Raw genomic sequence first — 54,794 nt, 5'->3', positions numbered from 1 at the left:
GTGGTCCTGCACCACTGCTGGCTGCTGTCGTTCCCCGGGTTCCCGGTCAACGACGCGCCCTGGTGGACGGGCTGGCTGCTGTACGGGCACTTCGCGGTCGTGGTGTTCATCGTGTTGTCGGGGTTCTCACTGGCGGTCTCGCCGGCCCGGTCCGACTGGCGGCTCGGCAGCCTTCCCACGTTCTTCAACCGGCGGGCCTGGCGCATCCTGCCGCCGTACTGGGCGGCGCTGGCGTTCAGCCTGGTGATCGCGTGGACGGTCATCCCGCAGCCGGGTCAGCAGGCGCCGACCGGGCAGTCGGTGCTCTTCTACGGTCTGCTGCTCCAGGACGTCTTCGGCTCCCCCAGCCCCAACGGCGCCATGTGGTCGATCGCGGTCGAGGCGCAGCTCTACCTGGTGTTCCCGCTGATGCTGCTGGTGCTGCGCAAGTGGGGGGCGGCGGTGATGCTCGGCGCGGTGACCCTGATCGTGGTGGCCGTGGGGGCGCTGGCGCCGTACGTGCCGGCCGTGGACCTGCTGATGCGGCTGACCCCGCAGTTCGCCGCGCTGTTCGCGGTCGGCGCGGTGTGCGCGGGGGTGGTGCGGGCGCGGGAGCGTACGGGCCGCCTGCCCTGGCACTGGTTCGCCGCGGCGGCGGCGCTGCCGGTGCTCACGCTGGTCGTGGTCGCCGGTCCGGTCTGGGTGGTCGGGCACTTCTTCTGGGTGGACCTGGCGGTCGGGCCCGCCGCCGGCCTGCTGCTCGCGGGCGTGGCGACGGGCCGGCCCGGCTGGCTCGTACGGCTGCTCGACACCCGGCCGGTACGGCGGCTCGGATCGTTCTCCTACAGCCTCTACCTGATCCACGCCCCGCTGGTCGTCATGATCAACCGGCTGGTCGTCGCCCCGCGCGTGCCGCCGGGCATGCCCGCCTTCCTCCTCACGCTCGCCCTGGCCGTGCCGGCGAGCGTGGGGGCCGCGTGGTTGTTCGCCTCCGTCTTCGAGCTGCCCTTCCAGCGGCACAGAGGCTGGAGGAGCCTGCGGGAGGCCGTCCGCGCGCGGTTCAGGTGACCTTGGCCAGCGCCTCGGCCTCGTAGGCGGCGGCGAGTTCCTCGGGGATGTGCGACAGGTCGTCGGCCCGGTGGAAGTCGCGCAGCGTGGTGCCGCGGCAGGTGGCGTCCACGTTGGGCGCGGCGGCGCGGGAGCGGACGTCGTCGATGTGGACGGTGCGGAAGTCGATGCTGAAGCGGGTCCTGCCGGAGGTGTTGGCGACGGTGGAGTGCAGGTGTGCCCCGGAGAACAACATCATGCCGCCCGGCTCGGGGACGAACCGCAGCTCGGGCTGAAGGTCGACGGCCTCCTCCGGCTTGGGCTGGTCCCTGGTGTCGTTGTGGATGTGCTGCGCGGCGGTGGGCCGGCTCACGGCGGTCCACTCGGCGTAGTCGTAGCGTCCGCTGCCGTTGAGCACCGGGCGGTCGAAGTAGTGCGGGTGCAGGGCGAAGACGTTCTCCGGGACCACTTCGTAGATGGGCATCCACCAGTTGACCTGGCAGAACGGCGCGGAGTACCAGCAGTCCCTGTGCGCGTGGTAGGCGTAGGAGATGCCCGAGTCGAGGTAGTGGTCGGCGGTCGAGGTACGCAGTCTCGGCACGTCGAAGTACGTCTTGTCCAACGCCATGCCCAGCTCCTCCAGCAGGGCGGCGAGGATCTTCTTGCTGGTGGGATGATGGATGAAGCGCGGCTTGAGCTCGGCGAGCAGCGCGGCGAACTCCTCCACCGGCATCTCGTGCTGGGCGGTCTGGGGGTCGCGCCCCTCGAACGCCTCCTCGATCAGCTCGCGGGCGAACTCGATCAGCTTGGTCGAGGCGGGGGTGGCGGAGTAGAGGAACACGTCCCCATTGAAGATCATTTGACGCCGAACATCATCCCGAATTCGGCTATTGGCTAATATAACGGACATAGCGAGATTTTCCCCCTCGCGTCGTTCTTTTCCTTTCTCTCGCCATTGCCCGCTTCTTCGTTACAGAGGTCTACAAAGGCAATTGTGTCTCGGTGTCCGGACGGGCCACGTAGGTCGAGTAGTCGGGGTGGTCGAACCGGTGCAGCGCCTGGATGTTGTCGTTCCAGGGGGCGGGGACCGGGCGCTTGTGCCGCAGGCCGTTGATCGGGGCCAGCTTCATCGCCTTGTTGTCCTGGTTGAACTCCCGGATCGCGCTCAGCTCGCCGACGTAGTCGTTGTGGATGACCTGGTCGTCGTCGCCCACGGTGTCGTCGAGGTAGACGAACACGCGGGGCAGGAAGTACTTGTGGTCGCCGGCGAACAACCTGAGTGCCGCGGCGGTCGAGGAGTAGAAGTCGACGTCGATGGAGACGAAACCGATGGGCGCGGGGCGCTCGCCGTCCAGGAACTCCCCGACCGTGTCCTCGATGTTGCCCAGGATCAGGCTCGCGGCTCCCAGGCGGGCGCGCAGGGCGTCGACGTCCATGACGAAGTCGCCCTCGCGCCAGATGTAGGGCAGGTCCCGGTAGTCGGTGGGCTTGGGCAGGCCGGCGCCGGTGTCGAAGCCGTACACGTCGATCTTCACGCCGGTCGCGGACGTCGCCAGCGCCGCCATGCGGTTCAGCTCGACCATGCCCGCGCCGCCCGCGACGCCGAACTCCACCACGCTGATCCGGCCGACGCCGAGGCGCCTGGCCAGCTCGGCCGCCTGCCGCACCCCGTAGGCGTAGTGCGGCCGTGGGTAGAGGTCGAGCGCGCAGCGCAGGTCGTACGAGCCGAACGGCAGACGCCGCAGGACGGCCAGCAGGATGCGGCCCGGCTGCATGAGCAGCCGCACGATGCGAATCAGCACGAGGGTTTCACCCTTTCGAGGAGACGAGTCGGGCCGCCAACCCGGCGATCTTTCGGCTGCGGTGCGTCAGCATCTGCTGCTGACGCCGCCAGTACGTGCGCAGCAGCACGGCCCGCGCGCGGGTTCGCTGCTCCGCCGACAGTTCGGTGATGCCGAGCGCCTGATGCATGGCCCGGAACTGCAGCGTGGTGGCGAAATGGGCGGTCCACGCCGGTACGCCGAGCGCCGCCGCGATCCCGGACAGGCGGCGTTCGCGCAGGTTGCGGTGCGCCAGCACCTCCGGGACGTGACCCCAGGGCGCGGTCAGCGCGAGCATGGTGGCGTAGACCTCGTCCTCGCGGATCATCAGCGGTCTCGGCACGGCGGCCACCCGCTCCCGCCGCATCAGGCCGTAGAGGGGGTCGAGGCCGTGGTGCTGGGTGGTGACCACGTCCCACAGCTCGTCGAGGCGGTCGACCGGGTCGTCCGACAACATGCGGGTGCCGCGGTAACGCGGCTCGTGGACGGTGCCGTCCGCGCCGGTGTAGCTGACGTCCGAGGTGACCAGGATGAGCCGCTCGTCGGCCAGGAACGGCTCCAGCGTGCGCGAGACGTAGGTCGGTTCGAGCAGGTCGTCGTCGCCCATCCAGCGGAAGTACTCGCCCCGCGAGCGCCGCAGCACCTCGACGAAGTTCCCGATCACCCGCAGGTCGCGGGGTTGCCGGTGGTAGGCGACGCGGCTGTCCTGCCGGGCCAGCTCGCGGCAGAGCTCCTCCGTGCCGTCGGTGGAGGCGTTGTCCGAGATCACGACCTCAAGGTCGGCGTGATCCTGGGCGAGCGCGGAGCGCACGGCCGTCTCCAGCCGGTCCGCGCCGTTGCGGACCGGGATTCCGATGGACACCAACATCGTTTCTCCTCGGGGTCAGCGCGCGCGGGCGGGCAGCAGCCGCACCAGACGATCGCTCACTAGGTGGAACTGGTCGCGGGTCACCACGACCAGCACGTACGCCAGCAGGCCGCCGCCGCCCGCCACGACGAGCTGGACGAACGGGCTGCCGTGGGTCAGGGACGCCAGGCCCAGCATGACGGCGGCGCAGACCAGCGCGCCGAGCGCCGGGCGGACGAGACCGGGCAGCACCGGCCCGAGCCGGACCCCCGCCCGCTGCACGGCGATCATGGCGAGCGGCAGCGCGACCAGCACGGCGGCGGCGCCCTGCCCGATCGCGGCGCCGCGGATGCCGTCGAGGTGCGTGCCGACGATGACCGCCGGGATCATCGCCGCCGCGTGGCCGAGGTTCATCCAGACCGTCGAGCGGGTGGTGCCGTGGGCGTTCAGGATGTCGAGCGCGAACGCGGTCAGCATGCGCACCACCATCAGCACCGCCAGGAAGCGCAGCACCCCGGCGGCCTGCTCCCACTCCGGGCCGTAGATGAAGATGATCAGCGAGTGCGCGAGCACCGCCATGAAGACCGCCAGCGGCAGCACCATGGCGATGAGCAGCGGCACGGTCCGCTGCACGCCGAACGACAACGACTCCTCGTCCCGTTCGGCCAGGCGGGAGAAGCCGGCGATCGACACCATGCGGATGGCGCTGCCGATGATGCCGGGCACCCAGCTCGACACGTTGAACGCCATCAGGTAGAACCCGAGCCACGCCTCGCCCATGATGTTGCCGACGATGATGTAGCCCACGTTGAGCAGCAGGGCCTCCAGGGCGATCCCGGCCGCCGAGGGGATGCCGAACCTCAGCAGCCGGCCCGCGATGTGCCGGTCGAACCCGAACCGGTACGGCAGCCGCGCGTAGACCAGCATGAAGACCCCGGTGACCACGGCCCCGGCGAGCTGCCCCCAGGCGAAGCTGTACGCGCCCGCGCCGTTGACCGCGAGGACGATGGCCACCGGCGCGTTGACCAGGAAGCCCGCGAGGACCGCCTTGGCGTTCTTGCCGGTGCGGAACCAGCGCAGCAGGGCCGCGCTGCGGACCGCCGTGACCGCCTCGACGAGGATGACCGCGGTGAGGATGCGCACCACGGAGGTGGCCTCCACGCTGCCCGCCAGCGTCGCGAAGTACGGCGCCCCGACCCAGAAGATCCCGTACAGGCCGAGCGCGGAGATCGACGTGAGGGTCGTGGCCGTGGGCGCGATGTCCTCCAGCCGGCCACGCCACTGCACGACGGCCGACATGACGCCGACGTCCTTGACCACCATGACGAACTGGGTGGCCGCGAGCGCGACGGCGTACGTGCCGAAGTCCGCCGGTGCGAGGAGCCGGGCCAGGATCAGCCCGAGGATGAACGAGCCCGCACGGGTGACGAGCGTGCCGAGCAGGCTCCACACCGCCCCTCGACCCGCCTTGCGCCCGATGTCACTGATGTCCGGGCTCACGTCCGGGCTCGCTTGTTCCGCCATGCTCTGCCCTACTTCGGCTCGTTGACCCGCTCCAACCAGATCTCCCGCCAGAACGGGATGAATGCGCGGGGGCAGTTGGACTTGTACACACCGTCGCAGATGATTCCATCGAGCGCGATGCATGGATTTTTCATCTCAAGCAGCTGTCCGGTCTTCTCGTCGATGCAGCGTTCGACGCGCGCGGTCACCCGGGCGACCTTCCCGCACGAACGCGCCATGTCCTCCTCGAAGCCCAGCCCGCGGTTGAACCCCTTGGTGGTCAGCGTGGCGACGATCTCGTCCTTCGACTTGATGCGGACCAGCTCGCCCGGCTGGAGATCGGTCGTCCCCGTCGGCGCCGGGCCGTTGTGCGGACCGGGCTGCACGAACCCCCAGTCCAGGCCGTTCCTGAAGCGCAGCGCGCGGGGGAACTTCCTGGACAGCCGCTGGTAGCGGTTGAACAGGCCGAAGAACAGCGTGCGGACGGTCGAGGCGATCCCGGCGTTGCCGACCCGTACGTCCGTGACGTACTGGCTCAGGTCGCGGAACGGGAGCAGCTCGGGGGCGGCGCGCAGCAGCTCGGTCGCCTGGCAGCGGAAACGTTCCTCGCCGTCCGGCGCGGGCTCCCTGCGGGTGTTGACCTCCAGGATCGGCAGCAGCGGCCGCTCGGGGCGGTTCTGCTCGCCGGCCGTGGGCGGCCCGTCGACCTTCTTCAGCCAGGACGTCTTCCAGTAGAGCAGGCAGGCCGTCTGGCAACCGCCGTGGGCGGTGCCGTCGCAGCGGGACCCGGTCAGATGGACGGCGTCCTCCATCTTCCGCATCCCGGACCTGGTCATCGTGTCGCAGAGCTTGTTGGCCACCTTGTGGACGGTGAGCCGCTGCCCGCAGAACCGCAACATCTCCGGCATGAACGGGAGGCTGTCCAGCTCTCCGCGCTCATCCAGGGTCGCCAGGATCTCTTCAGCACTGAGAACCTCGACCACGTCGCCGACTTTCAGCGCCAGACTCAATCCACCCACTCCTTCAGCAGGCCCGCGTTCCGCAGGGCGTTCGCCGCGTCAGCCAATGCCTGGAACGGCAGGTTCGACCGTTCCGCGATGTCGAGCAGGCTGTGCAGCCCGTCGGACAGGTTCAGCACCCACAACATGGCCATCTGGGCCTGTTTCGTGTCGCTGCGTCCGCCGAGCGAGCCGTACAGGCCGCGCGCCCCGAGCTGGGGCTCGCCGTACGGGCTGAGGTTCTGGTAGCGGCGGTTGCCCTCCAGGACCTGAACGGCGCTCCACAGCGTCTCCAGGGTGTCCTCCATCGCCTCGGGCCGCACGAAGTCGGGATTGTCGGCCGAGGTGTGGTACTCCGGGTAGCTCCCGTAGGGCGTCCTGGTCAGCGAGCCCACGGGCAGGTCGAAGCCGGGCGAGCAGTACTGCCGCTCGTCGTAGCCGTAGGGCGAGAAGTCCAGGATGGTGTGCGGCCGGTCCTTCAGGACGTACGCGAAGACCTGGTCGATCTCGGCGTCGCCGCGTCTGCTGCGCTTGTAGGTGATCGTCCCGGCGTCACCGGCGCAGGCCATGGTGAGGCCGTGCCTGATCCGGTCGGTGCGCTCCCGGTTGCGGGCCAGCCAGGTGATCGCGCCGATGGTGCCGGGCGCGAAGACGAACCGGTAGGTGTACCAGGGGTCGGACAACCTCTGGGCCAGCGCCACCGCCACCGCCACCCCGGCCAGGTTGTCGTTGGCCAGCGAGGGATGGCAGACGTGGCAGGAGATCAGCACCTCCTCCGAGCTGCGGCCCTGGACCACGTGCTCGCCGTACGTCAGGTGGCCGTCGGCGAGCGTGGAGTCGATCCTGACCTCGTACGGCCCGTCCGCCAGCCCGTCCAGGGTGTTCTGGCTCAGGCAGAAGCCCCAGGTCTCGGCGTAGTAGCTGGTCCGGTACGGCACCAGGTCCGGCTGGCCGGGCAGCGTGTGCAGGCGCCCGCGCAGCTCCTCCAGTGACATGGTGGCCTCGACCGGCACGCTGTAGCCGACGACGTGCAGGTTGTTGTCGTGGAAGTCGACGACCCTGTTCCCGGCGGCGTCCTTGACGTAGGCGTCGCGGATGTTCCATTCGCGGGGGATCGTCCAGTCGAGCACCTTCGTGCCCGTCGGCACTTCGCTGACCTTCAACGGGATCGACCCGTCGATGACGTCCAGGGTGCGCCGGAGGCCGTCGCCGGTGATGCTGCGGCACAGCGGGTAGAGCCGGCGTACCAGGTCGTGCATCTCGGGGCCGGTCATGGCCGGAGGGTGTCGTCGACGGTGCCGGACTCGCGGCGGTCGGCGAGCCTGGCCAGCCGGGTGAAGCGGCGGTCGAAGTCGTGCCTGGTCAGGCCGTACTCGCGGTAGGCGTCGATCAGCTCGACGGCGCCCGCCTTGACCGTCCAGCGGGCCTCGTACCCGAGGGCGGACCTGATCCGGGAGAAGTCGACGCGGTAGGAACGCGGGTCGGCGCCCGTCTCGCCGGTGATGGTCAGCGTCGAGCCGGGCACGGCCGCGACCACCTCGGCGGCGATCTCGGCGACGGTCACGTTGTTGGCCTCGGTGCCCACGTTGAACGCCGTCGCGTGCACGGCCTCGCGCGGGGCGGTCAGGGCGGCGGCGAACGCGTCGGCGATGTCCCTGGCGTGGACCAGCGGGCGCCAGGGGGTGCCGTCGGACAACACCCGTACCTCGCCGGTCAGGTGCGCGTGGCCCACCAGGTTGTTCAGCACGATGTCGGCGCGCAGCCTCGGGGAGAACCCGAAGGCGGTGGCGTTGCGCAGGAACACCGGGGTGAAGTCGTCGTCGGCCAGCGCGGTCAGGTCGTCCTCGACCCGTACCTTCGACTCGGCGTACGGCGTGACCGGGCGCAGCGGGGCCTCCTCGTCCAGCAGGTCCGCGCCGCCGGAGGCGCCGTAGACCGAGCAGGTGGAGGCGTACAGGAAGCGGCGCACGCCCGCCTCCTTGGCCAGCCGCGCCAGCCGTACGGAGGCGTGGTGGTTGATGTCGTAGGTCAGGTCGGGCGCGAGCGCGCCGAGCGGGTCGTTGGACAGCGCGGCCAGGTGGATCACCGCGTCGAACCCGGCCACGTGCTCGGGACCGGCGTCGCGCAGGTCCACGGCGTGCGCCTCGACGTACTCAGGCTCGGGCCCGAGCACGCAGTCGGCGAACAGGCCGGAGTCGAGGCCGACCACCTGGTGCCCGGCCTCGGCCAGCACGGGGGCCATCACGCTGCCCAGGTAGCCCTGGTGGCCGGTGAGAAGTACCCGCATCAGTTCTCCAGATCGATGGTCAGCTTGGACACGTGGAACGCCTCGGCGTACCGCGTGTGGCACTCGATGCCGCGAATGCGGGCCAGGCCCAGGAACGCCTCGCGGTCGTACCAGGGGCGGTGCCGCTGGGAGGCGTAGTGGCGCTGGAGCAGGTCCACTTTCAGCTCCGCCACCTCCCGGGTGAGCGGCTGGTACACGGCGGGCGCGGCGAGGTCGCCGTCCCATTTGACGATCTCGTAGCCGAGCGTCAGGTGGTCGCGGAAGGCGGTGGGCACCAGCTCGGCCAGCCCCCGGTGGTCCTGGTGGGCGTCGCCTCGCCAGGGCGCGAGGATCAGTCCTGGCTCGGTACGCGCCCGCAGCTCCTCGACCGCCGCCTTGGCCTCCTCCCACCGGGCCGGCAGGTAGCCGTCGGGCAGCTTGAGCACGCTCACCCGCAGGTCGGCGCCGGGGCAGAAGTCGGCCAGCGCCGCCCGCTCCTCCTCCTCGCGCTCGGTGCCGCCGCCGGACAGGACCAGCGCGTCCACGCGCAGGCCGGGACGGGCGGCGCAGATCGTCAGCAGGCTGCCGCCGGCTCCGATCGCCAGGTCGTCGCAGTGCGCGGCGAGCGCCACCACGGAAGTCACGCCTCCGGGACGCAGTCCGATCATTGGGACCGTTCCCACAGAGCCCAGGGACGGTCCCCGCGGGAGTACGCGTCGTCCAGCTCCATGCGCTGATTCACGGTGTCGGTCGGCCGCCAGTAGCCGCGGTGCGGGTAGGCCAGCAGGCGTCCGCGCTTGGCCAGTTCGGCACAGCCGTCGGCGACCAGGTCGCCGTTCTCCGGGATGTGCTCGAAGATCTCCTGGGTCAGCACGAAGTAGCCGCCGTTGACCCACACCGGCATCTCGCTGACCGGCGAGATGCCGCCGACCAGGCCGTTCTCGCCGACGTCCACGCAGTGGAAGGTCTGGGACGGCGGCACCACCATCATCGAGGCGGCCGCGCCGGACTCGGTGAACCGGTCGATGATCTCGGGCAGCGGCGCGTCGGTGAGCACGTCGGCGTAGTTGGCGAGGAACACCTCGTCACCGCCCAGATGCCCGCGGACCCGGCGTAACCGTTCGCCGATCGGGGAGTTGGTCCCGGTCTGCACGAACGAGATGGACCAGTCGGAGATGTCGCTCGACAGCAGCTCGACCTTGCCGCCGCGCAACACGAAGTCGTTGGACGTGGCTTCCCGGTAGTCGAGGAAGAAGTCCTTGATGTGGTGGGCGCCGTACCCCAGGCACAGGACGAACTCCTTGTGCCCGAAGTGGGCGTAGTAGCGCATGACGTGCCAGAGCAGTGGTCGCGGGCCGACGAGCGCCATCGGCTTGGGCACCTCGCCGGGCACCCCGGTACGCATTCGGGTGCCAAATCCTCCGCAGAACAGGACAACCTTCACACGACCTCCAGGTGTGGGATCGGGAAGACCAGCCGGCCTCCCCATTCGTGCACATAGGAGAGCTGAGCTGTGAGCTCTTCGCGCAGGTTCCACGGCAGGACCAGCACATAGTCCGGGCGGTCCTGGGCGATGCGCTCCGGCGGAGCGATCGGGATCCGGGTGCCCGGCGTGAACCTGCCGTGTTTGTACGGGTTGCGATCAACCGTGTAAGCCAGCAGGTCCGGACGGATCCCGCAGTGGTTGAGCAACGTGTTGCCCTTGCCCGGCGCGCCGTACCCGGCGACCGTCTTGCCCTCCTCGGCGGCGGTGATCAGGAATCGCAGCAGGTCGCGGCGGACGCGTGCGACCCGTTCCGCGAACCCCGCGTAACCGGAGAGATCGTGCAACCCGGCGGCCTTCTCCCTGGCGAGCACGTCGAGCACCCGGGCGGACGGCGTGCCCGAGGGCCGCGCCCACAACCGGATGGACCCGCCGTGGGTGGGCAGCAGCTCGACGTCGACCAGGGTCAGGCCGCCGCTCGCCAGCGCCCGCTGTGCGGAGGCCACCGTGTAGTACTGGAAGTGCTCGTGGTAGATCGTGTCGTACTGGTTCAGCTCCACGAGCGTGAGCAGGTGCTGGACCTCGATCGACACCCATCCGTCGTCGGCCACCAGGGCGCGCAGCCCTTGGGTGAAGCCGATGACGTCCGGGATGTGCGCGTAGACGTTGTTGGCCACGACCAGGTCGGCCGGACCGTTCCCGTCCCGTACCGAGGCGCCCGTCTCCGGCGTCAGGAACGCGGTGAGCGTCGGCACGCCCTTGTCCTTGGCCGCCTGCCCCACGTTGGCCGACGGCTCGATGCCGAGGCACCGGATGCCGCGCTCGACCACGTGCTGCAGCAGGTAGCCGTCGTTGCTGGCCACCTCGACCACGAACGACGGCTTCAACCGTTCCACGGCCGCGTCGACGAACCGCCGCGCGTGCTCCACCCAGGAGCCGGAATATGACGCAAAGTAGGCATATTCCGTGAATGTCTCTTCAGGCGTGATCAACGGCGGGATCTGGGCCAGCCAGCACCCGGTACAGACCCGCAGATGAAGGGGATAGGTGAGCTCGGGCTGATCGAGTTGTTCCGCGGTGAGGAAGAGCTCACAGGGCGGTGTCGCCCCGAGATCCACCACGCCGACCAGGTCCGCCGAGCCGCACAACCGGCACGATGTACTCAACAATGGGCCCCACCCAGAAATGACAAGATTTCCCCCTTTGGAAACCCACAGCCATACTTCGGGTCAGCGCCAATGAGTGTTACAAGTGTCTTCATGAAACGCCTGAGCATCGATGGAACATTGCTCTACACCCCCCGCATCCACAGCGATCCCCGGGGCGTTTTCCTGGAAAGCTTCCGCGCCGCCGACCTCCGGGAGGCGATCGGGCACTCGATCGAGCTGGCACAGGTCAACTGCTCGGTCTCCAGCCGCGGCGTGCTGCGCGGCATCCACTTCGCCGACGTGCCCCCCGGCCAGGCCAAATACGTGACGTGCGTGTCCGGCGAGGCCCTGGACGTCGTCGTGGACATCCGCGTGGGCTCGCCGACGTACGGGCGGTGGGAGGCCGTACGGCTGGACGACGTCTCGCGCCAGGGCATCTACCTCACCGAGGGGTTGGGCCATGCCTTCATGGCGCTCAGCGAGTCGGCCACGGTCGTCTACCTCTGCTCCTCCCCGTACGACCCGGCGATCGAGCACGGCATCCACCCGCTGGACCCCGACCTCGCCATCGAATGGCCGGCCGACGTGGAGCCGGTCCTGTCGGCGAAGGACGCCGCCGCCCCCACGCTCAAGCAGGCCCGCGACGCGGGGATCCTCCCGTCGTGGTGAGCGTCGTGATCCCGGCCCACAACGAGGCCAAGGTGATCGGCCGCCTGCTGGACGGCCTGCTCGCCGAGGCCGCCCCCGGCGAGTTCGACGTGGTGGTCGTGGCCAACGGCTGCACCGACGACACGGCCGAGGTCGCCCGCCCGTACGACGTCCGGGTGCTGACCACGCCCGTCCCGTCCAAGAGCGCGGCGCTGCGCATGGGCGACGAGGCCGCCCGCGGCTACCCCCGCCTGTACGTGGACGCCGATGTCGAGCTCAGCACCGCCGCCGTCCGCGCCCTGGCGACCGCGCTGGCCGCGCCGGACGGGCCGCTGGCCGCCGCGCCGGAGCGGGCCCTGACCCTGGACGACCGCCCGTGGCCGGTGCGCGCCTACTACGCGATCTGGACGCGGCTGCCGCACGTCCGCTCCGGACTGTTCGCCCGGGGCGTGATCGCGGTGACCGACGCGGGCAACGAGCGCATCCGCGCGCTGCCGCCCGCGATGGCCGACGACCTGGCCGCCTCGCTGGCGTTCGCGCCCGACGAACGCGTGATCGTGACCGCGGTCCATGCGGTGATCCATCCGCCGCGCACGCTCGCCGACCTGCTGCGCCGCCGGATCCGTGCCCAGACCAGCGTGACCGAGCTGGAACGCACCACAACCTCGGCCGGCGAGCGCACCGGCCTGCGTGACCTGGTGGCCATCGTGGCCCGCGAGCCGCGCCTGGCGGGCGCGGCGGCGGTCTTCGCCGCGATGGCCGTGCTGGCCAGGCGGCGGGCCGCCCGCGCGATCCGCACGGGCGACTACACCACCTGGCTGCGCGACGAGAGCAGCCGGAACTAGCTGACCGGCGTGTTCATGTCGGTGGCGATCTGGGCGGGGGTGAGCACCTTGTTGTAGATGCGCACCTCGTCGATCAGGCCGCTGAAGTAGTCACCTGAACCGCTGTTCCCGCCGATGCGCAGCGGGCTCGTCCCGGTGCGCAGGTTGCCGCCCGTCGGGTTGGTGGCCACCAGGACGCCGTTGACGTAGAACCGCAGCGTGGCGCCGTCGTAGGTGGCCGCCACGTGGCTCCAGGCGTTCAGCGGCAGGTAGTTCGCCGCCTGCGCGTTCACCCCCGAGGAGGTGTAGATGAAGGCCGCCGGATTGCCGCTGCTGCCGCTGCTCATGATCGCGTAGGCGAGATCCGCGCCGAACTCCTTCATCAGCACCGTCCGCCAGCCGGACATGCTGGCCGGGCGTACCCACGCCTCCAGCGTCATGGCGTCGGTCAGGTGCAGCGAGCCGGAGTCGGCCACCGTCACCCAGCTCGACGTGCCGTTGAACGACAACGCCTGGCCGTACTTGCCGGCCGTCCAGGTCGCCGCGGTGGCCGTGCCGTTGTTGCCGTTGCCGGAGGTGTCGGCGACGGCGGCGCCGGTGCTGGCGTTCATGCCGTACGCGGCCACCAGTCCGCTGACCGTGGGCGGCTGGGTCACCACCGCCGACACCTCGTTGGACGGCGGCCCGGTGTTGCTCGCGCCGTCGAACGCCACCACGCGGTAGTAGTACGTGCCCGGCGCGACCCCCGAGTCGATGAACGACGGACCGGCGGTCGAGCCCACCTGGTTGGCCCCGGACGGGGTGAACCCGGCGGTCGCCGACCGGTGGACGGTGTACCCGGTAACCCCGACGTTGTCGGTCGCGGGCGTCCAGACGAGCTGCGTGCTGCCCGGCCCGCCGGTCGCCGTCAGCGGGCCGGGGGCGGTCGGCGGCTGGGTGTCGGGCGGTCCCTGCGGGCCGACGGGGGTGTTCATGTCGGTGGAGATCTGCGCGGGGGTGAGCGCCCTGTTGTAGACGCGCACCTCGTCGATCAGGCCGCTGAAGTACTCGCCTGAACCGCTGTTCCCGCCGATCCGCAGCGGGCTCGTCCCGGTGCGCAGGTTGCCGTTCATCGTGTTGGAGTCCGCCACGACGCCGTTGACGTACAACCTCAACGAGGCGCCGTCGTAGGTCGCGGCCACATGGCTCCAGGTGTTCAACGGCAGGTTCGTGGCCGCCGGGGCGTTCGCCGTCCCTCCTGAGGTGTAGACGAACGCCGCCGGGCCGCTGCTGCCGCTGCCCATGATCGCGTAGGCGAGATCGGCGCCGAACTCCTTCATCAGCACCGTCCGCCAGCCCGTCACGCTGGTCGGGCGTACCCATGCCTCCAGCGTCATGCCGTCGGTCAGGTGCAGCGAGCCGGAGTCGGCCACCGTCACCCAGCTCGACGTGCCGTTGAACGACAACGCCTTGCCGAACTTGCCGGTCGTGCTCCACGTGGTGCTCGCCGCCGTGCCGGCGTTGCCCTTGCCGGAGGAGTCGGCGACCGCCGTGCCCGCGCCCTCGTCCATCCCGTACGCGGCCACGAGCCCGTCGGGCGCCTGGGCCCGCTCGAAGGTGGCCGTGTAGGTGGCGTTGGCGGACGCGGTGATGTTGTGGCTGTTCGCGCCGCCGTCGGACCAGGAGGCGAATGTATGGGTGAACCCGTCCGCGCTCTGCGGCGACGGCGCGGAGATCGAGTTGTGGGACCCGGCGATCACGGTCCTGACGAAGGGCGTGACGGACTGCTCGCTGTTGAAGCCGATCTGCAACCCGGGGGGCGAGGTCTCGAAGCCGATGTTCACCGTCTTCGGTTGCAGCACCACGCTCTTGACGTCGTCCAGGCCCTGCGCGTCCGTCGCGGTCAGGGAGAGCTTCAGGTAGGAGGGATATTCGTGGTCGGGCGCGACGAAGCTGCCGCTGGTGCCGGTGGCCGAGGTGATCTCGTGCTCGTGGCAGGTGAGCGGGCAGTGCAGCAGGGACAGCTTCCACACCATCCGGGAGCCGGGGATGGTCCCGTCCTGGGCGTCCGTGGCGGTGCCCGAGTAGGCGATGGTGTCGCCGACCGCCCAGGTGAACGCGGTGGACGGGGTGTTGATCGTCGCCTGCGGCGACGTGTTGCCCACGTTGATCGTGACGGTGGCGTCTCCCTGTCCGCCGTGGCCGTCACCGGCCCGCAGCCGTACGGCGTAGGAGCCGGGCTGGGTGTAGGTGAAGGACGGCGTGGTCGCGGTGGAGTCGTCGAGCTCGCCGTCGCCGTCCAGGTCCCACTGGAAGGTGAGCGGGTCGCCGTCGGCGTCGCTGGAGTCCGCGGCGGTGAAGTTCACGGTGAGGGGCGGGACGCCCGTGGTGGCGCTGGCGCCGATGACGGCGGACGGCGGGTGGTTGGCGTAGATGTAGCGGACGACCTGCCCGTTGGTGTAGTCGACGGCGAACAGGTCGCCGCCGGGGCCGCTCTGCACCTCGACCGCGGGCATGCCCGAGTCGAACGTGGTGACGGTGGCCGGGTCGGGCAGCCCGTTCGCGCCCTTGGTCATGACCCAGACGCACGACCTGCTGAAGTCGGAGAAGAACAGCGCGCCGTCGTAGGCGGCCGGGTAGGAGCCACCTGTGTGGAACGCCACGCCGCTGGAGGACGAGCCGCCGGAGGGGCACGGGTCGTTCGGGGCGGGCTTGGACGAGTGGTTCCAGGAGAAGTACGGCTGCGCCACCGCCGTCGGGCCGGCCGCGTACAGGTTCTCGCAGAGGGTCAGGTTCAGGTTGTCGTAGCCGCTCTGCCGGGCCGGGCCCTCGTAGCAGGGCCAGCCGAAGTTGCTCACCGGGCCGGTGGGCGAGGCGATGCGGTTGATCTCCTCGTAGGTGTTCCAGCCGACCTCGCCCGCCCAGATCTCGTTCGTGCCGGGCCGTACGGTGATGCGGAACGGGTTGCGCTGGCCGTAGGCGATGATCCGGGCCGCGTTGGGGTCGGCGCTGCCGGCGTTCGGGTTGCCGGGGGCGGCGGCGCCGGTGTCCGGGTCGATCCTGATGATGCTGCCGTTGAGGCCGGCCGGGTCGCCGCTCGTACGCAGGTCCTGCGAGCGCAGCGCGCCGCCCTCGGCGGCCGGCGGGCTGAGCGCGGTGCCGACGGGCGACGGCGGGTCGCCGCAGGGGTTGTCCGGGGTGACGTCCGAGCTGGTCAGGTTGTCCTGGCCGTAGTCGGCGAAGTTGAAGCTGGCGCCGTCGCCGCCGCTGGCGTAGAGCATGCCGTCGGGGCCGAACTTCAGGTCGCCGACGGAGTGGCTGGGGTGCTGCTGGCACCAGTCGGTGATCAGCGGGGTCTCGACGACCGAGCCGCCCGAGGGCGCCAGCGCCGACAGGCGCCCGGTGATCAGGCAGCCGTCGCCCGTCGCGCCGGGCGGCGTCGGGCACGGGTCGGCGGTCGCGCCCGCCGTGCCCCAGCGCGGCGCGCTGCCGCCGGGCACCGCGTCGTAGGAGTACAACACGTAGATGCGCGGGTCGGCCGGGAAGTTGGGATGCAGGGCCATGCCGAGCAGCCCGCGGTCCCAGAAGTTGTGCACCTGCGTGCGCAGGTCGGCGTAGACCGCCGGTGTGGTGTCGGTGAGAGAGTCGAAGACCTTGATCAGTCCGCTCTTCTCGGCGACGAACACGCGGCCGTCCGAGGCGAACTCGATGTTGGTCGGGTTGGTCAGGCCGCTGAAGACGACCTGTCTCTGGAAACTGCCCGGCAGTGCCTGCGCGGCCGGCGGCGCGACGATCGCGAGGCCGGTCGTGATCAGCAGAACGGACAGGAGCGCATGGCGAAGCCGCCTCAACACGGGAACCCCCTTGAGCCGTAAACTCCCCCGAGCCCTGAATCGATCTATCGCACCGATTCAGGCGGAAGTCACGCGCTTTGTCCGCATCTGGCCAGCCATGCGTAGAGCAACCACCCCAGCTCGTACGGCCGGCACTCCCGGTCCACGGCGACCGGCGGGTAGACCCGGTCCAGCACGCCGAGCCGCAGGTCCCGGTGCACGCCCGTCGCCATCGCGCGCAGCCCGCGTACCAGCTTGCGTGGGTCGGCCCTGGCCTCCTTGCGCCAGGTGAGAGCCAGGTCGTCCAGCACGAACGCGGGCCGTTCGATCATCCAGTCGAGCCCCTTGGAGATCTCCCCCACGTACGCGGTGCCGCCCGCGTCGGCCAGGTCGAGCAGCGCCATCGGCCCCATGGAGAGCTGGTGGACGCTGTAGACCGGATATCCCTCCACCACCGAGCCGGTACGGGCGTCGTAGTGCCACCACCACTCACCCTGCGGGCCCTGGGCCCGGCAGATGCCCGCGGCCACCTGCTCGGCGGCCCGCAGCGCCTCGGCGTCGCCGGTGGCGGCGTGCAGCCTGGCCAGCGCCTGCAGCGGGTAGACCTGGTCGGCGAAGCAGCCCACGTGGTCGCGGTACCGGGGCACCAGCGGGCCGTGGCCGAGCGCGTGCGGGTAGAGCCGGTTGCCCGCCAGGCCGCCGAGCAGGCGCTCGCGGGCACGTTCGGCCCGGCCGTCGCGTACGCCCGCCGCGACCAGGGCGGCCAGCACCCACGCCGCCTCGACGGTGTAGATCTGCCGGCCCGTGTCCAGCTCGCCCAGGCGGCTCAGGGCCAGGTCGAGATCGGCGTGCCCGGTCTCGGCCGCCGCCCAGCAGATCAGCGCGGCGTCACCGGCGCCGGTCACCTCGGGCAGCCGCTTGACCAGGTTCCCCACCAGGTCGAGCACGTCGTCACCGGCCAGCGCGGCCCGCTGCCGCGTCTCGTCCAGGGTGCCGGCGCCGAGCGCGACGATCGCCGAGTAGCGGATGCTGCGCCCCTCGGGCACGGCCGTCCACATGCCGTCCGGCTGCCGGCGGCCCCGGCGGGTGAAGACGAACCCGCCGTCGGCGTAGCCGGGGGGCAGCCCGCGGACCGACAGGTCCAGCATGTCCCGTACGAAGTCCTGATGGCCGGAGCTCAGCAGAGCGATCCGGTGATCCGTCACGTCGTCTCCTCGATCCTGCGTCTGACACCGGCCCACTCCCTGACCACCAGGAGCAGGAATCTGCCGTTGGTGCGCACGTAGCGCGGTCCGAGCCGCAGCGGCTCCTGAAGCATGCGGTAGAGCCATTCCAGCCCTAAGCGCTGCCATCGCAGCGGCGCCCTGCGGGTCCGCCCGGCGAGCACGTCGAACGACCCGCCCACGCCGTGGATGATCCGCGCCCCGGTGCGCTCGCCCCACTCGCGGATGAAGATCTCCTTCTTCGGCGAGGTGATGCCCAGGAACAGCAGATCGGCCCGCGAGGCGGCGATCTCGGCGGCGACCTCGGCCGACTCCTCCGGCGCGAAGTAGCCGTCGCGGGAGCCCGCGATCGCCAGCCCGGGGTAGCGGGCGCGTACCTCGTCCAGCACTCCGGCCAGCACCTCACCCGTCGCGCCGAGGAAGTAGGCCCGGTAGCCGCGCCGGCCGCCCTCGGCCATCAGCCCGGTGAACAGGTCGATGCCCGCCACCCGCTCCGGTACGCGGTGACCGAGCACCCGCGCGGCCCAGACCACCGCCTGACCGTCGGCCAGCACGAGATCGCTGTCGAGCACCGACTGGCGCAACGCGGCGTCGGCGCGCATGTTGACGACCTTGGCGGCGTTCACCACACCGATGGTCAGCCGCCTGTCCTCGGTGACCGCCGACACGCAACGGGCGATCACCTGGTTCATGGTGAGGGCGTCCAGCACGACGCCGAACACCGTCTTCCTCTCCGGCAACCTCGTCATCCGTCCCCCTGGGTGTCCATGACATATCGGTCTCAGCTCCGGAAACGTCACATCAAGGAAGGACGAGCTCGGTGAGCGTCGCCCGGTGATCGGTCCGCGGCACCCGCAGGGTCCGGAAGCTCTGGACCGCGATCCGCCGGTCGGCCAGCACGTGGTCGATGGCCACCTTCGGGAACAGCCGCGGCTGCTCGTAGTAGGGCCAGGTCATGGAGAGCCCCTTGCCGGTGACGTCGGCGGCGTCCCGGTAGCCGGTGGCGATCAGGTCGCGCAGCACCGCGTGGTCGAGGGTGGAGTTGAAGTCCCCGGCCAGGATCCGCAGGGGTCCGCCGGCGGGCGGCAGCGCCCGTACGCTCGACGCCCAGCACGCCGTACGCCAGCCCTCGGAGGGCGCGCACGCGTGCACCGCCACGATCTCGGCCTCCCGCCCGCCCGGCAGCGTGACGACGGCGGGCAGGTGGCGCGGGCTGCCCTCGAACGCGGGCGCCGCGATCGGCCGGTCCGCCGCCCGCAGCGGGTAACGCGAGTAGATCGCCGCGCCCGAGGAGTCCTCCCCCGGCAACACGATCCGGTACGGCAGCGACCGCGTCAGCCCCAGCTCCTCCACCCGCTTCTGCATCAGCCCGGTGAACTCCAGCAGGTGCAGCACGTCCGGCCGCTCGCGCTCGACCGTCTCCACCAGGACCGGCGGCAACACGGAGGAGTGCAGCAGGTTGACCGCCATCACCCGCAACACCGGCCCGGCGGCGGGCGGGTTGCCCTCGGGCAACACGCGCGGCAGGACGGCCACCGCGAAGGCGCACGTCACGGCGAGCGCGGCGGCGATCAGCGGCCCGGCGCGCAGGTAGAGCGCGAACCCCAGTGGCACCACCGAGAACGCCGCCGCGTAGGGCGTGAACGACACGAGCTGCGACCAGACGAACTTCGGCTCCCACCCGCACAGCCGCAGCCCCGCCCACCCGGCCAGGGCCGCCACCGTGAGCCACAACACCGCCTCGCCTAGGCGGCGCCGCACCGGCGCCCGAGCGTCAGCACCGGCCAGGCCGCGTGCAACGCCTGACGCCAGTCCCGGATCGGCTCCCCCCTGGTGTGCGCGAGCACGCTGTTGGCCGGACGCCGCGCCGGGCGCGGGAAGCCCGCCGAGCTCACCGGGCGTACCCGTGCCGGGTCCAGGCCGAGCAGCGTGAAGATCTCCTTGGCCAGGCCGCACCATGTCGTCTCCCCGGAGCTGGTGCCGTGGTAGACGCCCGGCGGCAGCTCGGACCGCGCCAGCCGTACCAGGTAGTCGGCCAGGTCGGCGGTCCATGTCGGCTGGCCGCGCTGGTCGTCGACCACGTCCACGGTCTCGCGCTCGGCCGCCAGCCTGATCATGGTCCGCACGAAGTTCGGCCCTGAGGCGCCGTAGAGCCAGGCGCTGCGCACCACGTGGTGCCCGTGCTTCAGCGCCGCGAGCTCGCCGGCGAGCTTGGTCCTGCCGTACGCGTTCACCGGCGCGGTAGGCGCGTCCTCCGGGTACGGCCCCGGCGCGGTGCCGTCGAAGACGTAGTCGGTGGACACGTGCACGAGCCGCGCCCCGGCCAGCGCGCAGCTCTCGGCCAGCACGCCCACCGCGTGCCCGTTGATCGCCAGCGCCTCGTCCTCGTGGGTCTCGGCGTCGTCCACGGCGGTCCAGGCGGCGCAGTTGATCACCACTCCGGGCCGGTAGGCGGAGACGAAGTCGCGTACCGCGCGCCCGTCGGACAGGTCGAGCTCCGAACGGGTGAGCGCGAGCACCGGCTCGCCGGTCAGCGTCGCGCGTACGAGCACGTCGGCCGCCAGCATGCCGCCGCCGCCCGTGATGAGCCACCTCATGAGGGCCACCAGTCGCGGTGGTCGGCGTACCAGCGGATCGTGTCCTTCAGACCCTGCTCGAACGGGATCTCCGGGCGGTAGCCGAGCCTGCGCAGCTTGGTGTCGTCCAGGGAGTAGCGGCGGTCGTGGCCCTTGCGGTCCTCGACGTAGCGCACCGAGTCCCAGTCGCGGCCGCAGGCTTCGAGCAGGCGGGCGGTCAGGTCCTTGTTCGTCAGCTCGGCGGTGCCCGCGATGTGGTAGATCTCGCCGGGTTCGCCCTTCTCGGCGACCAGGCGGATGCCGGCGCAGTGGTCCTCGGCGTGGATCCAGTCGCGCACGTTCCCGCCGTCGCCGTACAGCGGGACCTGGCGGCCGCGCAGCAGGTTCGTGATGAACAGCGGGATCAGCTTCTCCGGGTACTGCCGGGGGCCGTAGTTGTTGCCGCAGCGGGTGATCGACACGTCCAGCCCGTACGTGATCGCGTACGAGCGGGCGATCAGGTCGCCGCCCGCCTTGCTGGCCGCGTACGGCGAGCGCGGCCGGACCGGCGCGGACTCGTCCCACGAGCCGATGTCGATCGACCCGTAGACCTCGTCCGTCGAGACCTGGACCACCTTCGGCGTGCCCGCCTCCAGGCACGCCTGCAACAACGTCTGCGTGCCGAGCACGTTGGTCCGCATGAACTCGGCGGCGGCGCCCTCGATCGACCGGTCGACGTGCGACTCGGCGGCGAAGTTCACCACCAGGTCGTGACCGGGCACGACCTCGCGCAGCAGCTCGGCGTCGCAGATGTCGCCATGGACGAACTCGTGGCGCACGCCTTCGAGGTTGGCGCGGTTGCCTGCGTAGGTGAGCTTGTCGAGGACGGTCACGTACACGTCGTGCAGCCCCCGGACGAAGTGGGAACCGATGAACCCCGCCCCGCCGGTCACCAGGATTCTTGTCATGTAGTGATCTGTACCTTGCTGTGATCGCCCAGCACGAGACGGTGGGCTCTGGGCGTGTTGGGCGCTCGGGTGACCTCGACGTCGTGGCCGATCAGAGAGGCCTCGATCCGGCCCACGCCGTCGATGGACGCGCGGGGCAGCAGGATCGAGTACTCGATCTCGCTGCCGGTGACGACGCACGACGCGCCGACGGAGGTGAACGGGCCGACGTAGCTGTCCTGGATGCGGGCGTCCCGGCCGATGATCGCCGGGCCGACCACGCGCGAGCGCTCGACCACCGCGCCCGGCTCGACCACGACCCGGCCGATCAGCTCGCTGACCTCGTCCACGTGCCCGCGCACGCCGGGCTCGACCGACTCCAGGACCAGCCGGTTGACCTCCAGCATGTCGGTGACGTTGCCGGTGTCCTTCCAGTATCCGGAGATCACCGACGACTCGACGCGCAACCCGGCCTCGATCAGCCACTGGATGGCGTCGGTGATCTCCAGCTCGCCCCGCCACGACGGTTTGAGCTCGGCGACCGCCGCGTGGACGGCCGGGCTGAACAGGTACACGCCGACCAGGGCCAGGTCGCTCTTGGGCCGGGCCGGCTTCTCCTCCAGGCCGACGACGCGGCCGTTCGCGTCCAGCTCGGCGACCCCGAACTGGCTGGGGTCGCCGACCTCGGTCAGCATGATCTGCGCGGCGGGCCGCTCCCTGGTGAACCTGTCCACCAGGTCGCGGATGCCGCCGACGATGAAGTTGTCGCCCAGGTACATGACGAAGTCCTCGTCGCCCAGGAACTCGCGGGCGATCAGCACGCCGTGCGCCAGCCCGAGGGGCGCCTCCTGGCGGAGGTAGGTCACCTGCAGACCGAACGCCGAGCCGTCGCCCACGGCCGACTCGATCTCCGCCTGCGTGTCCCCGACCACCAGGCCGAGCTCCTGGATCCCGGCCGCCGCGATGGCCTCCAGCCCGTAGAACAGGACCGGTTTGTTGGCGACGGGGACCAGCTGCTTGGCCGAGGTGTGCGTGATGGGCCGGAGCCGTGTGCCCGACCCTCCGGCGAGCACGAGTGCCTTCACTGCTAGTAAGCCCCTTCTCCACGGGTGACGACGGACCAGGTCTTCCACAGGATCTGCAGGTCGAGGATGAGCGACCAGTTCTCCACGTAGCGCAGGTCGAGGCGTACGGACTCCTCCCACGTCAGGTCGGAACGGCCGCTGACCTGCCACAGACCGGTCATGCCGGGCTTGACCACCAGGCGGCGGCGCACGTCGGCGCCGTACCTGGCCACCTCCTCCGGCAGCGGCGGACGGGGGCCGACGAGGGACATCTCACCACGGATCACGTTGAGGAGCTGTGGCAGCTCGTCCAGGGAGTAGCGGCGGAGGAAGGCGCCGACCCGGGTGATCCTTGGATCGTTCCTTATCTTGAACAGCACTCCGTCGAACTCGTTCGCTTCGAGAAGTTGTTTCTTGAGCCGTTCCGCGTCGACGACCATCGTGCGGAACTTCACGACCCGGAACTCCTCGCCTCCCCTGCCCACCCTGGTCTGGTGGAACAGCGCGGGCCCCTGGCTGGTGAGCCGGATCACCAGGGCGAGGGCCAGCAGCGGCAGCGCGAGCACCAGCAGGGCCACGCCGGCCACCAGCCGGTCGAACACCGCCTTCGCGAGCTGCCGCGTGCCGTCGAACTCGGGATGTTCCACGTGCAACAGCGGCATCCCGGCGACGGGCCTGATGCTGATGCGCGGGCCGGCGACGTCCATGAGCGCGGGCGCGACGAACAGGTCCGTACGCGCCGTCTCCAGGCTCCAGGCCAGCCGACGCAGCGCCGCCCCGTCCAGCTCGGGGCAGGCCAGGACGGCCACGGCGTCGGCCCGCGAGTGCTCCACGACCTTGGCCACGTCGCTGAAGGAGCCCAGCACGGGGATGCCGTCGACGTCGACGTCGAGCGTGTCGTCGGGCAGGCAGGCACCCACCACCCGCATGCCGTGGTGCGGCTGGCGGCGGAACTGCACCACGAGGTCGAGGATCGACTCCCGGTGCCCGACCGCGATCACCTGCCGCGTGTACTCGCCGATCGCCCGCCTGCGATGGAGGCGTTTTCGCATGCGGTAGCGGAAGTAGAGCGTGCCTCCCAGCGCCAGCGGCAACATCGCCATGACGAAGCTGCGCGCGATGGCCGTCTGGGTGGCGTAGGCCAGGATGGCCGTGGTGGCCATCAGCCCGATGCCGCCGTTGAAGACGGCCTTGAACTCCTCCGTGCCCTCGCCGTTGGCGCGTTGTCGGTACGCGCCTCCCATCATGAGCGCGACGGGCCAGCCGACGAGCAGGCTGAGCCCGAGCACGTACTCGGCGATCGGGACGTACACGCCGGAGGCCAGCCGTACGCCCAGAACGCAGACGCACGCGAGCAGCGCGCACGCCGTGTCTCCTCCTAACAGGAGCCGCAGGTACGCCCGGGTCCAGATGCTGGACTCAAGGCGCGGCACGGCCTTGAGGAGCACAGCAGTGGACTCCCCAGTCCCCACCCTCATAGCACCACCCTGTGATAACTGCTTTCACCGCGATAACTTGACGTTCCTTGTGCCACATAGGTTGACAATGACCCATGCGTTATCAAGGGCGGCGGCCCCCACTAAAGAGTAAAGATCGATTCCAACCTGGGGAATAACGGGAAATGTCCACAATCGGACGCGGATCTAGGGGTTCTGGGGGTTGACGGAACGATCCATAAGTGCAGCGCCAGGGCGGGGAAATGTGAGGTTTATGACGACATTTCGCCAGGTTACCGGGCAATGAACCCGGCTAGTCGTACTCCAGATCCGGCAATGCGGACGGCGGATCGGGGCTACGCCACACGACCACAACTCCGTCGTGCGCGGAATCGGCGGCGAGGTTCAGCCGGTCGAGATCGAAATCGGGCAAGTAGCGTAGACGGGCGAGAAAGGTGGCATCAGTCGCGGAACGCGGCACGACGCAGCCTTCGCCGTCACGATCGAGCAGGATGTAGTGGACGTCTTCCCCGGATTCGGTGACGACACGGACCTCCACCACGTCCTCCCACGCAAGGGCCTCTACGCTGCCGTCGGCGTAGTGGCGGGTGACGCCCTCTTCCGTGACATATACGTAGGAGTCCGGCATCGGGTTGCCGTGCATGGGCGCGATTCTTGCGAGTCCTGGGGTTGTCCCGCAAGGGTTCGCGCTCATTGGTGCACATGGCGTAGCCGTTCAGGGGTGTGCGGGACTGCCCCAGTTGTGGCTGAGATGCGCCGCCACCGCCGCCTGTGCCACCTCGACCGGGCCGGCCGCGATGGCGTCGAGCAGCTCGCGATGCTCGCGGACCAGGACGTCCCGGTCGCGGTAGACCTCGCGCAGGCGGACCATGCCGAGCCTGGTCTCGGCGGCGAGCGCGGCGTAGAGGCGGACGAGCCGCCGGCTGCCGGCCGCCTCGATCAGCGCCTCGTGCAGGGCCATGTGCTCGGCCACGGTCGCCGACCACGGCGCGTCGGCGGGCAGCTCCTCCCACCTGCGCAGCGCGGCCTCGGCGGCGGGCACCCGGCGCCCGGCCACGGCCCGAGCCATGAGGTCCTCCAGGGGCCGGCGCACGTACATGAGGTCCTGGAGGTCCGAGATCGTCACCTCGGGGACATAGGCACTGCGGTTGCGCTCCCGCCTGAGCAGTCCCTCGTGCACCAGGGCGGCCAGCGCCTCGCGCACGGTCGGCCTGGCCACGCCGTACGACGCGGCGATCTCCTGCTCGGGCAGCGGCGTCCCCGGCGTGATCTCGCCGGAGAGCACCCTGCTGCGCAGGGCGTCGGCGAGCGCACCGACGGTGGAGACGGGTTTGAGGGGCAACATCACGGCTGTGATGCTAGTGCCGTTTCCCGTACGCGTTCGGGCACGGCCACCGCCACCAGGCTGAGCACCAGCATCACGAGCCCGGCGACGGACAGCGGGGCCAGCCGCTCGCCCAGCACCAGCAGGCCGAGCAGCGCGGCGACGGCCGGCTCGGTCAGGGCCAGCGTCGCGGCCGTGGCGACGGGGGTCGTACGCAGGCCGCGCCCGTACAGGAAGTAGGACAGCGCGGTGGTGCCGATCCCCAGGTAGAGCACGGCGAGCAGCCCGCGCGGCTCCCCCAGCCACCCCACCCCGTTGATCAGCAGCACCGGCAGCATGACGACGGCGGCGCCGCCGAACAGCACCCCCATCACGGCGCCGGACTCGGACCCGGTCTCGATGGCCCTGGCCGCCGAGACCGCGTAGAAGGCGTAGAGCAGCCCGCCGAGCAGCGCGAACAGCACGCCCGACACCATCTGCCCGCCCGCCTGCGCGCCGCCGCCGACGATCAGCGCCGCGCACCCGCAGACCGCCGCCGTGGTCGCCAGCGCCCACCGCCCGCTCGGCCGCCGCCCGTGCAGCGCCCACGACAACACGCCCGTGAACACCGGCCCGCTGCCGATCGCGACCACCGTGCCGATGGCCACCCCGGTGCGCCCGACCGCCGCGAAGAAGCACAACTGGTACGCCGCCACCGCCAGGGCGGCCAGCAGCAACCCCGGCCGCAACGCCCGCCTGAGCCCGGCCCCGGCGCACACCCCGAGCACCGCGCCGCCGATGACCAGCCGCGCGGCGGCCAGGGCGACCGAGTCGGCCGAGACGAGCAGTCCGGCGGTGCCCGCCGTGCCCCAGAGCGCGGAGGCGCCCACGACGGCGAGAGGTCCCTTCTTCATGGCTACATTGTCAGACAATTAGACAATTTCGTCCAGCAGTCCGTCCAGCATGCGGTCAGCGGGGGCGGCGAGGTCGCCCATGTAGTCGTCCAGGACGGCGAGCGCGTCGTGCACACTCGGCAGGCTGCGGCGCGGGAGCTCCAGCAGCGGCTCGCCCTCGGCGGTGATCCCGCCCTCCACGTGGAAGGCGCTGTCGGAGGTGGTGAGGGAGAGCTCGAAGCGCACCTCGCGGCCGTCGGGCAGGACGAACGCGGCGCCGGTGCACACGCCCGACGGCGGGACGAAGTAGGTGAAGGGGGTGTTGCGCACGAAGGGGTGGCGTAAGCCGGCGAGGATCTCGGCCGCTCTGCTCAGGGCCGCCAGCAGCCCGGCCGCGGCCCGGCTCTCGCTGTCCACGCGGGCAAGATTAGTTCACCCCGCCACCCCGTGACCAGGCAGCCCGATCACCGCACGCCCGCCCCGGGTCCGCACGCGCCGGTCCGCACCCGCCTCCAGCCGCACACGCCCAGTCACCGCACACGCCCAGTCACCGCACGCGCCCCGCGTCAGTCGGTCGCCAGGCGGGCGTGGCGTTCGACGTCGTGGCGGACGCCCTCGTAGCAGAGCTTGCCGCGCTCGACGCCCTCGGGCCGGAACCCCGCCTTGGTCGCCACCCGGCACGACGCCGGGTTGTCCGTGCGGTGCCCCAGCTCCAGCCGGAAGAGCCCGCGCTCGTCGAACGCCCACCGCGCCAGCTTCTCGGTGGCCGCCGTGGCGACTCCCCGCCCCCGGTACGCGGGCAACACCCAGTAGGACACCCACCCGTTGTCGTGCACGTCGATCCCGGCCACCGCCACGTTCCCCACCACCGTGCCGCCCTCGGCCACCACGGCGAACGCGTGGCCGACACCCGTCCAGGCCGCGATCCAGCCCACGGCGTCCTTGAGCGTGACGACGGGGAAGGGCGCCTGTCTGCGCAGGTCAGGCGTCTGGAACGCGCCCAGCACGGCCGGCGCGTCGTCCTCGTGCCACTCGCGCAGCCGGATGTCGATGGAGGTCACGCTGCCCGAGATTACCGCCGGCTCACGACGGGCCGATCTGGTGTGCCGCCTCGAAGGCGGTGACCAGCTGCCGGGGCGCGGTCAGGCACCACGCCTCGGCCATCAGCTCGAACAGCTCGTCGTGGTCGATCTTGTCGAGGTGGACCACCACCCACCCGAAGCGCCCCGCTGTGAACTGCACCTCGAACACGTCGGGCCGCTCGGCCACCATCGCGAGCTGCTCCTCGACGGTGGCCTTGACGCCGACGGTCTCGGTCTTCTCCCACAGGTAGCCGAAGCCCTTGCCGCGGACCTTGAAACCGACCCACTCCGCGCTGGGGTGCTCGGTCACCTCCGGCAACCCGCGCACCAGGTCGAGGAACTCGTCGACGCTCACACCCATGCCGACTGTCTACCAAACCCGACCGACAATCCCGCCCGGTCAGCGGTAGTAGCGCACCTCGATGACGTTGCCGTCGAGGTCGGGGAAGTAGATGGTCTCGGGGGCGATGCCCTGGGCGCCGAAGGAGTTGGAGCCGGTGCCGGTGATCGCGGTCCCGTGGTCCTTCAGGCGGACCTGGAGGGCGTCGAAGTCCTCGCGGCTCACGGACAGGCAGAAGTGGTTGATCTGGTGCCCGGCGCTGCCGGTCACGCCCGTCCCCTCCTCCACGCCGTTCGACACGTCCTGCGCCATCAGATCGATGATCGTCTCGGCTGAGATCCGTACGCTCGGGAACCCCGCCTTCCCCTCGCGGAACTCCTCCCCCCGGACTCCCGGAAGGCCGACCACCTGCTCGTAGAAGTGGAGGGCGGCGAGTTGGTCGGAAACCCAGCAGACGAGATGGTCCAGACGCGCATCCATGTGATAGATCCTCCCATTCCCGTCAAATATCCTTTGCGCGCCTGCCCCTGTCCACCTGAGGCCCGCCGGGACGGACGATCGTCGCCTGATCGAAAGGCACGATTCACGCGAGGTTTCTCTGTCCCGCCGGACGTCCGCTCCGTCATCATGTGTCCTATGACGGGGACGGTACGGACCAAGCCGATGCCCTTCGTCGTACGGGCCGCCAGGTTCGTCATGACGTTGCAGGTGGCGTTCGGCCTCGTGGGTCTGGCCTTCCTGGGGGCCATGGCGGTGGCCGATGGCGCGGTCGTCCTAGCCCTGCTGCTCCTGCCCGAGGCGGCGCTCGTCTGGCTGACCGGCCGGCTGCTGGGCCGTTTCGACACCCGCGCGCCCAGGGTGCGCTGGGCGACCGTGGCCCTGGAACTGCTCCTCGTCGGAGCGCCCCTCGTGATCAACGTGCTCGACTCCGGCCTCGACCTGGGACGGGCGCTCTTCGTGAGCCTCGGCCCAGGGCTGGTCGTCGTCCTGCTGCTCCTGCCGCCGTCCTGGCGCTGGTTCTCGCGGCCGAACCACCTCGACTGATCAAGCATCCAAAGGCGTATGGAGGAACTCTTACCGGACGATCCGCAGCGAATAGCCGACTACTGGCTGGCGGGACGGCTGGGCAGCGGCGGGCAGGGCGTGGTCTACGAGGCGTACGACGCCGCCGGCACCAGGGTCGCGCTCAAGGTGCTGCGATCGGGAGACCTGCGCGGCCGGTGGGCCAAGGAGGTCGCCGTGGCCCAGCGGGTCGCCTCCTTCTGCACCGCCAAGATCCTCGGCGCCCGCCTGGACGGCGAACGGCCGTACATCGTCAGCGAGTACGTCGAGGGCCCCAGCCTCAGGCGCGCGGTACGGGAGTCGGGCGCGTTCTCCGGGGACGCCCTCTACCGGCTGGCCATCGCCGTGGCCACCGCGCTCGCCGCGATCCACGAGGCGGGGGTCGTGCACCGGGATCTCAAACCCGACAACGTGCTGCTCGGCCCGGACGGCCCGAGAGTGATCGACTTCGGCATCGCCAGGGCCACGGAGATGACGCTCACCTCCACGACGTCGGCCGCCGGCACGCCGACGTACATGGCGCCCGAGGTCATCAGCGGAGGACGCGCCGAGACCTCCGCCGACCTGTTCGCCTGGGGCGCGGTCATCCTGTTCGCGGCGACCGGCCACGACCCGTTCCGCGCCGGGAACGACAACCCCTACGCCCACATGCAGCGGGTGTTGTCCGCGCAGCCCGATCTCGGTGCGCTGGCCGATCCGCTGCGCCCGCTGGTGGCCGCGGCCCTGGCCAAGACACCCGCCGAGCGGCCGACGGCGCGCGAGCTGCTGCTCGCGCTGATCGGCGGGAACGGGAACGTCGCGCTGCTGAGCGAGGGGTCGCGGGAGGGAGGCGGGATCGCGCCGCCGCACGCCGACCCCGACCCGGCCCTGGGAGAGCGGGCCGAGCGCCTCTACCAGGAGCTCTCCCCCGAGATCAGGGATCTCGTGCCGGGGATGCTGCTGCGGCTGGTGGCGATCGACGACGAAGGGCGGGAGACACTGCGCCGCGCGCCGGCCGGCGAGTTGCCGCAAGCCGCGGTCGCCGCGTTCTCCGGCCTGCTCTCCGTGACCGGGGAGTGGGTACGTCTGGCCCATCCGGCCCTGGTCAAGGCGTGGCCGCGGCTGCGCGGCTGGTACGCGGCCGAGCGCGACGGGCTCCCGACGCATCGCCGGCTGGCCGAGGACGCCTGGGAGTGGGACGCGGGCGGCCGGCAGGACGCCGATCTGCCGCACGGCAGCCTGCTGGAATCGCTGCGCGACTGGACGGGCGCCCGCCCGCGGCTGCTCACCCTGACACCCGTGGAACGGGCGTACGTGGCGGGCGGGGTGCGGCTGGCGAGCCGGCGCAGGCTGCGGCGGCGGTGGTTCACCGGCGTCCTCGTCGTCCTGCTCGGCGTGGCGGTCACCGCCTCGGTCCTGGCCGACCAGCAACGGCGGCTCGTGAGCGGCCAGCGTGACCGGGCGCTGTCGGAATCGCTGGCCGCGCAGGCGGTGGCGTTGCGGCGTACCGATCCGAAGGAGGGCATGCTGCTGGCGGTGGCGGCCTACCGCGTCGCGCCCACCGTGGCCGCGCGCGGCGCGATGTACGGCGCGTTGACGCAGGTGGAGAACGAGGTCTTCGTGCCGCCCGAGCGGCCGGCCGGCCGGTACGCGCTCAACCACGACGGCAGCCTCCTCGCCGGTACGGACGGGACGACGGCCGCCGTCTGGCGCGTGGACACACGCGAACAGGTCCGGTCCGTGTCCGGTCTGGAGCCGCGCCCCGAAGGGATCGCACTGAGCCCTGACGGCGGCAGGCTGGCCCTGCAGTACGCCGACCATCTGACGATCAGGGACCTGACCACCGGGCAGACCTGGACGAGCGGGAAGGACGACTCCTGGGACGCCGTGGTGGCGGCCGAGATGGACTTCAGCCCGGACGGCAGGTTCCTGAGCCTGCCCAACGAGAGCGGCACCCAGCTCGACCTGACCACGAAGACCCCGGTCAGGACGCCCTCCGGCGACGCCGAGGCGGTGAGCCCTGACGGCCGCCTGGCCCTGCTCACCACCATGGACGACCAGAACCGCATGCATGCCGAAGGCTGGAACCCGGTCACGCGCGAACGTGCCGCCCCCTGGCTGAAGACCATGACCCACGCCGTCTTCAGCGACGACGGCTCCCTCGTGGCGATCAGCGACGTCACCCGCGTGCGGGTGCGCAGGTCCGCGACCGGCGAGCAGGTCGGCACGCTGAAGCCCACCGGGATGGACATCGCCGCCTTCAGCCCCGATCACACGATGATCGCCGTCCTGTCGAACCGGCGGCTCACGCTGTCCGCCGTCGACGGCCGCCGCCTGCTGACCTACGACACCCGCGGCCAGCAGCTCGTCGAGCACTTCCCGCGGTTCAGCCGGGACGGGCGCGTGCTGCGACTGCTCTCCTCGGACGGCACCGTGACCTCGCTCGACCTGACCCGCTACCGCGAGAACCGGCCGACCGGCGACGACGTGCCTCTGTCGCCCGTCCATGCGGGCGACGGCCGCTACCTGCTCTCGGACGCGGGCGGCGGCCGGGTCATGGTGTGGCGTCCCGACGGACGGCTCTTCCGTACGGTACGGGCCGGACGGTTGGAGCCGACCGACTTCACCACCCGGTTCACCATGGACCGGACGGGCCGCGTCCTCGCCACGTCGTCGAGCGAACGTCCCCGCGAGATCCAGCTCTGGGACGTCGCCACCGGGGCGAAGCGCGCCAAGCTCACGACCTCCGGCTTCTCTGTCACCGACCTGAGCTTCGGGCCCGACGGCCGTGTGCTCGCCGCCGGGCTGGCCGCGTACGACGAGGGCCGGCGCGGACTGCTGCTGTGGGACACGGTCGCCGGGACCGCCAGGACCGTACCCGGCGTCGAGAACTCAGGCGTGCCGCTCGTCTTCACCCCGGACGGCCGCCGCCTCGTCGTCACCGGCGATCCCCCCTCCTTGGTGGACGTCGCCACGGCCCGGCCGCTGCCGCTGCCCGACGCCCTGCGCGAGGTGAGCACGGTCGCCTTCGGCCCGTCCCTGGCCGCCGTCGCGGACTTCGACGGCATCGTCCGGATCTGGGACGGCGGGCTGACCCGGCTGATCGGCCGCTTCGAGACGGGCAAGGGCGTGGGCTCTCTCGCCGTCTCCCCCGACGGCGCGACCGTGGCCGCCGTGACCGACGCCGGTCTGATGTTCTGGGACGTCCCCACCAGGACCCGGGTGGGCGGCGCGCAGCCGCTGTATCTGTCCGAGGGCGGCGAGCGGCCCGTTGACCTGCGGTTCGACGGTCCCGGCCTGCACGTCCTGCTCGACGCGGGGACCGGCGGGGACGTGCCGGTCGACGGCGGCCTGCTGGCGTCCCGGGTGTGCGCCAGGGCCGCGGGCGTGCGGCTGAGCGCCCAGCGCTGGGACCAGTACGCCCCGGGCGTGGCTCCTGTCACGATCTGCTGACCCGCGACCGCTCTTGACAGGGACGGGCGAGGGTCGTCCATGATCGGGCATGAACGCGTTGATCCGGGCCGCGCTCGTGGGGGCCGTGGTGGGCCTGGCACAGGTGGTCATCGTCCTGCGCGGGCCGCAGAACGACGCGGCCAACCTGGTGCTGATGTTGTTCGCGCCCCTGCCCCTGGGGATGCTGCTCTCCTGGTACGCCATGCTGCGCAACTGGTGGCTCGTGTCGCTGCTGGGCCAGTTCGCCGTCATCACGCTGTACGCCGGCCTGACCATGACCGCGCCCGTCTCCGCCCTCGTCGGCTTCGGCGACTGGCGCCTCGGCCTGATCGTCATGACCGCCGGAGCGTGCAGCTACGCCCTGGGAGCCGGGCTGGCCATGCCGGCCGCCACACCCCTGCGCGTCTCGGCGGTCGGCGTGGCCGCGTCCCTGTTCCTGGCGGCGTGGTCGAACCAGGAGGTGATCGCGCTCGCCGCCCAGGAGCAGGCCATGGCCGACCGGGACATCCCGCACGTCGCGCCTGACCTGCCCGGATTCCGGCTGACCGAGACGACCGTCGACGGCCCGGAGCTCTTCCTCCAGTACCAGCGCCCCGGCGCCGACATCCTGTTCGGGATCCGGCAGGGGACCATGACCCCGGAACAGGCCTGCGAGGACAAGCTCGACCTCCAGAACGACGAGACCTGCGTGGAGGTGTCGCAGGACGTCTGGGCCTTGCGCACCGAGTACGGCAGCTCCATGTTCGCCGCCTTCGGGGACGCCATGATGGAGATCGGCAGCGGGGACGTGCCGGAGAAGCGGTTGCTCGCCGCCCTGGGGACCGTCCGCCCCATCAGCATCTGGGAACTGGCCGCGCCCGTCTACGAGTGACCGTGCCGTGGTCAGGGTGTGACATCGCGGGCGGTTCCGGTGGCGACGGCGCGGAGCTTGTCCGGGTTGGCGACGTTGTGGACGGCGGTGATGCGTCCCTCGGCGTCGAAGTCGAAGGTCACGGTGGCGACGACGCGCCCGTGGCCGCTGAACACCAGGCCGGGGCCGCCGTTGATCTCGGCCGGCTCGGCCCTCATGTGGGCGGGCTCGACGCCCTGGTAGGTGACCGTGCCGATCGCGGCGAACCACGCGGCCACCGTCTGCGCGCCCACGACCGGACGCAGGGCCTGACGTACCTTCCCGCCCCCGTCGGTCCACAGGGTGACGTCGGGGGACAGCAGTTCCATCAGGGTGTTGATGTCGCCGCCGGTCGCGGCGGCGAGGAAGCGCCGCGTGACGTCGCGCTGCCGCGACGGGTCCGCCGGGAAGCGCGGCCGCCGGGCCTGTACGTGCTCCCGCGCGCGATGGGCGGCCTGCCGCACCGCGGCCTCGGAACGTTCCACCGCCTCGGCGATCTCGGCGTGGCTGAAGCCGAAGACCTCCTTCAGCACGAACACCGCCCGTTCGAGCGGGCTCAGGGTCTCCAGGACCACCAGCATCGCGGTCGAGACCGAATCGGCGGCCGTGACGTCGTCGGCGGTGTCGCCGCTGGTCAGGATGGGCTCCGGCAACCACGGCCCGACGTACGTCTCGCGCTGGTACCGGGCCGAGCGCAGCCGTTCCAACGCCAGGTTCGACACGATCCGCGCCAGATACGCCTTGGGATCGGCCACCTGCGAACGGTCGTCGGCCGACCACTTGATCCAGGCGTCCTGGACCGCGTCCTCGGCGTCGGCCGCGGTGCCGAGGACGCGGTAGGCAACCGAGAACAGCAGGTTGCGATGCTGGTTGAAGACCTGCTGGTCCCGCTCGGAGTACGGACTGCTCATCCCGCCGCCCCCACGCGGGTGAACCGGCCGCCGCGCGGCCAGAACGCGCCCGAGGCGGGCATCTTCTTCATACGGCCGTAGGTCGGCCACGGGGAGGCGGTCACCGTCTCCTTATACCGTGCGGCCAACCGGCCCGTGAGATACACCCTGCGGGGGCTGTCGTCGGGGTGGGTGAACTGCACGACGCCGTCGTTCCGTCCCAGGCTGACCGGGGTGTGGTAGTAGCCGAAGCGGAACGGCCTGGGCTCCTTGCCGGCCAGCACGCGCAGGATCGACAGCGCGGCGTGCACGCCGGTCGGCATGCCGCCCTGGCAGGTGCCGTGCATGACGCCGTAGCCCTGGCGGATCGCGGCGGCGTCGCCGAGGGCGTACACGTCCGGGTGCGACACCGACCGCAGGGCGGCGTCGGTGACGATACGGCCGCGCTCGTCGACGGTCAGACCGGCGGCGGCCGCCAGCGGCGACACCCGCGTGCCGCTCGTCCACAGGACGACGTCGGCGGGCACACTCTCCCCGCCCGCCAGCTCGACCGAGCCGGGCAGCACCTTCACCACCTCGGCCCCGCCGCGCACCTGGACGCCCAGCCGCGCGAGCGCGGCCCGCAGGTACGCCCTCGGCCTGGCGGCCATGGCCGCGCCGGGCTCCTGCCGGCCCAGCAGCACGACGTCGAGCTCGGGATGACGCTCGGCGATCTCGGCGGCCGATTCGACGCCGGTCAGGCCGCTGCCGCCGACGACGACCGTGCCCCGGCCCTGGCGGGCCAGCCGGGCCAGCCGGTCGGCCAGCGCCTCGGCGTCCTGGACGCCGTCCAGCGTGTACGCGTGCTCCTCTACGCCTGGCACCGTCACCGTGTCGGCCACGCTGCCCAGCCCGTACACCAGGGTGTCGTAGTGCAGGACCCGGTCGTCGTCGATCCGTACGGTCCGCGCGTCCGCGTCCACGGCCGTGACCCAGCCGCGTACGAACCGCGCGCCGGTGCCCTCCAGCAGCTCGGGAATGCTGAGCTCGGCGACCTGCTGCCCGGTCGCCGCGACGTGCAGCCGCAGCCGCTCGGTGAACCGCTCCCGCGGGTTGACCAGGGTCACCCGCACGTCCGCACGCCCCTTGGTCCGCGCCGCGAGCTGGATCGCCGCGGCCATGCCCGCGTACCCCGCGCCCAGGATCAGGATGTGGTGGGGAGTTGTGCCGGTTTCGTGCTGCGTGGTCATCGCCGTACCTTTCGTTCGATGCGTACGACCACGTGATGGAAGCACCCCACCCGTCCGTGACATGAAGCCGATGTGACCTCCGCCACACCGATTCAGGGGCAGCCGTGGCGCCGAACGTACGGCCCGAAGGTCGAGCCGCTGCACGGCAGCCGCATTCCCGTGGCGATCAGAGCATCCACGATGTTTCCCGCGGCCACCTCGTTGAGCTTCCCGTCCTGGCTCGCCCGCGCGAGCAACCACACGGTGCCGTGCACCTCCAGGCCGTGCGCCCTTCCGACGGCCACCGCCTCACGGTCGTCGGTGACGGCGATCCCCCGCGACAGCTCGGCCGCGGAGAACACACTGGCCTCACCCAGATTGCGCCCCGAGGAGCCGATGCGCTGCGCCCACTTCGCGAAACACCTGATCTCGTCAAGGGAGTCGAGCCGCGCCAGACCCAGCCAGTCCGCATCCAGCACCGCATGGAGGAGCGGATAGGCCTCCACCCCCGCGCGTATCTCTTCCCGGACCACATGAGTCGTCAGGCACACCGTGCCGGCCAGGAGATCGCGCAGCACGTCCAGACGCTCGGCGCGAGCGAAGTGGTTCAGGCACATCGCGTCGAACACCAGGACGGGGTTCGGGCCGACGTCGCTCACAGCTCGCAATCCGCATCGTCGCGCACCGGCAGGTCAGCTGCCACGATCTGACCGCGCATGAGTTCGACCGCACGGGACCCCGTGATGAGCGACCTCTTGAACGATTCCAGCACCGCGTGCGCGAAACTCGGAGGCACTCGAACCGTTTCCAGATCCGGCTGCGGCGCCCACCCGACCGCTTCCATCAACTCCGCTCTGGTCGGGTTTCTCCGGCGCATGTCTTTCGCGACGCCTCTGGCGATGGCTCCGGCTTCCACCGCCTGCCGCACGGTCAAAGACCAGGAGGTCCTGTACCGTGCCGCGAGAATCACCAGATGCTCACGCCTCGCCCCTTCACCGGTACGAACCCCACGGTGAAAGGCTTCGGCCGGTAGCAGCAGTTCCGCGGCGAACGCGTCGATGATCGCTTCCCTGTCGTCACGAGAGGCATGGACGCCTATGTCGGTGGAGTACTCGTCTCCGACGATCAGGTGTCCCAGCTCGTGAGCCGCGGTCGCTCGGCGGCGGCCGGGATCGCCGTGTTTGCCGACGACCGCCACGGCCACGTCGTCCTCGACCAGGGAAGCGCCTTCGCCGGGCACCTCGACCACCGCGACCAGCTGCCCGAGCTTTTCACACACGCTCATGAGGGAATCGATGGGCTCCAGGCCGTGCCCCGAGCACTCGCGCACCCAAAGAGCCGCACGGCGGGCGCTCGATGCGTCCTGAACCGGTTCCGGACAGCGCTCGATCGCAGGCGGAGTGAACACTCCTGTGCCCACGAGCTGCCTGATATCCGCCAGCCAAGTGGAGAGCGCGACCGCCAATCGATGGGATTGACGTGAGGCGTCGGTGACCGTGTCGTCAGCCAGTTCCGTACGCCGGGACACGACCAGAGGTGGCGGATCGAGGAAATAACTCAGGGGAACCTGGAGAACCGCCGACAATCTGGCGAGTTCGAGGGCGTCAACCCGGCGAACGCCTCTTTCGATCTTCGCGATCATCGTCCGGTCGAGCTTCAGCTCAGATGCCAGCTCTTCCTGGGACATGTCGGCTGCCATGCGGCACTCACGTACACGCTCGCCGATGTCCAGCCACTCTCCCGGCTCCTTCATAGTGCGATAATCGCACAGGGGTGGACGGAGTTGCGAGGTCGGGAAGTCGAATCCGGGCAATCATCGCCTCAATAAACTTTCGTCCTCTTATTCGCACTTTTGGCCCGGCACCCCTGCGGAGAACCCGTCCGGAGCCCTATGTGCGGCTGGTCTTTCGTCGTGACATCGCGCGGTCCAGGAGGATGGGGACGAGTGTGGCCGCGGCCAGTCCCGCGCCGATCCACGGTACGGCGGTGAGCCCCGCCCCGGCGTCCAGCGCGGCGGCGGCCAGTACGGGGACGAGGCTGATGCCCAGCTGGAAGGCCGAGACGGTGGTGGCCCCGGCCAGCGTCGGCGCCCCGGACGCGATGGCGAACACGCGCCCGTAGATTGCCGGGTTGAGCACGAACCCGGCGACCCCGAGCAGCAACACCAGCGGTACGACGGCCGGCGCGTGCCGTGCGAGCACGGCGAGCAGGACGGAACAGACCGCGATCCCCAGCGCCCCGGCCAGCAGCGCGTGCGTGGGCAGCCGGTCGGCGATCCGGCCCCCGACCGACAGCCCGGCGAACGCCCCGACCCCGAACAGGGTCAGGATCACCGGCACCCAGACCCCGGGCACACCGGTGACGTCGGTCAGGAACGCCGCCAGGTAGTTGTAGGAGATCATGTAGGCGGCGGTGCTCAGCAGGGTGACGGCGTACACCACCCAGAGTTGCGGCCGTCGCATCGTGCGCAGTTCGCTGCGCACGCTCGCCCGGACGGGACCGCCGGCGGCGGGCAGCGCGACGAGCGTCAGCACGGCGCCCGCCACGGTGAGGGCGGTCACCGCCCAGAACCCGCCACGCCATCCGGTGAAGTAACTGATCATCGCCCCGGCCGGCCCGCCGGCGATCATCGCCAGGCTCAGCCCGCTGACGACCACGCCGGACGCGCGGGCCGTACGGTCCGCCGGGACCAGGCCGATCGCGGTGACCGCGGCGACCGCCCAGAACCCCGCGTACGCCAGGCCGCAGAGAAAGCGGGTGACCAGGAGCACCGGGTAACTGTCGGTGAGCATGCCGACCGCCACGCAGGCGGCGAAGGCCGCCTGGGCGGCCACCAGCGTGGTCCGCCGCGGCCAGCGCAGGGTCATGATGGCCAGCGGCGGCCCGCCGATGACCACCCCCGCCGCGAACGCCGAGATCAGCCCACCGGCCGAGGACAACGTGATCCGCAGGTCCGCGGCGACGGCCGGCAGGACCCCGGCGAGCAGGAACTCGGCGCTGCCCATCGAGAACAGGCTGAAGGACAGCAGGTAGACGCCCAGAGGCAGCCTGCCGCGGGCGGCCGCCGCCCGTGGGGCCGCCGCGGCCTCGGCGCTCACCGGCCCGCCCCCGCCGCGCGCAGGGCCGCGTCGAGGTATTGGTCCAGTACGTGCCGGGGAGCCGCGCCCGTCCACGAGCCGACGGGGTTGCCGCCGGCGTACACGACGAAGGCGGGGACTGCGGTGACGCCGTGCCGGGTGGCCAGGCCGGGCTCTTCGTCCAGATCGACCTTGACGACGTCCACCTCGCCGGCGCGGTCGGCGGCCAGGCTCTCCACGACGGGGGTGACCATCTGGCACGGACGACACCAAGTCGCCCAGAACTGAACCAGGACCGGCCGTTCCGCCTGGACGACGTGTTCTGCGAAGGTCTGCTCGGTGACGCTGCGCACCGAGCCCGGAGCATGCGCGGGCATGTCGAAGTCTCCTTGCGTGTGTGGGGCTAGCGAGTCGGGGCGGAAGCGGCGCGGTGGCGTTCGACGGCGGTCCGTACGTCCTCGTCCAGCAGGTCGGCGTTGAGGGCGAACGCGGCGGACGAGCCCATCCCGGCCGCCGTGACGACCTGGGCGCGCGGGTCCACGACGTTCCCGGCCGCCCAGACGCCCGGCACGCTCGTACGTCCGGTGCGGTCGGTGCCGACCAGGCCGGAGTCGTCCTTGGCGCAGCCCAGCCGGGTGAGGAGCTGGTCGTGCGGCACCATACGCGGGAACAGGAACACCGCGGCCCTCGGGAGCACCCGCCCGTCGGCCAGTTCGACGCCGCGCAGCCGCCCTTCCTCGACGACGAGATGGTCGATCTTCCCCTCGACGACGCGCAGGCCACGGGCGTCCAGGCGTTCGCGGTCCTCGGCGGTGAGGTCGAGGGTGTGCGGGAGGAACACGACGTCGTCGCTCCACTGCCGCAGGAGCAGAGCCTGGTGCACCGCGCCCGGATGCGTGCCGAGCACCGCGAGCGGCTGGTCGGCGACCTCGTAGCCGTGGCAGTAGGGGCAGTGCAGCACGTCCTTGCCCCACTGCTCGCGTACGCCGGGGATGGCGGGCAGCTCGTCGTACAGGCCGGTGGCGACCAGGACGCGGCGGGTGCCGATCACCGGGCCGCCCTCCAGCCGTACGGAGAAGCCGTGCTCGATCTCCTCCACGCGCCCGCGGACGAGACGCACGCCGTACCGGGCGATCTCGGCCCGTCCGAGCTCCAGCAGGGTCGACGGCGGCAGGCCGTCGCGGGACAGGAAGCCGTGCATGTGCGCGGCCGGGGCGTTGCGCGGCCCGCCCGCGTCGACCACGAGCACCTTGCGCCGCGCGCGTCCGAGAAGCAGGGCGGCGTTCAGCCCGGCCGCTCCCGCGCCGACCACCACCACGTCGTACTCGGCGTTTTCGCTGTTCATCGCCTTGATCATGACGATCACCTCCGGCCCCGATGGTGCGTCCGGTCGGGCCAGGATGACAACTTCTGTTGCCATTTCTGGAACAGCGGAGGTGAAATGGACCCATGGAGCAGCAATCCCGGATAGACATCACGCTGGCTCAGGTCGGCGCCCGCCTCAGACGGGTCCGCACCCAGCGTGGCGTGACCCTCGCGGCCCTGGCCGAGGCCACCGGCATCTCCAAGAGCACGCTCTCCCGGCTGGAGTCGGGCCAGCGCCGCCCCAGCCTGGAGCTGCTGCTGCCGATCGCGGAGGCGCACCAGGTGCCGCTGGACGAGCTGGTCGGCGCGCCGGAGGTCGGCGACCCGCGCATCCGCCTCAAGCCGGTGGTCCGCAACGGGCGGACCGTGCTGCCCCTGACCGCCCACCCGGGCCCTCTGCAGGCGTGGAAGTCGATCATCCCCGCCGACCAGAACCAGCCGCAGCCGGTCACCCACGAAGGCTACGAGTGGATGTACGTGCTCTCCGGCCGCGTCCGTCTCGTGGTGGCCGACCACGACCTGGTCATGGGGCCGGGCGAGGCCGCCGAGTTCGACACCCACCTGCCCCACTGGTTCGGCCCGGCGGGCGACCATCCCGTGGAGGTGCTCAACCTGTTCGGGCGGCAGGGGGAACGCATGCACATGCGCGCCCGGCCGAGTTCCTGAGCGCCCGGCCCGCCGTCACTGGCTGGTGCAGCGCGTGGGCCGTACCACGATGACGACCCGGCGCTCGGCGTCGCCGACCGGCCGGTCGTACTCCAGGCCGTACCGTCTGGCCAGCAGGTCGAAGCCGTCGCCCTGGGGGTCGGGCTCGACGCGTTCGACGGTCCCGCGCACCTCCAGATAGCGATACGGCCGGTCGGGGTCGTTGATCGAGATGGCCACGTACGGGCGGGCGCTCGCGTTGCGGCCCTTCTGGCGGTCGGTCGTGGTGGTGAAGCGCAGGAACTCGCCGTCCCAGACCGTCCAGACCGGCGTCACCTGCGGGGTGCCGTCGGGCATCAACGTGGCCAGATGGGCGTACAAGGGACGGGTCAGCAGGTCGAGGTGGCTCTCGGGAATCACAGACATGGCGGCACAGTATCAAAGCTTTGATACATATAAGTGTTTTTAGAGTGGGACGACTTGTAGGCTCCCTGCATGGACATGCCCCCGGAGGAACGGCTCGGCCTCGCCGTGAAGCGCGCCGAGCAGCGACTCATGGCGGCCAAACACGCGGCCGTGAAGGCCGCCGGGGTGACCGTCCCCCAGTACGCCGCCCTGCTCGCCCTCCACGCCAACCCCGGCATCTCCGCCGCCGCCCTGGCCAGGGAGTGCCTGGTCACGCCGCAGGCCATGAACGTCGTACTGAAGAACCTGCTGGAACACGGCCTGATCGAACGTTCCCCCCACCAGTGGCACCGCACGATGCTGGAGACCCACCTCACGGACGCGGGCCGCGAGGCGCTACGGGTGGCGGACGAGGCCGCCGTCATCATCGAACGCCGGATCGCCGCCGCCTTCACCCCCGAGGAACGCGCCTCCCTCCAAGCCCTCCTCACCCGCTTCACCCAGGCGATCGAGGGCGCGCAGTGAACTTGGTTCGCGGAAATCCGGCGGACGGCGCCGGGCCACGGCTACGCGATCGACCTGGAGGTTTTCACTTCTCCGCCTCGAACGCCTGGGCGACGGCCAGGCTGTCCTCGTAGACGTGGTGCCGGGTGACAAGGCCGTCCTCGACGGTGAGATGCAGGGCGAACCGCGCCCGATAGGAACGTCCGGTGGACCGGGCGGTCTGACGGATCTCGCCGAGCACGACCGCGTCGCTTCCGTCGACGAGAAGGCGCTCGACCTCGGTCGCCACCAGTTCCGGCACGTGGTGATCGGCGATCTCGCGATAGTGGGCGGCCGCGTCGGCCCGGGTGGACCGGTGCCGGATCCACGGCGTGGCAGTACGGCCATGTTCGACCTCCGGCCAGTCAAGCTTCCAGTCGCCCTGCTCGGCGTACAGTTCGGCGATGCGTTCGGGGTCGCCCTCGCCGATCCTGCGCAGCAACTCCTCAACCACCGTACGCGTGTCGGTGGGTGCGGTCATGGACATGGCTGACCTTCCGTCCTGGTTGGCGTCGTCCGACAAGAAGATCATCAATCCTGTCAGCACGGGCGCACCGAGGCGATTACCTCCGAAGTAAAGCAAGCAGCCCACCAAGATCCACTTACGGGACACACCCCCTGGCCCGCCACACTTCCCTCGCAAGAGTCACCGAGGGGCGTTCAGCAGGCGGATGCCGACGATCGCCAGGCCGGCCGCCTGCAGTACGGCGCCCGCGACCTCGAACCATTCGCTCCCCGCGACCAGCCCGATCACGTGAAGCGGAGGCCAGGCGAGGACCGCGGCGGCCGCCCCGAGCGGGACCACGTGGCTGCGTAACAGGGCCAGGCCTAGCAGCAGCGGCCGGGGGGCCGAGGCCAGCGCGAGCGCCTCCGCGCCGATGTCGTCGCCGCCTCCGGCGCGGGTGGCCCACGCGTACGCGCCGTTGGCGACGACGAACCCCCAGGGCGCGGCGAACAACGCCAGAGCGAGCGGAACGCTGCGGATGCGCGCTACGGATATTTCCACTGGTTCTCCTCGAAGTACCTCGAAGTACGGCCCGCATGCCACGGGCGAACGCTGGACGGGCTCCAAGCCGCCCGCACACGACCCTCAGACGAGGGCACCCGGATTCAGCCCCGGGACCGCAGCGCCGGCGCGACCAGCACGACGCAGCCGAGCGTGAGCACCACGCCGACCCCGGCCACCGCCACCGCCTCCCCGGGAACCCCGTCGGCGAAGAACGCGGGAACGGCGCTCAACCCCGGCAGGAGCCTGGAGACGATCACGGCGACCACCCCGGCCCGGCTCCCACGCCAGGCGAGAACGACGCCGACCAGCGTGACCACCCCGAGAACGGCCCCTGCGACGGCCACCGCGACCGGCGGATGCTCCCCGTCGCCGAACGGCAGCGTGACCACGTCGTCACCGCGATCCGCGCGTTCGGGTAGCGGGCAGCCAGACGGTCGATCTCCAGAAGGACCTTCTTGTAGATCTGGTCGGCGGCGTCCCTGAATGGGCAGTGTCTCCAGCATGAGCGAAAGGCTCCTCGCGATGTGGCGTGAGGGCGGCACGTTCCACAACCGACCGGACAGCAGAACGCTGCCTGCCGTCTCCCGCAGAACCCCGCACTACGCCTACGGAAGGCCAGCCATTCGATGACGCTCCCAGCCGCAATGCGGGGCAGCAGCCCCAACCTGCCGCGTTTCCAGGCAGAGCAATCACTCTGCTCGGCTGATCGATACCGTGGTCAGGCGCATGTGGACGATGAGACGGACGCGTCGGCGTGTGGAGACCTCGGCAGGACCTCAGCCCGCTCGAAGAGCGGCTACCGCCTCGACGAGGCCCGCAGCCTCCAATGCGTCGAGCACATCATCGACAGTCTCGGGCGGGCTGATCCGCGAGTCCGCGATCTGCTGCACGCAAGCCCATACGACCCTTCCGTCCAGGGCGATCAGGTCCAGTACGAAGTCGTCGGGTGATTTCACCTCGACATCCCATGCAGCCAGGTGTTCAGCGGGGAAGTCCTTCAGATTCGACGCGACGATGACCTGAGCGCCTACCTTGATCGCTGCAGCCAGCACATGCCGGTCGTCCGGATCGGGCAGCTTCAACCCTTCGATCAGCGGCTCGTGCCCTTCGACAAGGCAGTCTCGGACGGCCAGGTTCATCAGGCTGCGGAGCTTGTTGAGCTTCTCCGCGGGAATGTCGGGACGGTTTGCGGCAAGGTTGCGCTGCATCTCATCGAGGATTCCGTTGGTCCACTTGGCTTGCACCCGCCCCGTCATGGCAAGCCGAATGAGCAGGTCACGCAGCGTGTTGCCGTAGAGCACGTTCGCGTCATAGACCACTACGTATGCCATCGCTCAGATGTCCAGCTCTTGCCCCAGCGCAGCGAGCTGGTCAGCAGCCGTCCGGCGCTTGGCGTCGTCGCGACGCTGGTATTCCTGGAGATCTTCATATGTGATTCGTCGGTGCTTCCCGATCAACCGGAAGGGGATCTCTCCCGCCTCCAGAAGCTTGATCACATAGGGACGTGACACGTTCAACATGTCCGCCGCCTGCTGCGTCGTCAGCTCAGCATGCGACGGAATGACCGTGACTCCGCGCCCTTCGGCTGCTTGGGCGAGAACGAAGGCGAGCAGGCTCACGGCTTCACGAGGCAGGATCAGCGGATCCTCGCCTCCGTGCTCACCGGCGACCCGGATGGTCGGCTGCTCGGGATACCGCATGAGGTAATCCTTGATCCGACGTACGGCGCGACCTGCCACCTCGGCATCGATACTCCCGGGCCGAACTCGCTTGGCCTGCACATCTGCCATGCCGACACCCCCTTCTTCGAAGTATCCGCAACAAACGCAATATCCGCAAGCGAAGCCGCCGGCGACTTCTACGATTCGAGAGATCGGACAGAACGACACATGTCCATCACGGCTAGGGCACGTACTGGTGGCGCCGGTTGGAACCCACGCGGAGACCGACCGATCTACACAGGGCACCCCTTCACCCAGCTGGATCTACGCCTCGCCCGACGTAAGACCGAGCCCGTCTCCTACGAGCGCGTACCTGCGTGCCCCATGCACAGGAATGCGATTCTCAGTCCTCACCTGGACGGATGAGTCCGCTCTCGTACGCGAACGCGATGGCCTGTGACCGGTCGCGCAGCCCGAGTTTGTCCAGCACCCTGCCCAGATGCGTCTTCACCGTGGTCTCCCCGAGGTAGAGCCGAGCGGCGATCTCCGAGTTCGACAACCCCCTGCCGACGAGGGCGAACACCTCGGCCTCCCGGCCGGTGAGCCGGTCCAGCGCCGGGTGCCGGGGCTGCGGCTCCGGTGCCCGCGTGTACCTGCCGATCACCGACGGGACCACCGCCGGATCGAGCAGACCGCGCCCGGCCGCCACCTCGCGCAGCGCCTCCAGCAGCTGCTCGGGAGGTGACACCTTGAGCAGGAAGCCCGCGACCCCGGCGCGCAGCGCCCCGTCCACGATGGCCTCCTCGTCGAACGTGGTCAGCACCAGCACCTTGATCTCGGGATGCGTCCCGGCGAGCGCGCGGGCGGCCGAGATGCCGTCGAGGCCCGGCATGCGGGCGTCCATGAGCACCACGTCGGGCCCGATCTCGGCGGCCATCCGCACCGCCTCGTTGCCGTCGGCCGCCTCCCCGACGACGTCCATGTCCGGCTCGTCGGAGATCAGCATGCGCAGCCCGGCCCGCATGATCGCCTCGTCGTCGGCCAGCAGCACCCGGATCATCGTGTCCCCTCTGCGAGCGGGAAACGCGCGTACACCTCGAAGCCGCCCTCGGCACGCGGCCCGGCCCGCAACTCCCCGCCGAACATGCCCACCCGTTCGCGCATCCCCACCAGGCCGTGCCCGCCGCCCGGCCCCGGACCGGGCGCGGTGGTGCCCCGCCCGTCGTCCACGATCCGTACGCTGACTCCGGCCGGTTCGTACGTCACGGTCACCGTCGCGGCCGCCGCCTCCGCGTGACGCAACACGTTCGTCAACGCCTCCTGCACGATCCGGTACGCGGACATGTCGACACCCAGCGGCACCGAGAACGGCGTACCGGACACCGTGGACGTGGCCTGAAGCCCGGCCGAACGTACCTCCTGCACGAGGTCGTCGATCCTCCGCAGAGACGGAGGCGGCGCCAGCCGGTCGGCCTCGTCAGGACGCAGGAGGGCGACCACCTGGCGCAACTCGGTGACGGAACGCCGGCCGAGCTCCTCCACCTGCGTCAGCGCGTCGTGTTCGACCGGCCGGTCGGCCAACCGGCGCCGTACCACCCCGGCCTGCATGGTCATCACGCTGACCGTGTGCGCCACCGCGTCGTGCAGCTCACGCGAGATGCGGGCACGCTCCTCGGCCACCGCCGCCCGCGCCCGCGCCTCCCGCTCGGCGGCCAGCTCCGCGGCGAGCGCGGCCAGCTGGCGAGAGCGCGACTGCTCCCGCCGCAACAACGTACCGAGAACCCAGGCGGCCCCCACCAACGCGCCGAAGAAGACGAACTCCCAAACCCCCTCGCCACCCCAGACGAGCGCGACCGCCGGAACCACGGCGGCACACGCCGACGCGGCGAGGGAACGACGAGGTTCGGTCCGGTAAGCCGCATGAACCACGAGCACCAGCTCGGCGATGAGCTGGGCCCCGCCCACTCCTTCCGCACCGGTCAGCATCGCGTACGGGAACGACAACATCGCCACGGACATCGCGACGATCGGATGACGCGCCGCGAGCGGGAAGCAGAGCGCCAACACGAGGCTGAGCCCGACGACGGCGAGCCGGTCGTCGGCGCCGCGCGGGTCGCCGTACACCTCGATCGACGCGAGGACGGCGAACAACACACCCGCCACGGCGCCCGCGAGCAGCCATCTCCGGCGGCTCCATGGTGTGCCCACGCTCACTCCCCTCGTCGTCGGCACACCGACGGTAACGAAGGGGTTCGACCCGCGGATCAGACCCGGGAAGGACGGCAGAGGGTCGCGGGTCGTACCCGGAGAGGACCCTGCGGCCGATCGAGTGACTCGGAATCGCATCTCGGACGGCCCGCTAGGCCGATCCGGCCGGCTGGTGCGCGCTCATAGCGTTACGGCAGCTCAAGAGACATCCGAAAGGACACCCCATGGACGCCACGTCCGCCGCCTCCGCTCCGCTGCGCCGCCTCGCAGGCGTCGCGCTCGTACTCGCCCCCGTCCTGATGTTCGGCGGCATGCTCACCTCGCCGCCGCAGGCGGACGACTCATCCGCAGGGTATCTGGCCTCGTTGGCCGCCGACCACGGGCTGTCGCTGCTGTCGGCGAACCTGCTCCACTACGCCTGGGTGCTCATCGCGCTCGGCGTACCGGCGAGCCTGACGCTGCTGCGCGGCCGGAGGGGCCGGAGCCTGACGGCGACCGGCGTGGCACTGTCCATGTTCGGCGCCATCCAGATGTCCGGCATGCTGCTGTCCGACTGGTTCACCACCGTCATGCCGAACGCGGTGCCGCTCGCCGACGCGGTGAAGGTGTTCGACACCGTCACGGCCGACCCGACCCTCGCCGTGTGGCGGCTCACCGGAATCCTGTGCGGCGTCGCCATGCTCCCGCTGCTTCTGGCCGGGCTCGCCCGAGCGGGAGTGGTCGGTTGGTGGACGGTGCCGGTGATCCTGCTGCCGTTCGTGGCGGCCGCGACGCTGCCCGCGTTCGTGGGTGCTGTGGTGGCCCTGGCCTGCTACGCGCCGCTGGTCCTGGTGGGGGTACGCCTCCTGCGCCGCTCGGCCGAGGACGTGCTCCGCGCGGAGACCCTGGCCACATCGACCCCGGCCACGTGACCCCTCGTTCCCTCTGTCCAGTTGAACGCCAACTGCGCGACGATCAGCTGATGACCAGGGACTTCACACCTCGCGTCAGGACTCGCCTTCTCGTGAAGCTCCCAGGTGTCCGCCTTGACCCACTTCGTACGCCTCGCGGAGCCAGCCGGCGAATTCCTCATCAAGCTCGGCGAGATCAGAGATCCGGAAGGCGTGAACGTACAGCCGCTTCGTGTACGGAGCCACGCTGGTGATGCGAGTGTCGTCGCTGATCGTGCGCTGGATGTCGAAGTACCCACGAAGCCCCCGCGCGTCCGGCTTTGCTCCAGCGAATCCTCGACGTGTCCCCTTGACGGTGATCATGCTCTTGGACACCGCATACGTGAAGGCTCCGCATGCCTCAACCAGCCTGACGAACTCGTGGTACAGGGCCACCGACGTGTCGGGCTTGCCTTCAAGGTGATCGTCGATCGTCCACGTCTCCTGGTTCATGAACCGAGAAAGTAGCAGGCGGCAACGACGGTTTTCGGGCTGCTGCCGCCGTCCCGCCCCAAGGGGACGCGGACCATGTAGCCGACGATCAGCCACCTTGCCGTCGATCGCCCCCAGCCACAGACAAAGACGAGCCCCGCACCGGCCGCGACCGACCCCAGGCCGCACGCCCGGACGGAGAGCCGGGGGTACGGCGCCGCGCCGCCGCCTTGATCTTCCATAAGTGCAACCCGGCAAGCTTGGGTCTGCGGTGTCCTCAGCGGGCTGGTACTGAGACATCAGATCCAGACGGTCGAGGGCTTGGCCCGTGATCGACACCAGACGTACTGGGCGATCAGGGTCCAGGATCTAGCTATCTCCGCAGCTCTACGCCTCGCCGGAGGTCAGGCCCACCGGACAGGCCACACCGGTGCCGCAGTACGCGTTGAGGCTTTCGTGCAGGTATTGCTGGTGGTAGCACCTGGTTTCATGCAGCAGTGGTTCGGCTATTCAGTGTCCTTGGGGTGTCGAGGCGATGCATAGATCACCCAGACAGTACGAGCAACATCATCAATGGCGTAGCGCACACGCCCACCGCTGGTGACCTCGAATTCCCACTGCTCCAAGTCCCTGCCGTTGTGACGATGGGTCGCAAGATCGCCGCGTAGGCGATGTTGCCGGTCATGGCTGGAGCGCGAGCGGGGATCGGCCCGCAGCACCTCGAAGCATCGGCGCGCATTGACCAAGGCATGACGGCACAGTTCCTCCCAACCCCTGACCGCGTCGCTGGTGCCAAACCGGATCTCCCACTCGTCATCCGGCGGTGGCACCGTGACTCGATCTCCGCGCTTCGGGCTCATGGCGAAACCTGGACCTGCCCGAAGTCACCGCTCGTAGGCTTGCTGGCCTCGGCGAAATGCGCAGGGTCGGCCTTGATCCTGGCGGTGGCTCGCCAGCCGGCGATGACCTCCTGGGTGGTGGCATCGACATCCAACTCGGCCGCGTCGGAGAGCGCTTCGACCAGTTCCAGAGTGAAGGCACGCAGTTCGTCCGAAGACAGGTGGCGAACCCAAGGGAAGACCTCTGGCATGGCAATGACCAGCGCACGCGCGGTGGGATCGTGCTTGATCAAGGCAAGAAACAGCCGGGAAGCGGTGGCCAGCGTCCGTTCGCGTTCCTCTACACGGTCCGCCGCAGTCAAGTAGAAGTCCGGCGCATCCCGATGCGTGACGCGTACGCGTCCAAGGCGTGCCGCACGCTCAGCGACCGCTCGCGGATTTCTTGACAAGTCTGAGAAGGTCACCGCGTCGACATGGCTAGTGCTCACGCCACGAGTCTACGTCAGAATACGTTCTGATCAGAGTCGATCCACGAGAGCCGCAGGAGAAGCTGGCCGGGCACCTACAGGCCGAAATCAGGCACCGACAATCACGGCAACCACCGGTAGGCAGGCAATTCGATGGCAACTCGACCCGGAGCGCAGGGCCTCCAGGCCCGATGCCTCCCACTCGGGCGCTCACCACGGGGACCGCCCTCTGGACGGCTCCGGCGTGTCCTGTGGTGTAAGACTGAAGCGGACGGCACTCTTGACAGTGCCTCCGTGGAGGTTGAAGCGACATTTGGGCACTTCGTTCCACCCTCCCCCTCCTGGCCGAGAGGCCGGGCCGCTGCTCGGCAGATCAGCCACTACAGATGCGGCAGATCCGCCAAGAGATGTGCGGCAAATCTGCCATCAGGGCATGTCGGTGCGGAGTATTCTCCGCACCGAGGACACAGATGAACTCACGCTCTTCCCTCGTCGCGCCGAGGCCATGGCGATGGAAGCCCTCACCGACACCCGTGTAGTGGTGATCAATGGCGCCCGGCAGGTCGGCAAGAGCACACTGGCCCAGGCGATCGTGCGTCAGACGGCAGGAGCCGGCGAGATCTACCTGGATCAGGCAGCCGTACGCGCGGCGGCGAGACAGGACCCCGATGGCGTCGTGCATCATGACGGACTTCTTCTCATCGATGAGATCCAGCACGTACCGGATCTCCTTCTCTCCATAAAGCGGGAAGTAGACGCCGATCCACGGCCAGGGCGATTGTGAGAGCTGCATCTGTGAGGCAGCGCGGCAACCCGGCCCGAGCGGTCGGTCAGGCATACTTGGTCGAGCCAGTCGGAGGCGATCGCTCACAGCCGTTGTCACGTGTCAACGACTGCTGCACTTTGCTGCTGCTCGTGATGACAGGAGCGCGACAGAGGGTCGTCACTTTCTCGCTATAGAGACTGTTCTCCGCGAGAAGAAGGCAGCAATCAAGGTGGTTGCCCCTGCGGCAATCAAGACAGTGGCGGGAATCTGAACAAGATTCCGGACATCCTTACATCCGTTCCTATAATCCATCCTTTCTACTGCCAAGTCACGAGTTTCATCCGTTTGATAATCAGGAAGAGAGGCAATAACGAATGCAGAACCACATGTCTCACCTTCTGAAGTAACAGGCATCAGGCCGGCAAGTACGCCTGAGCCGATCAGTAAGAAGGCGACGAACGCGAGGAGCTTGGTAGCCATAAGTGTCCTTGGGTAGGTTCATCCGAGCCTGATCATTCCAGGTCGATTCTTAGCCTGGAAGTCTGAGCGGGTGGTGCGGACGTAGGGCCGATCCTGTGGAGATCGCGTCGCGGTATCGAACCGTTGCGGTGGTGCAGGATCTGAGAGCATGCAGTACGTCGTCTCTACCGGACGGACCCGCTGACCACCCTCCAAACCACATCACGATCGATCTGCTCGACCAGGCCATACGCCGGACCGCCAGTCAGGTCGCGGTCCAAATAGAGGACGGACCGCCCTCGCCTGTCCGGTGGGGCGATCAGCTCGACGTACGACCGGTCTACGTCTCAGCCGAGCTGGGCGGACTGAGCGATCAGCGAGTCGCCGCGTACGTGGCCAAGTACGCCACCAAGGGAGCCGAGTCCGCAGGCACCGTAGACCGTCCGATTCGGCATGCCGGACAGATCGCCGGTCTGAAGGTCACCGAGCACGCCCGCCGCATGATCTACACCTGCTTCAGCCTCGCCGAGCTCCAGCCCTACCGAACCCTGCTCCTGCGACAGTGGGCGCACATGCTCGGCTACCGGGGACACTTCTCCACCAAGTCCCGCCACTACTCGATCAGACTCGGGGACATTCGACAGGCCCGCGCCGACTTCCGTGCCGAGCAAGCCCGGCTGATCACGGGCACTCCGCCTCCCGATCCGGAGAAGACCGTGACGGTGGGCGAATGGCACTATGCCGGGAGCGGCCACCGCCACGGAGAGGCTTTCTGGGCCGAGGTAGCACGCCAACGGATCGCCACCGCTCGCAAGATCGCACGACAGCAAGCAGGCGAGAACCGATAGAACCCTGCGCCTCTAGACCTAGAGAGATCACCTCTAGGTCTAGAGGCATACCTAGAGGCTCATTAGCCGCCTGACCAGGCACCTAGCCTCTAGAGGCTCCTAATCTCGCCGGGCCCCATCGGGCCAGATCACCTGTACGGGCACCTCCCGCCGCCGCGCCTCGGCCACCACGTCAGCAGTCCCGCCATAACCTCGGGCCGGCTGCCCGTCCCAGACGGCGAACAACACATCGGCGTCCTCCAGCATCCGCGCGCTGGCAGTCATGTGCGACTCCGCGGTGGACTCCACAAAGTCCAGCCTGTGAGTTCGGACCGCCCGGCCCAGCAACTCGTCGTACGCAGCCTGGCACTCGCCCGGCAGCCCGTCCCGATACTCCTTGGCAGGGATCACGGCTTCCAACGCACCACCGAGGTCGAGTACCGCACGGGCGAAAATCTGATCAGCCCCGTCCGCCAGACAGGACAACCCGGCGACTTCAGGACCGTACTCGGCAAGCGCCTCACGTACCGCCCCGTCGATCAGTACGGCGGTCTCCTCCGGCAAGCCCCGATGACCGGACACAGCGATGCGAACCATGATCCCCCTAGATCAGAGTGGCGTGAAGACGCTCGTCGAACGAGCGCAGAGCACCGGACGACGGCCCGGCATACGATCGCCGGAAGTTCTTGACCCGGTGCAGGACACGCTCGGAGCCGTACGTCGTCGCCACCGTAAGCGCATTGGACGCCAGATACAGCGCCTCGTCATAGCGCCCCGACATGGCCTCAGCCGTCGCCACCTCGGTCATGAGCACACCCCGCTGCTTCGCACCGGGCTGGGCCGACGCAAGCGACTCGTTGAACGCGGCAACGGCTTCAACCGGCCGCTTGAGCCGTACCATCACCAAGGCCCGATACCCCGCCAGCTTGGCGTGATCGAACGGGAACACCCATGGCCAAGGCGGCGCGGCGGCCCGCTCACCAGCTTGTACCGCCGCCTCAGCCGCACTCAACGCCTGAAGCGCTGCCGCCTCGTCCCGCGCGGTCGCATGGCCGAGCGCTTCGAGACTCGACAGCCACGCCCGAGCGATTGCCGGTGGCCGCTCACCGATCTCCCGCCGCGCCCGCGTCAGGAGATTCAGTCCGATCAGCGGATCGTCGGCGTCGATCTCGAACGCGGCCAGACTTCCGATCATGTATGCCGCCAGCAGCGCATGGTTGGCCTGTCGTGCACTGTCGACGGCGCGACGGTAGTAGAGCCGCGCCGAACCGGTGTCCTGCATGTCGGCATGCACCCAGGCCGCGAAGCCCGCCGCCTCGCTCAGACCGGCCCGGATCTCGTCAGCATGCGGAGACCGCGCCGCGCGGCCGAGAACGCGGCTCGCGAGATCGACCTGTGCCACAGCCGGCCTGGCGAGTTCGCGCGCAGGCGTGACGGCCTCCAACCGACGCTGAGCGCCGGTGATGCTGGTCAGCGCGGCAGCAGTCGTCTCGTCCACATCGGGACGCTTGGGCAGGGCCACCCCCGCCAGCGCGGTCAACGCTAGTGCCTTGCCGAAATCTCTGCGCTTCGTCGGATCGTCATCCCCTCGGGCTCCGAATCGGAGCAAATGAAGCGGCATCCCGATCTGGATGGATATCTCCCGGACCTGATCCACAGTGAGCGGCTGACGACCACGCAACACCTTGGACACCCAACTCTGGGAGTAGCCGACCGCCTCAGCGAGCTGGCCCTGCGTCCAACCGTGCGCCCGCCGCACCTCTTCGAGAATGGTTGGTAGATCGCACTCGGCGAGAGCGGCGGCCACGACTGGCCCGGACCAGAACTGCGGCGGTATCTGGGGCACAACGCTAGGTTAAGCCGCCGCCCTCGGCCGTACCGATATTCGTGACGGGAATACCCGTACCACCAGCAGGACAAGGCCGTTCACCTGCGGTTTCATCACGGCAACGCTCAGTACATGAACGAACTACCGCCTCACCCCTTGGCCGCCGCACAACAACTGGCCGCCGCCCTTGCGGACGAGGGAATCACTGCCGACGTCCATCACGACTACGGCACGCCCATGGTGTCGGTCTGGGTCGGCCTGATCGTTTGGTGTGCGGACGGCATGTACTGGTGGCGCACCGGCTGGAACCCAAGCAGACACCGACCGATCTACGCAGGCCACCCCTTCACCCAGCCGGCCCGCGCCGCCCACCGCGTCGCCTTTCGCTACACGCAACTGCGCATGTCGCATCCGCTCTCATCACTGATCGCCGGAGCACAGCCGTGCCCCTGACCGTGCAGCAAGTGCTCAACAGATTCCCCGGCTGGCAGATCACCGATATGCCCGGAGGCTGGGTCGCCATGCGAGTCAACTTCCTGCCTAAGGTCAGTGGTCTCTCCAACGTGCGTTGCGGAGAGACCTTGGAGGAGCTGGCCGGGAATCTACACGCCGAGATTAGGCTCCAGAAGTCACGGGCACCTGTCACAGGTGATTCCTCAGCTAACTGACCAGGAGCGCAGGGCTTCCGGGCCAAGCTGCAGAGGCGTTGCGGAAGCCCAAGTTCTCAATCCGACCTGCGCCTGATACCCGGTGGGCCGGGGCTGAGGGACGAAGCCCTGGACCGTCGATCGCCCCCAAACACCCTACGGCGATCAGCCATAGTCAGGCGATCGGGAGGCCCGCACCTCTACGGCGGGGTCAAAGCATGGGCCAAACCGCATTAGCAGCTCGGATCTTGCCCGTCCTGATCGGTTCAACCCGGACCTACGAACGCGGCTGGTTCGCCTGGAACGGCGTGGGACGGTGCTGGATTACAACTAGAACTGCAACTAGGGACCAGTCACCACGGGCGGCATTACCTCGATGATGCGGGCTGTTCCGCTGAGCAGTCGCATCTCGTGCATAGTGATCACGTCCCTCGGTTTGACGTGTCGCCAGTGTTCAGGGGTCAAGGGAACAAGTCGCACAGGTGCACACTCTCCCGGTTCCAGCGGAGTACGACCCTCCACCCAGAGGAAGGCGATACTGACCGACAGCTCACCCTCAGGCGTGCGCCGTCCGACATCCCACATGGGTCGAAGCCCTTTACCGGGAAGTATCGGCACCTTGCGGCCTCCCCCCTCCGTAGGCAAGAGGCAGAGCTCAGCCCGGAGAACACCGTTCCGGGCCTCGCCGCACCGCCACTCATACCAGGTGACATACCACTCAAGCCACATCACCCGGGCTGCATCAGCCAGCAGACCCCAGAACTCGGGCGGCTGGGGGCGCGCGTCGCCGAGCTCCTCCAGCAAAAGAAGGGCCATCTCCCATTCGCCGTGTTCCAGGTACTCCAGCGCATCGGAGACGCCGGCACCGACCTCGGTTCGGATGTGAGGGGAGCAGAACTGAGCGGCCTTCAACAGCGAGGAGTCCAGGTCCACACCATCGATTGTGACGGCTCCCGAACTCTGACCCTACGGATTAAAGCTCGGCCGATCATGGTTCCAGACAGTTCAATGCAGGTCAACGGGCATGCGCGGTCTAGCCTGAGCGGCTATGGCTCATCCTGAACTGCAACCCAGACTGCAACCCCAGTCGCACGCACAGGGAGCATCGGATTAGAAGTGGATCGCCCTTTCGCGGACCAAGGACGCGCTAACCTGCGCGTGATTGCTCGGTCCTCTCGACTGCGGCAAGGTCGTTCCGCGCATGTTCCGGATCTTGTCTCATGCGAACCGTCGCGGTGGACGGGACCGAACGGGAACCCAAACCCATAGCAGCACTCCGCTCTGAGCTGGACCTAGGTCGTGCCAAAGTCAGCTTCCCGACTGCATGGCCAACGGCCTTGCCCGGCTGCTCGGACAGGGCGGCCCTGAAACTATTTCGCCCGTGCTGGCCTCGTTTGGTACGGTCGCGGGATTGTTTTCGCTGCTGGGAGCCATGAGGTTCGCGTGTGGCCTCCCCTGCAGTTCCCAGGCTGAGAGTAGGTTTCGTTAATGGCATGTCGTATCAGTGAGCTCGTGCTCGATTGCCGCGACCCTGAGGTGCTGGCGCGGTTCTGGTGCGAGGTCCTGGACTTCGTCGTGCTCGATCGCGAGGACGACGGCACGCTGGAGATCGGGCCGCGCGAAGGGTTCGGCGGTCCGCAGCCGACGATCATCCTCAGTCGCAGCGATGAGCCGGAGAAGAGGAAATCCCGCCTGCACATCGATGTCAACGCCACCGACCGCGATCAGGACGCCGAGCTCGAACGCCTTCTGAAGCTCGGTGCTCGCCCGGCCGACATCGGTCAGACAGGACAGGAGCAGTGGCACGTCCTGGTCGACCCCGAAGGCAATGAGTTCTGCCTGCTCAAGGCCCGCCTCAACCCACTATGAGCTTCCCCCTGTAGCACGGACACCTGAGGTGAGGTCACTCCACGGTGTCTGACGGCCTGTAGAGGCCCTCGAACGTGACGGGGCTGTGCATTCCGATG

The 54,794-nt window shown here is 69.6% G+C and carries 60 protein-coding genes (1 of these 60 running past the window's edge); 13 read left to right on the top strand and 47 right to left on the bottom strand.

Going from position 1 to position 54,794, the window contains the following annotated elements:
* On the top strand, nt 1–1,047 hold the 3' portion of the coding sequence (locus tag IEZ27_RS47910; RefSeq protein WP_229825011.1) for an acyltransferase family protein. Its footprint begins 81 nt before the window's first position; 1,047 of the gene's 1,128 nt are visible here — the last part of the coding sequence; its start codon lies off the left edge, out of view; it ends in the stop codon at nt 1,045–1,047.
* On the opposite strand, the gene IEZ27_RS47905 is transcribed toward IEZ27_RS47910, so the two are convergent.
* The 10 genes from IEZ27_RS47905 to IEZ27_RS47860 form a co-directional block, all read right to left on the bottom strand.
* On the bottom strand, nt 1,040–1,885 hold the full coding sequence (locus IEZ27_RS47905; protein WP_229825010.1) for a hypothetical protein: 846 nt from the start codon (nt 1,883–1,885) through the stop codon (nt 1,040–1,042). The genes IEZ27_RS47910 and IEZ27_RS47905 overlap by 8 nt on opposite strands.
* A gap of 121 nt (nt 1,886–2,006) precedes the next feature.
* A complete protein-coding gene (locus IEZ27_RS47900) occupies nt 2,007–2,828 on the bottom strand; it encodes a hypothetical protein (RefSeq protein ID WP_125643727.1) in 822 nt (273 codons plus the stop codon).
* Nucleotides 2,829–2,835: 7 nt separating this feature from the next.
* Complete coding sequence (locus tag IEZ27_RS47895) at nt 2,836–3,714, bottom strand: glycosyltransferase family 2 protein (RefSeq protein WP_189653330.1); 879 nt, start codon at nt 3,712–3,714, stop codon at nt 2,836–2,838.
* Between the two features lie 15 nt (nt 3,715–3,729).
* Nucleotides 3,730–5,217, bottom strand: coding sequence for an oligosaccharide flippase family protein (locus IEZ27_RS47890; protein WP_189653329.1), 1,488 nt, complete (start codon nt 5,215–5,217; stop codon nt 3,730–3,732).
* An 8-nt stretch (nt 5,218–5,225) separates the two neighbouring features.
* Complete coding sequence (locus tag IEZ27_RS47885) at nt 5,226–6,215, bottom strand: hypothetical protein (protein WP_379478624.1); 990 nt, start codon at nt 6,213–6,215, stop codon at nt 5,226–5,228.
* Nucleotides 6,203–7,468 (bottom strand): DUF4910 domain-containing protein, encoded by a 1,266-nt coding sequence (locus IEZ27_RS47880; RefSeq protein ID WP_125643733.1) that lies wholly within the window; start codon nt 7,466–7,468, stop codon nt 6,203–6,205. The genes IEZ27_RS47885 and IEZ27_RS47880 overlap by 13 nt, the downstream gene beginning before the upstream one ends.
* Nucleotides 7,465–8,481 carry an NAD-dependent epimerase/dehydratase family protein gene (locus IEZ27_RS47875; protein ID WP_189653328.1) on the bottom strand — a complete coding sequence of 339 codons (1,017 nt, stop codon included), beginning with the start codon at nt 8,479–8,481 and terminating at the stop codon, nt 7,465–7,467. The genes IEZ27_RS47880 and IEZ27_RS47875 overlap by 4 nt, the downstream gene beginning before the upstream one ends.
* The gene (locus IEZ27_RS47870; protein ID WP_229825008.1) at nt 8,481–9,104 is read right to left on the bottom strand and encodes a PIG-L deacetylase family protein; all 624 of its coding nucleotides are present in this window, start codon (nt 9,102–9,104) and stop codon (nt 8,481–8,483) included. The genes IEZ27_RS47875 and IEZ27_RS47870 overlap by 1 nt, the downstream gene beginning before the upstream one ends.
* Nucleotides 9,105–9,124: 20 nt before the next feature.
* The gene (locus tag IEZ27_RS47865; RefSeq protein WP_229825007.1) at nt 9,125–9,865 is read right to left on the bottom strand and encodes a glycosyltransferase family protein; all 741 of its coding nucleotides are present in this window, start codon (nt 9,863–9,865) and stop codon (nt 9,125–9,127) included.
* Nucleotides 9,866–9,900: 35 nt separating this feature from the next.
* Nucleotides 9,901–11,091 (bottom strand): class I SAM-dependent methyltransferase, encoded by a 1,191-nt coding sequence (locus IEZ27_RS47860; RefSeq protein WP_268246130.1) that lies wholly within the window; start codon nt 11,089–11,091, stop codon nt 9,901–9,903.
* 111 nt (nt 11,092–11,202) lie between these two features.
* Between IEZ27_RS47860 and rfbC the strand changes: the two genes are divergently transcribed.
* On the top strand, nt 11,203–11,760 hold the full coding sequence (gene rfbC / locus IEZ27_RS47855; protein WP_125643743.1) for a dTDP-4-dehydrorhamnose 3,5-epimerase: 558 nt from the start codon (nt 11,203–11,205) through the stop codon (nt 11,758–11,760).
* A complete protein-coding gene (locus IEZ27_RS47850; protein ID WP_189653327.1) occupies nt 11,754–12,584 on the top strand; it encodes a glycosyltransferase in 831 nt (276 codons plus the stop codon). The genes rfbC and IEZ27_RS47850 overlap by 7 nt, the downstream gene beginning before the upstream one ends.
* On the opposite strand, the gene IEZ27_RS47845 is transcribed toward IEZ27_RS47850, so the two are convergent.
* The 15 genes from IEZ27_RS47845 to IEZ27_RS47775 all read right to left on the bottom strand — a co-directional run bounded on the left by IEZ27_RS47845 (nt 12,581) and on the right by IEZ27_RS47775 (nt 27,719).
* Nucleotides 12,581–16,396 (bottom strand): LamG-like jellyroll fold domain-containing protein, encoded by a 3,816-nt coding sequence (locus tag IEZ27_RS47845; RefSeq protein WP_189653326.1) that lies wholly within the window; start codon nt 16,394–16,396, stop codon nt 12,581–12,583. The two genes, IEZ27_RS47850 and IEZ27_RS47845, sit on opposite strands and share 4 nt — an antisense overlap.
* A 68-nt stretch (nt 16,397–16,464) precedes the next feature.
* Nucleotides 16,465–17,580: a hypothetical protein gene (locus IEZ27_RS47840; protein WP_189653325.1), complete on the bottom strand. Its 1,116-nt coding sequence runs from the start codon at nt 17,578–17,580 to the stop codon at nt 16,465–16,467.
* On the bottom strand, nt 17,577–18,347 hold the full coding sequence (locus IEZ27_RS47835) for a WecB/TagA/CpsF family glycosyltransferase (RefSeq protein ID WP_229825006.1): 771 nt from the start codon (nt 18,345–18,347) through the stop codon (nt 17,577–17,579). Before IEZ27_RS47835 ends, IEZ27_RS47840 begins: the two co-directional genes overlap by 4 nt.
* Before the next feature lie 52 nt (nt 18,348–18,399).
* Nucleotides 18,400–19,359, bottom strand: coding sequence for an endonuclease/exonuclease/phosphatase family protein (locus IEZ27_RS47830; protein ID WP_189653324.1), 960 nt, complete (start codon nt 19,357–19,359; stop codon nt 18,400–18,402).
* Nucleotides 19,344–20,195, bottom strand: coding sequence for a dTDP-4-dehydrorhamnose reductase (rfbD, locus tag IEZ27_RS47825; protein ID WP_189653323.1), 852 nt, complete (start codon nt 20,193–20,195; stop codon nt 19,344–19,346). The genes IEZ27_RS47830 and rfbD overlap by 16 nt, the downstream gene beginning before the upstream one ends.
* Nucleotides 20,192–21,121, bottom strand: a complete 930-nt coding sequence (gene rfbB, locus IEZ27_RS47820; RefSeq protein WP_125643754.1) for a dTDP-glucose 4,6-dehydratase — start codon at nt 21,119–21,121, stop codon at nt 20,192–20,194. The genes rfbD and rfbB overlap by 4 nt, the downstream gene beginning before the upstream one ends.
* Complete coding sequence (locus tag IEZ27_RS47815; RefSeq protein ID WP_125643756.1) at nt 21,118–22,185, bottom strand: glucose-1-phosphate thymidylyltransferase; 1,068 nt, start codon at nt 22,183–22,185, stop codon at nt 21,118–21,120. The genes rfbB and IEZ27_RS47815 overlap by 4 nt, the downstream gene beginning before the upstream one ends.
* Before the next feature lie 2 nt (nt 22,186–22,187).
* Nucleotides 22,188–23,642 (bottom strand): sugar transferase, encoded by a 1,455-nt coding sequence (locus tag IEZ27_RS47810; RefSeq protein ID WP_189653322.1) that lies wholly within the window; start codon nt 23,640–23,642, stop codon nt 22,188–22,190.
* A 271-nt stretch (nt 23,643–23,913) separates the two neighbouring features.
* Nucleotides 23,914–24,264 (bottom strand): hypothetical protein, encoded by a 351-nt coding sequence (locus tag IEZ27_RS47805; RefSeq protein WP_125643760.1) that lies wholly within the window; start codon nt 24,262–24,264, stop codon nt 23,914–23,916.
* A gap of 72 nt (nt 24,265–24,336) precedes the next feature.
* Nucleotides 24,337–24,966, bottom strand: coding sequence for a GntR family transcriptional regulator (locus IEZ27_RS47800; RefSeq protein WP_229825013.1), 630 nt, complete (start codon nt 24,964–24,966; stop codon nt 24,337–24,339).
* Nucleotides 24,966–25,838 carry a DMT family transporter gene (locus IEZ27_RS47795; protein ID WP_125643763.1) on the bottom strand — a complete coding sequence of 291 codons (873 nt, stop codon included), beginning with the start codon at nt 25,836–25,838 and terminating at the stop codon, nt 24,966–24,968. The genes IEZ27_RS47800 and IEZ27_RS47795 overlap by 1 nt, the downstream gene beginning before the upstream one ends.
* An 18-nt stretch (nt 25,839–25,856) precedes the next feature.
* Nucleotides 25,857–26,234, bottom strand: coding sequence for a hypothetical protein (locus IEZ27_RS47790; RefSeq protein WP_189653320.1), 378 nt, complete (start codon nt 26,232–26,234; stop codon nt 25,857–25,859).
* Nucleotides 26,235–26,383: 149 nt separating this feature from the next.
* Complete coding sequence (locus IEZ27_RS47785; protein ID WP_189653319.1) at nt 26,384–26,878, bottom strand: GNAT family N-acetyltransferase; 495 nt, start codon at nt 26,876–26,878, stop codon at nt 26,384–26,386.
* Between the two features lie 22 nt (nt 26,879–26,900).
* Entirely contained in the window at nt 26,901–27,260 is a 360-nt protein-coding gene (locus IEZ27_RS47780; protein ID WP_189653318.1) for an MmcQ/YjbR family DNA-binding protein, read from the bottom strand.
* A gap of 39 nt (nt 27,261–27,299) precedes the next feature.
* Nucleotides 27,300–27,719 carry a VOC family protein gene (locus IEZ27_RS47775; RefSeq protein ID WP_189653317.1) on the bottom strand — a complete coding sequence of 140 codons (420 nt, stop codon included), beginning with the start codon at nt 27,717–27,719 and terminating at the stop codon, nt 27,300–27,302.
* A gap of 156 nt (nt 27,720–27,875) precedes the next feature.
* Between IEZ27_RS47775 and IEZ27_RS47770 the strand changes: the two genes are divergently transcribed.
* Genes IEZ27_RS47770 through IEZ27_RS47760 form a run of 3 tightly spaced genes read left to right on the top strand, consistent with a single transcriptional unit; the run spans nt 27,876 to nt 32,604 of the window.
* Complete coding sequence (locus IEZ27_RS47770; RefSeq protein WP_189653316.1) at nt 27,876–28,283, top strand: hypothetical protein; 408 nt, start codon at nt 27,876–27,878, stop codon at nt 28,281–28,283.
* Between the two features lie 18 nt (nt 28,284–28,301).
* Nucleotides 28,302–31,733, top strand: a complete 3,432-nt coding sequence (locus IEZ27_RS47765) for a WD40 repeat domain-containing serine/threonine protein kinase (RefSeq protein WP_189653315.1) — start codon at nt 28,302–28,304, stop codon at nt 31,731–31,733.
* 49 nt (nt 31,734–31,782) lie between these two features.
* Complete coding sequence (locus IEZ27_RS47760) at nt 31,783–32,604, top strand: hypothetical protein (protein WP_189653314.1); 822 nt, start codon at nt 31,783–31,785, stop codon at nt 32,602–32,604.
* An 11-nt stretch (nt 32,605–32,615) separates the two neighbouring features.
* Here the strand turns inward: IEZ27_RS47760 and IEZ27_RS47755 are convergent, their stop codons facing one another.
* From IEZ27_RS47755 to IEZ27_RS47725, 7 genes are all read right to left on the bottom strand, one after another.
* Nucleotides 32,616–33,533: an RNA polymerase sigma-70 factor gene (locus IEZ27_RS47755; RefSeq protein WP_189653313.1), complete on the bottom strand. Its 918-nt coding sequence runs from the start codon at nt 33,531–33,533 to the stop codon at nt 32,616–32,618.
* Nucleotides 33,530–34,741, bottom strand: a complete 1,212-nt coding sequence (locus IEZ27_RS47750; protein ID WP_189653312.1) for an NAD(P)/FAD-dependent oxidoreductase — start codon at nt 34,739–34,741, stop codon at nt 33,530–33,532. The genes IEZ27_RS47755 and IEZ27_RS47750 overlap by 4 nt, the downstream gene beginning before the upstream one ends.
* Before the next feature lie 92 nt (nt 34,742–34,833).
* Nucleotides 34,834–35,379, bottom strand: coding sequence for a hypothetical protein (locus IEZ27_RS47745; protein WP_189653311.1), 546 nt, complete (start codon nt 35,377–35,379; stop codon nt 34,834–34,836).
* Nucleotides 35,376–36,473: a helix-turn-helix domain-containing protein gene (locus IEZ27_RS47740; RefSeq protein ID WP_189653310.1), complete on the bottom strand. Its 1,098-nt coding sequence runs from the start codon at nt 36,471–36,473 to the stop codon at nt 35,376–35,378. Before IEZ27_RS47740 ends, IEZ27_RS47745 begins: the two co-directional genes overlap by 4 nt.
* A 136-nt stretch (nt 36,474–36,609) precedes the next feature.
* Nucleotides 36,610–37,818, bottom strand: coding sequence for an MFS transporter (locus IEZ27_RS47735; protein ID WP_189653309.1), 1,209 nt, complete (start codon nt 37,816–37,818; stop codon nt 36,610–36,612).
* Complete coding sequence (locus IEZ27_RS47730; RefSeq protein ID WP_189653308.1) at nt 37,815–38,174, bottom strand: thioredoxin family protein; 360 nt, start codon at nt 38,172–38,174, stop codon at nt 37,815–37,817. Before IEZ27_RS47730 ends, IEZ27_RS47735 begins: the two co-directional genes overlap by 4 nt.
* 26 nt (nt 38,175–38,200) lie before the next feature.
* Nucleotides 38,201–39,142, bottom strand: a complete 942-nt coding sequence (locus IEZ27_RS47725; protein ID WP_229825005.1) for an NAD(P)/FAD-dependent oxidoreductase — start codon at nt 39,140–39,142, stop codon at nt 38,201–38,203.
* Between the two features lie 104 nt (nt 39,143–39,246).
* Between IEZ27_RS47725 and IEZ27_RS47720 the strand changes: the two genes are divergently transcribed.
* On the top strand, nt 39,247–39,828 hold the full coding sequence (locus IEZ27_RS47720) for a helix-turn-helix domain-containing protein (RefSeq protein WP_125643790.1): 582 nt from the start codon (nt 39,247–39,249) through the stop codon (nt 39,826–39,828).
* A gap of 15 nt (nt 39,829–39,843) precedes the next feature.
* Here the strand turns inward: IEZ27_RS47720 and IEZ27_RS47715 are convergent, their stop codons facing one another.
* Nucleotides 39,844–40,233 carry a PPOX class F420-dependent oxidoreductase gene (locus IEZ27_RS47715; RefSeq protein ID WP_125643793.1) on the bottom strand — a complete coding sequence of 130 codons (390 nt, stop codon included), beginning with the start codon at nt 40,231–40,233 and terminating at the stop codon, nt 39,844–39,846.
* Between the two features lie 69 nt (nt 40,234–40,302).
* Between IEZ27_RS47715 and IEZ27_RS47710 the strand changes: the two genes are divergently transcribed.
* The gene (locus tag IEZ27_RS47710) at nt 40,303–40,737 is read left to right on the top strand and encodes a MarR family winged helix-turn-helix transcriptional regulator (RefSeq protein WP_229825004.1); all 435 of its coding nucleotides are present in this window, start codon (nt 40,303–40,305) and stop codon (nt 40,735–40,737) included.
* Nucleotides 40,738–40,801: 64 nt separating this feature from the next.
* On the opposite strand, the gene IEZ27_RS47705 is transcribed toward IEZ27_RS47710, so the two are convergent.
* The 7 genes from IEZ27_RS47705 to IEZ27_RS47675 all read right to left on the bottom strand — a co-directional run bounded on the left by IEZ27_RS47705 (nt 40,802) and on the right by IEZ27_RS47675 (nt 45,633).
* Nucleotides 40,802–41,236, bottom strand: coding sequence for a nuclear transport factor 2 family protein (locus tag IEZ27_RS47705; RefSeq protein WP_229825003.1), 435 nt, complete (start codon nt 41,234–41,236; stop codon nt 40,802–40,804).
* A gap of 165 nt (nt 41,237–41,401) precedes the next feature.
* Nucleotides 41,402–41,761 (bottom strand): hypothetical protein, encoded by a 360-nt coding sequence (locus IEZ27_RS47700; RefSeq protein ID WP_189653306.1) that lies wholly within the window; start codon nt 41,759–41,761, stop codon nt 41,402–41,404.
* Between the two features lie 104 nt (nt 41,762–41,865).
* Nucleotides 41,866–42,153, bottom strand: a complete 288-nt coding sequence (locus IEZ27_RS47695; protein WP_189653305.1) for a hypothetical protein — start codon at nt 42,151–42,153, stop codon at nt 41,866–41,868.
* Nucleotides 42,154–42,540: 387 nt separating this feature from the next.
* Nucleotides 42,541–43,095 (bottom strand): PIN domain-containing protein, encoded by a 555-nt coding sequence (locus IEZ27_RS47690; protein WP_189653304.1) that lies wholly within the window; start codon nt 43,093–43,095, stop codon nt 42,541–42,543.
* 3 nt (nt 43,096–43,098) lie between these two features.
* Nucleotides 43,099–43,554 carry a helix-turn-helix domain-containing protein gene (locus IEZ27_RS47685; protein ID WP_189653303.1) on the bottom strand — a complete coding sequence of 152 codons (456 nt, stop codon included), beginning with the start codon at nt 43,552–43,554 and terminating at the stop codon, nt 43,099–43,101.
* Nucleotides 43,555–43,828: 274 nt separating this feature from the next.
* Nucleotides 43,829–44,485: a response regulator gene (locus tag IEZ27_RS47680; RefSeq protein ID WP_189653302.1), complete on the bottom strand. Its 657-nt coding sequence runs from the start codon at nt 44,483–44,485 to the stop codon at nt 43,829–43,831.
* On the bottom strand, nt 44,482–45,633 hold the full coding sequence (locus tag IEZ27_RS47675; RefSeq protein ID WP_189653301.1) for a sensor histidine kinase: 1,152 nt from the start codon (nt 45,631–45,633) through the stop codon (nt 44,482–44,484). Before IEZ27_RS47675 ends, IEZ27_RS47680 begins: the two co-directional genes overlap by 4 nt.
* A gap of 224 nt (nt 45,634–45,857) precedes the next feature.
* Between IEZ27_RS47675 and IEZ27_RS47670 the strand changes: the two genes are divergently transcribed.
* Nucleotides 45,858–46,544 (top strand): hypothetical protein, encoded by a 687-nt coding sequence (locus IEZ27_RS47670; protein WP_189653300.1) that lies wholly within the window; start codon nt 45,858–45,860, stop codon nt 46,542–46,544.
* A gap of 75 nt (nt 46,545–46,619) precedes the next feature.
* Here IEZ27_RS47670 and IEZ27_RS47665 read toward each other — a convergent pair whose 3' ends face one another.
* The 3 genes from IEZ27_RS47665 to IEZ27_RS47655 all read right to left on the bottom strand — a co-directional run bounded on the left by IEZ27_RS47665 (nt 46,620) and on the right by IEZ27_RS47655 (nt 48,321).
* The gene (locus tag IEZ27_RS47665; RefSeq protein ID WP_189653299.1) at nt 46,620–47,015 is read right to left on the bottom strand and encodes a DUF5655 domain-containing protein; all 396 of its coding nucleotides are present in this window, start codon (nt 47,013–47,015) and stop codon (nt 46,620–46,622) included.
* A 485-nt stretch (nt 47,016–47,500) separates the two neighbouring features.
* Nucleotides 47,501–47,854 carry a hypothetical protein gene (locus IEZ27_RS47660; protein WP_189653298.1) on the bottom strand — a complete coding sequence of 118 codons (354 nt, stop codon included), beginning with the start codon at nt 47,852–47,854 and terminating at the stop codon, nt 47,501–47,503.
* Entirely contained in the window at nt 47,851–48,321 is a 471-nt protein-coding gene (locus tag IEZ27_RS47655; RefSeq protein WP_189653297.1) for a hypothetical protein, read from the bottom strand. Before IEZ27_RS47655 ends, IEZ27_RS47660 begins: the two co-directional genes overlap by 4 nt.
* 412 nt (nt 48,322–48,733) lie before the next feature.
* Here IEZ27_RS47655 and IEZ27_RS55680 point away from each other — a divergent pair, with 412 nt between their 5' ends.
* Entirely contained in the window at nt 48,734–49,084 is a 351-nt protein-coding gene (locus IEZ27_RS55680) for an AAA family ATPase (protein ID WP_189653296.1), read from the top strand.
* Nucleotides 49,085–49,243: 159 nt separating this feature from the next.
* On the opposite strand, the gene IEZ27_RS47645 is transcribed toward IEZ27_RS55680, so the two are convergent.
* Nucleotides 49,244–49,546, bottom strand: coding sequence for a hypothetical protein (locus IEZ27_RS47645; RefSeq protein ID WP_189653295.1), 303 nt, complete (start codon nt 49,544–49,546; stop codon nt 49,244–49,246).
* 95 nt (nt 49,547–49,641) lie between these two features.
* On the opposite strand from IEZ27_RS47645, the gene IEZ27_RS47640 reads away from it, so the two are divergent.
* Complete coding sequence (locus IEZ27_RS47640) at nt 49,642–50,373, top strand: replication initiator (RefSeq protein ID WP_189653294.1); 732 nt, start codon at nt 49,642–49,644, stop codon at nt 50,371–50,373.
* 99 nt (nt 50,374–50,472) lie between these two features.
* Here IEZ27_RS47640 and IEZ27_RS47635 read toward each other — a convergent pair whose 3' ends face one another.
* Both IEZ27_RS47635 and IEZ27_RS47630 read right to left on the bottom strand, forming a co-directional pair.
* Nucleotides 50,473–50,949: a hypothetical protein gene (locus tag IEZ27_RS47635; RefSeq protein ID WP_189653293.1), complete on the bottom strand. Its 477-nt coding sequence runs from the start codon at nt 50,947–50,949 to the stop codon at nt 50,473–50,475.
* A 7-nt stretch (nt 50,950–50,956) separates the two neighbouring features.
* The gene (locus tag IEZ27_RS47630; RefSeq protein ID WP_229825001.1) at nt 50,957–52,198 is read right to left on the bottom strand and encodes a helix-turn-helix domain-containing protein; all 1,242 of its coding nucleotides are present in this window, start codon (nt 52,196–52,198) and stop codon (nt 50,957–50,959) included.
* Nucleotides 52,199–52,312: 114 nt separating this feature from the next.
* Between IEZ27_RS47630 and IEZ27_RS47625 the strand changes: the two genes are divergently transcribed.
* Entirely contained in the window at nt 52,313–52,633 is a 321-nt protein-coding gene (locus tag IEZ27_RS47625; protein WP_189653292.1) for a hypothetical protein, read from the top strand.
* A gap of 536 nt (nt 52,634–53,169) precedes the next feature.
* On the opposite strand, the gene IEZ27_RS47620 is transcribed toward IEZ27_RS47625, so the two are convergent.
* The gene (locus tag IEZ27_RS47620; protein ID WP_189653291.1) at nt 53,170–53,760 is read right to left on the bottom strand and encodes a hypothetical protein; all 591 of its coding nucleotides are present in this window, start codon (nt 53,758–53,760) and stop codon (nt 53,170–53,172) included.
* Nucleotides 53,761–54,315: 555 nt separating this feature from the next.
* Between IEZ27_RS47620 and IEZ27_RS47615 the strand changes: the two genes are divergently transcribed.
* On the top strand, nt 54,316–54,696 hold the full coding sequence (locus tag IEZ27_RS47615; RefSeq protein WP_189653290.1) for a VOC family protein: 381 nt from the start codon (nt 54,316–54,318) through the stop codon (nt 54,694–54,696).
* The last annotated feature ends 98 nt before the right edge of the window (nt 54,697–54,794 follow it).

The organism is Nonomuraea spiralis (genome assembly GCF_014648435.1).
Taxonomy (GTDB): Bacteria; Actinomycetota; Actinomycetes; order Streptosporangiales; family Streptosporangiaceae; genus Nonomuraea; species Nonomuraea spiralis.
This window is presented reverse-complemented; position numbering and strand designations above follow the sequence as displayed.

What these genes read in the sequence shown, in the direction of transcription:
- IEZ27_RS47905 (WP_229825010.1), bottom strand. Translation starts at nt 1,885, where the DNA reads ATGATCTTCAATGGGGACGTGTTCCTCTACTCCGCCACCCCCGCCTCG.
- IEZ27_RS47895 (WP_189653330.1), bottom strand. Translation starts at nt 3,714, where the DNA reads ATGTTGGTGTCCATCGGAATCCCGGTCCGCAACGGCGCGGACCGGCTG.
- IEZ27_RS47890 (WP_189653329.1), bottom strand. Translation starts at nt 5,217, where the DNA reads ATGGCGGAACAAGCGAGCCCGGACGTGAGCCCGGACATCAGTGACATC.
- IEZ27_RS47880 (WP_125643733.1), bottom strand. Translation starts at nt 7,468, where the DNA reads ATGACCGGCCCCGAGATGCACGACCTGGTACGCCGGCTCTACCCGCTG.
- IEZ27_RS47875 (WP_189653328.1), bottom strand. Translation starts at nt 8,481, where the DNA reads ATGCGGGTACTTCTCACCGGCCACCAGGGCTACCTGGGCAGCGTGATG.
- IEZ27_RS47865 (WP_229825007.1), bottom strand. Translation starts at nt 9,865, where the DNA reads ATGCGTACCGGGGTGCCCGGCGAGGTGCCCAAGCCGATGGCGCTCGTC.
- rfbC (WP_125643743.1), top strand. Translation starts at nt 11,203, where the DNA reads ATGAAACGCCTGAGCATCGATGGAACATTGCTCTACACCCCCCGCATC.
- IEZ27_RS47835 (WP_229825006.1), bottom strand. Translation starts at nt 18,347, where the DNA reads ATGACGAGGTTGCCGGAGAGGAAGACGGTGTTCGGCGTCGTGCTGGAC.
- rfbD (WP_189653323.1), bottom strand. Translation starts at nt 20,195, where the DNA reads ATGAGGTGGCTCATCACGGGCGGCGGCGGCATGCTGGCGGCCGACGTG.
- rfbB (WP_125643754.1), bottom strand. Translation starts at nt 21,121, where the DNA reads ATGACAAGAATCCTGGTGACCGGCGGGGCGGGGTTCATCGGTTCCCAC.
- IEZ27_RS47810 (WP_189653322.1), bottom strand. Translation starts at nt 23,642, where the DNA reads ATGAGGGTGGGGACTGGGGAGTCCACTGCTGTGCTCCTCAAGGCCGTG.
- IEZ27_RS47805 (WP_125643760.1), bottom strand. Translation starts at nt 24,264, where the DNA reads ATGCACGGCAACCCGATGCCGGACTCCTACGTATATGTCACGGAAGAG.
- IEZ27_RS47800 (WP_229825013.1), bottom strand. Translation starts at nt 24,966, where the DNA reads ATGTTGCCCCTCAAACCCGTCTCCACCGTCGGTGCGCTCGCCGACGCC.
- IEZ27_RS47795 (WP_125643763.1), bottom strand. Translation starts at nt 25,838, where the DNA reads ATGAAGAAGGGACCTCTCGCCGTCGTGGGCGCCTCCGCGCTCTGGGGC.
- IEZ27_RS47780 (WP_189653318.1), bottom strand. Translation starts at nt 27,260, where the DNA reads ATGGGTGTGAGCGTCGACGAGTTCCTCGACCTGGTGCGCGGGTTGCCG.
- IEZ27_RS47775 (WP_189653317.1), bottom strand. Translation starts at nt 27,719, where the DNA reads ATGGATGCGCGTCTGGACCATCTCGTCTGCTGGGTTTCCGACCAACTC.
- IEZ27_RS47770 (WP_189653316.1), top strand. Translation starts at nt 27,876, where the DNA reads ATGACGGGGACGGTACGGACCAAGCCGATGCCCTTCGTCGTACGGGCC.
- IEZ27_RS47765 (WP_189653315.1), top strand. Translation starts at nt 28,302, where the DNA reads ATGGAGGAACTCTTACCGGACGATCCGCAGCGAATAGCCGACTACTGG.
- IEZ27_RS47760 (WP_189653314.1), top strand. Translation starts at nt 31,783, where the DNA reads ATGAACGCGTTGATCCGGGCCGCGCTCGTGGGGGCCGTGGTGGGCCTG.
- IEZ27_RS47755 (WP_189653313.1), bottom strand. Translation starts at nt 33,533, where the DNA reads ATGAGCAGTCCGTACTCCGAGCGGGACCAGCAGGTCTTCAACCAGCAT.
- IEZ27_RS47750 (WP_189653312.1), bottom strand. Translation starts at nt 34,741, where the DNA reads ATGACCACGCAGCACGAAACCGGCACAACTCCCCACCACATCCTGATC.
- IEZ27_RS47740 (WP_189653310.1), bottom strand. Translation starts at nt 36,473, where the DNA reads ATGAAGGAGCCGGGAGAGTGGCTGGACATCGGCGAGCGTGTACGTGAG.
- IEZ27_RS47730 (WP_189653308.1), bottom strand. Translation starts at nt 38,174, where the DNA reads ATGCCCGCGCATGCTCCGGGCTCGGTGCGCAGCGTCACCGAGCAGACC.
- IEZ27_RS47725 (WP_229825005.1), bottom strand. Translation starts at nt 39,142, where the DNA reads ATGAACAGCGAAAACGCCGAGTACGACGTGGTGGTGGTCGGCGCGGGA.
- IEZ27_RS47720 (WP_125643790.1), top strand. Translation starts at nt 39,247, where the DNA reads ATGGAGCAGCAATCCCGGATAGACATCACGCTGGCTCAGGTCGGCGCC.
- IEZ27_RS47715 (WP_125643793.1), bottom strand. Translation starts at nt 40,233, where the DNA reads ATGTCTGTGATTCCCGAGAGCCACCTCGACCTGCTGACCCGTCCCTTG.
- IEZ27_RS47710 (WP_229825004.1), top strand. Translation starts at nt 40,303, where the DNA reads ATGGACATGCCCCCGGAGGAACGGCTCGGCCTCGCCGTGAAGCGCGCC.
- IEZ27_RS47705 (WP_229825003.1), bottom strand. Translation starts at nt 41,236, where the DNA reads ATGACCGCACCCACCGACACGCGTACGGTGGTTGAGGAGTTGCTGCGC.
- IEZ27_RS47690 (WP_189653304.1), bottom strand. Translation starts at nt 43,095, where the DNA reads ATGGCATACGTAGTGGTCTATGACGCGAACGTGCTCTACGGCAACACG.
- IEZ27_RS47685 (WP_189653303.1), bottom strand. Translation starts at nt 43,554, where the DNA reads ATGGCAGATGTGCAGGCCAAGCGAGTTCGGCCCGGGAGTATCGATGCC.
- IEZ27_RS47680 (WP_189653302.1), bottom strand. Translation starts at nt 44,485, where the DNA reads ATGATCCGGGTGCTGCTGGCCGACGACGAGGCGATCATGCGGGCCGGG.
- IEZ27_RS47670 (WP_189653300.1), top strand. Translation starts at nt 45,858, where the DNA reads ATGGACGCCACGTCCGCCGCCTCCGCTCCGCTGCGCCGCCTCGCAGGC.
- IEZ27_RS47665 (WP_189653299.1), bottom strand. Translation starts at nt 47,015, where the DNA reads ATGAACCAGGAGACGTGGACGATCGACGATCACCTTGAAGGCAAGCCC.
- IEZ27_RS47660 (WP_189653298.1), bottom strand. Translation starts at nt 47,854, where the DNA reads ATGAGCCCGAAGCGCGGAGATCGAGTCACGGTGCCACCGCCGGATGAC.
- IEZ27_RS55680 (WP_189653296.1), top strand. Translation starts at nt 48,734, where the DNA reads ATGTCGGTGCGGAGTATTCTCCGCACCGAGGACACAGATGAACTCACG.
- IEZ27_RS47645 (WP_189653295.1), bottom strand. Translation starts at nt 49,546, where the DNA reads ATGGCTACCAAGCTCCTCGCGTTCGTCGCCTTCTTACTGATCGGCTCA.
- IEZ27_RS47635 (WP_189653293.1), bottom strand. Translation starts at nt 50,949, where the DNA reads ATGGTTCGCATCGCTGTGTCCGGTCATCGGGGCTTGCCGGAGGAGACC.
- IEZ27_RS47625 (WP_189653292.1), top strand. Translation starts at nt 52,313, where the DNA reads ATGAACGAACTACCGCCTCACCCCTTGGCCGCCGCACAACAACTGGCC.
- IEZ27_RS47615 (WP_189653290.1), top strand. Translation starts at nt 54,316, where the DNA reads ATGGCATGTCGTATCAGTGAGCTCGTGCTCGATTGCCGCGACCCTGAG.